General features: G+C 66.6%; 56 protein-coding genes (1 of these 56 running past the window's edge). 28 read left to right on the top strand and 28 right to left on the bottom strand.

From position 1 onward, the window contains the following. Positions 1–225: 225 nt before the first annotated feature. Both AC1DS3_RS15075 and metK read right to left on the bottom strand, forming a co-directional pair. On the bottom strand, positions 226–1,179 hold the full coding sequence (locus AC1DS3_RS15075; RefSeq protein ID WP_441640843.1) for a Kdo hydroxylase KdoO: 954 nt from the start codon (positions 1,177–1,179) through the stop codon (positions 226–228). A 261-nt stretch (positions 1,180–1,440) separates the two neighbouring features. After that, on the bottom strand, positions 1,441–2,604 hold the full coding sequence (gene metK, locus AC1DS3_RS15080; protein ID WP_477127455.1) for a methionine adenosyltransferase: 1,164 nt from the start codon (positions 2,602–2,604) through the stop codon (positions 1,441–1,443). Positions 2,605–2,989: 385 nt separating this feature from the next. On the opposite strand from metK, the gene AC1DS3_RS15085 reads away from it, so the two are divergent. The 4 genes from AC1DS3_RS15085 (at position 2,990) to AC1DS3_RS15100 (ending at position 6,643) form a co-directional block, all read left to right on the top strand. After that, positions 2,990–3,928: a lysophospholipid acyltransferase family protein gene (locus AC1DS3_RS15085; protein WP_441640844.1), complete on the top strand. Its 939-nt coding sequence runs from the start codon at positions 2,990–2,992 to the stop codon at positions 3,926–3,928. After that, positions 3,925–4,818: a lipid A biosynthesis lauroyl acyltransferase gene (locus AC1DS3_RS15090; protein WP_441640845.1), complete on the top strand. Its 894-nt coding sequence runs from the start codon at positions 3,925–3,927 to the stop codon at positions 4,816–4,818. Before AC1DS3_RS15085 ends, AC1DS3_RS15090 begins: the two co-directional genes overlap by 4 nt. A 100-nt stretch (positions 4,819–4,918) precedes the next feature. Beyond that, positions 4,919–5,785, top strand: coding sequence for a diaminopimelate epimerase (dapF, locus tag AC1DS3_RS15095; protein WP_477127456.1), 867 nt, complete (start codon positions 4,919–4,921; stop codon positions 5,783–5,785). A 48-nt stretch (positions 5,786–5,833) separates the two neighbouring features. Beyond that, entirely contained in the window at positions 5,834–6,643 is an 810-nt protein-coding gene (locus tag AC1DS3_RS15100; RefSeq protein ID WP_441640847.1) for a polyphosphate kinase 2 family protein, read from the top strand. Between the two features lie 47 nt (positions 6,644–6,690). Here the strand turns inward: AC1DS3_RS15100 and AC1DS3_RS15105 are convergent, their stop codons facing one another. The 4 genes from AC1DS3_RS15105 to pyrE all read right to left on the bottom strand — a co-directional run bounded on the left by AC1DS3_RS15105 (position 6,691) and on the right by pyrE (position 10,687). Further along, positions 6,691–7,908 carry a DUF3734 domain-containing protein gene (locus AC1DS3_RS15105; protein ID WP_441640893.1) on the bottom strand — a complete coding sequence of 406 codons (1,218 nt, stop codon included), beginning with the start codon at positions 7,906–7,908 and terminating at the stop codon, positions 6,691–6,693. Between the two features lie 275 nt (positions 7,909–8,183). Then, the gene (locus AC1DS3_RS15110; RefSeq protein WP_441640848.1) at positions 8,184–8,966 is read right to left on the bottom strand and encodes a 3-hydroxybutyrate dehydrogenase; all 783 of its coding nucleotides are present in this window, start codon (positions 8,964–8,966) and stop codon (positions 8,184–8,186) included. A 106-nt stretch (positions 8,967–9,072) separates the two neighbouring features. Further along, positions 9,073–9,813, bottom strand: coding sequence for an acetoacetate decarboxylase (locus AC1DS3_RS15115; RefSeq protein ID WP_441640849.1), 741 nt, complete (start codon positions 9,811–9,813; stop codon positions 9,073–9,075). Positions 9,814–9,997: 184 nt separating this feature from the next. Next, the gene (gene pyrE / locus AC1DS3_RS15120) at positions 9,998–10,687 is read right to left on the bottom strand and encodes an orotate phosphoribosyltransferase (RefSeq protein ID WP_477127457.1); all 690 of its coding nucleotides are present in this window, start codon (positions 10,685–10,687) and stop codon (positions 9,998–10,000) included. A 30-nt stretch (positions 10,688–10,717) separates the two neighbouring features. On the opposite strand from pyrE, the gene AC1DS3_RS15125 reads away from it, so the two are divergent. After that, positions 10,718–11,494: an exodeoxyribonuclease III gene (locus AC1DS3_RS15125; RefSeq protein WP_477127458.1), complete on the top strand. Its 777-nt coding sequence runs from the start codon at positions 10,718–10,720 to the stop codon at positions 11,492–11,494. A 230-nt stretch (positions 11,495–11,724) separates the two neighbouring features. Next, the gene (gene argC, locus AC1DS3_RS15130; protein ID WP_174426063.1) at positions 11,725–12,672 is read left to right on the top strand and encodes an N-acetyl-gamma-glutamyl-phosphate reductase; all 948 of its coding nucleotides are present in this window, start codon (positions 11,725–11,727) and stop codon (positions 12,670–12,672) included. A gap of 98 nt (positions 12,673–12,770) precedes the next feature. Here the strand turns inward: argC and AC1DS3_RS15135 are convergent, their stop codons facing one another. Both AC1DS3_RS15135 and AC1DS3_RS15140 read right to left on the bottom strand, forming a co-directional pair. Continuing rightward, positions 12,771–13,244, bottom strand: coding sequence for an excinuclease ATPase (locus AC1DS3_RS15135; RefSeq protein ID WP_477127459.1), 474 nt, complete (start codon positions 13,242–13,244; stop codon positions 12,771–12,773). Positions 13,245–13,319: 75 nt separating this feature from the next. Next, complete coding sequence (locus AC1DS3_RS15140) at positions 13,320–14,318, bottom strand: M48 family metallopeptidase (RefSeq protein ID WP_477127460.1); 999 nt, start codon at positions 14,316–14,318, stop codon at positions 13,320–13,322. Positions 14,319–14,332: 14 nt separating this feature from the next. On the opposite strand from AC1DS3_RS15140, the gene AC1DS3_RS15145 reads away from it, so the two are divergent. Further along, positions 14,333–15,568, top strand: coding sequence for a muropeptide transporter (locus tag AC1DS3_RS15145; protein ID WP_477127461.1), 1,236 nt, complete (start codon positions 14,333–14,335; stop codon positions 15,566–15,568). 34 nt (positions 15,569–15,602) lie between these two features. On the opposite strand, the gene AC1DS3_RS15150 is transcribed toward AC1DS3_RS15145, so the two are convergent. Both AC1DS3_RS15150 and AC1DS3_RS15155 read right to left on the bottom strand, forming a co-directional pair. After that, on the bottom strand, positions 15,603–16,433 hold the full coding sequence (locus tag AC1DS3_RS15150; RefSeq protein ID WP_477127462.1) for an acyl-CoA thioesterase: 831 nt from the start codon (positions 16,431–16,433) through the stop codon (positions 15,603–15,605). Between the two features lie 99 nt (positions 16,434–16,532). After that, entirely contained in the window at positions 16,533–17,480 is a 948-nt protein-coding gene (locus tag AC1DS3_RS15155; protein ID WP_441640855.1) for a DMT family transporter, read from the bottom strand. Between the two features lie 121 nt (positions 17,481–17,601). On the opposite strand from AC1DS3_RS15155, the gene AC1DS3_RS15160 reads away from it, so the two are divergent. Continuing rightward, the gene (locus AC1DS3_RS15160) at positions 17,602–18,519 is read left to right on the top strand and encodes a LysR family transcriptional regulator (RefSeq protein WP_441640856.1); all 918 of its coding nucleotides are present in this window, start codon (positions 17,602–17,604) and stop codon (positions 18,517–18,519) included. Between the two features lie 42 nt (positions 18,520–18,561). Here AC1DS3_RS15160 and metW read toward each other — a convergent pair whose 3' ends face one another. After that, complete coding sequence (metW, locus tag AC1DS3_RS15165) at positions 18,562–19,173, bottom strand: methionine biosynthesis protein MetW (RefSeq protein WP_416050247.1); 612 nt, start codon at positions 19,171–19,173, stop codon at positions 18,562–18,564. Continuing rightward, positions 19,170–20,342, bottom strand: coding sequence for a homoserine O-succinyltransferase MetX (metX, locus tag AC1DS3_RS15170; RefSeq protein WP_441640857.1), 1,173 nt, complete (start codon positions 20,340–20,342; stop codon positions 19,170–19,172). The genes metW and metX overlap by 4 nt, the downstream gene beginning before the upstream one ends. Before the next feature lie 358 nt (positions 20,343–20,700). Between metX and creB the strand changes: the two genes are divergently transcribed. The 5 genes from creB (at position 20,701) to AC1DS3_RS15195 (ending at position 25,917) form a co-directional block, all read left to right on the top strand. Continuing rightward, positions 20,701–21,399, top strand: a complete 699-nt coding sequence (gene creB / locus AC1DS3_RS15175; protein ID WP_477127463.1) for a two-component system response regulator CreB — start codon at positions 20,701–20,703, stop codon at positions 21,397–21,399. 41 nt (positions 21,400–21,440) lie between these two features. Next, a complete protein-coding gene (gene creC, locus AC1DS3_RS15180; protein ID WP_441640859.1) occupies positions 21,441–22,883 on the top strand; it encodes a two-component system sensor histidine kinase CreC in 1,443 nt (480 codons plus the stop codon). 110 nt (positions 22,884–22,993) lie between these two features. Beyond that, on the top strand, positions 22,994–24,418 hold the full coding sequence (gene creD / locus AC1DS3_RS15185; RefSeq protein ID WP_477127464.1) for a cell envelope integrity protein CreD: 1,425 nt from the start codon (positions 22,994–22,996) through the stop codon (positions 24,416–24,418). A 16-nt stretch (positions 24,419–24,434) separates the two neighbouring features. Further along, positions 24,435–24,992: a metal-dependent hydrolase gene (locus AC1DS3_RS15190; protein WP_477127465.1), complete on the top strand. Its 558-nt coding sequence runs from the start codon at positions 24,435–24,437 to the stop codon at positions 24,990–24,992. 103 nt (positions 24,993–25,095) lie between these two features. Beyond that, complete coding sequence (locus tag AC1DS3_RS15195; protein WP_441640894.1) at positions 25,096–25,917, top strand: DUF817 domain-containing protein; 822 nt, start codon at positions 25,096–25,098, stop codon at positions 25,915–25,917. A 53-nt stretch (positions 25,918–25,970) separates the two neighbouring features. Here the strand turns inward: AC1DS3_RS15195 and slmA are convergent, their stop codons facing one another. From slmA to argB, 3 genes are read right to left on the bottom strand one after another with little or no spacing between them, the layout of a single operon-like run. Continuing rightward, complete coding sequence (gene slmA, locus AC1DS3_RS15200) at positions 25,971–26,630, bottom strand: nucleoid occlusion factor SlmA (protein ID WP_477127466.1); 660 nt, start codon at positions 26,628–26,630, stop codon at positions 25,971–25,973. Next, on the bottom strand, positions 26,627–27,607 hold the full coding sequence (locus tag AC1DS3_RS15205) for an HAD-IA family hydrolase (RefSeq protein WP_477127467.1): 981 nt from the start codon (positions 27,605–27,607) through the stop codon (positions 26,627–26,629). Before AC1DS3_RS15205 ends, slmA begins: the two co-directional genes overlap by 4 nt. Positions 27,608–27,664: 57 nt before the next feature. Further along, a complete protein-coding gene (gene argB / locus AC1DS3_RS15210; protein WP_477127468.1) occupies positions 27,665–28,594 on the bottom strand; it encodes an acetylglutamate kinase in 930 nt (309 codons plus the stop codon). 260 nt (positions 28,595–28,854) lie between these two features. Between argB and AC1DS3_RS15215 the strand changes: the two genes are divergently transcribed. The 3 genes from AC1DS3_RS15215 to AC1DS3_RS15225 all read left to right on the top strand — a co-directional run bounded on the left by AC1DS3_RS15215 (position 28,855) and on the right by AC1DS3_RS15225 (position 29,975). After that, complete coding sequence (locus AC1DS3_RS15215; RefSeq protein ID WP_477127469.1) at positions 28,855–29,433, top strand: sigma-70 family RNA polymerase sigma factor; 579 nt, start codon at positions 28,855–28,857, stop codon at positions 29,431–29,433. Between the two features lie 90 nt (positions 29,434–29,523). Beyond that, positions 29,524–29,751 (top strand): zf-HC2 domain-containing protein, encoded by a 228-nt coding sequence (locus AC1DS3_RS15220; RefSeq protein WP_441640864.1) that lies wholly within the window; start codon positions 29,524–29,526, stop codon positions 29,749–29,751. Then, positions 29,748–29,975 (top strand): cysteine-rich CWC family protein, encoded by a 228-nt coding sequence (locus AC1DS3_RS15225; RefSeq protein WP_441640865.1) that lies wholly within the window; start codon positions 29,748–29,750, stop codon positions 29,973–29,975. The genes AC1DS3_RS15220 and AC1DS3_RS15225 overlap by 4 nt, the downstream gene beginning before the upstream one ends. Here the strand turns inward: AC1DS3_RS15225 and AC1DS3_RS15230 are convergent, their stop codons facing one another. Next, positions 29,976–30,488: a DMT family transporter gene (locus AC1DS3_RS15230; protein WP_477127470.1), complete on the bottom strand. Its 513-nt coding sequence runs from the start codon at positions 30,486–30,488 to the stop codon at positions 29,976–29,978. It abuts the gene before it with no gap. Between the two features lie 94 nt (positions 30,489–30,582). On the opposite strand from AC1DS3_RS15230, the gene AC1DS3_RS15235 reads away from it, so the two are divergent. Then, complete coding sequence (locus AC1DS3_RS15235) at positions 30,583–31,518, top strand: LysR family transcriptional regulator (protein ID WP_174426049.1); 936 nt, start codon at positions 30,583–30,585, stop codon at positions 31,516–31,518. 35 nt (positions 31,519–31,553) lie between these two features. Here AC1DS3_RS15235 and AC1DS3_RS15240 read toward each other — a convergent pair whose 3' ends face one another. Further along, the gene (locus AC1DS3_RS15240) at positions 31,554–32,033 is read right to left on the bottom strand and encodes a copper chaperone PCu(A)C (protein WP_441640867.1); all 480 of its coding nucleotides are present in this window, start codon (positions 32,031–32,033) and stop codon (positions 31,554–31,556) included. A gap of 214 nt (positions 32,034–32,247) precedes the next feature. Here AC1DS3_RS15240 and AC1DS3_RS15245 point away from each other — a divergent pair, with 214 nt between their 5' ends. Together AC1DS3_RS15245 and AC1DS3_RS15250 are read left to right on the top strand one after the other, a co-directional pair. Further along, positions 32,248–33,651: an ATP-binding protein gene (locus AC1DS3_RS15245; RefSeq protein ID WP_477127471.1), complete on the top strand. Its 1,404-nt coding sequence runs from the start codon at positions 32,248–32,250 to the stop codon at positions 33,649–33,651. Next, entirely contained in the window at positions 33,648–34,271 is a 624-nt protein-coding gene (locus AC1DS3_RS15250) for a response regulator transcription factor (RefSeq protein ID WP_441640869.1), read from the top strand. Before AC1DS3_RS15245 ends, AC1DS3_RS15250 begins: the two co-directional genes overlap by 4 nt. Before the next feature lies 1 nt (position 34,272). Here the strand turns inward: AC1DS3_RS15250 and AC1DS3_RS15255 are convergent, their stop codons facing one another. The 3 genes from AC1DS3_RS15255 to AC1DS3_RS15265 form a co-directional block, all read right to left on the bottom strand. Next, a complete protein-coding gene (locus AC1DS3_RS15255) occupies positions 34,273–34,569 on the bottom strand; it encodes a hypothetical protein (RefSeq protein WP_441640870.1) in 297 nt (98 codons plus the stop codon). A 198-nt stretch (positions 34,570–34,767) separates the two neighbouring features. Next, entirely contained in the window at positions 34,768–34,971 is a 204-nt protein-coding gene (locus AC1DS3_RS15260) for a CsbD family protein (RefSeq protein ID WP_183032171.1), read from the bottom strand. Positions 34,972–35,024: 53 nt separating this feature from the next. Further along, positions 35,025–35,606, bottom strand: coding sequence for a hypothetical protein (locus tag AC1DS3_RS15265; protein WP_441640871.1), 582 nt, complete (start codon positions 35,604–35,606; stop codon positions 35,025–35,027). Between the two features lie 224 nt (positions 35,607–35,830). On the opposite strand from AC1DS3_RS15265, the gene AC1DS3_RS15270 reads away from it, so the two are divergent. Beyond that, a complete protein-coding gene (locus AC1DS3_RS15270) occupies positions 35,831–36,382 on the top strand; it encodes a YcnI family copper-binding membrane protein (protein WP_441640872.1) in 552 nt (183 codons plus the stop codon). A gap of 96 nt (positions 36,383–36,478) precedes the next feature. Here AC1DS3_RS15270 and hslU read toward each other — a convergent pair whose 3' ends face one another. The 4 genes from hslU to AC1DS3_RS15290 all read right to left on the bottom strand — a co-directional run bounded on the left by hslU (position 36,479) and on the right by AC1DS3_RS15290 (position 40,726). Further along, positions 36,479–37,810 carry an ATP-dependent protease ATPase subunit HslU gene (hslU, locus tag AC1DS3_RS15275; RefSeq protein WP_441640873.1) on the bottom strand — a complete coding sequence of 444 codons (1,332 nt, stop codon included), beginning with the start codon at positions 37,808–37,810 and terminating at the stop codon, positions 36,479–36,481. 92 nt (positions 37,811–37,902) lie between these two features. Then, complete coding sequence (hslV, locus tag AC1DS3_RS15280) at positions 37,903–38,439, bottom strand: ATP-dependent protease subunit HslV (RefSeq protein ID WP_006162714.1); 537 nt, start codon at positions 38,437–38,439, stop codon at positions 37,903–37,905. A 53-nt stretch (positions 38,440–38,492) separates the two neighbouring features. Then, positions 38,493–39,509 carry a tripartite tricarboxylate transporter substrate-binding protein gene (locus AC1DS3_RS15285; protein ID WP_477127472.1) on the bottom strand — a complete coding sequence of 339 codons (1,017 nt, stop codon included), beginning with the start codon at positions 39,507–39,509 and terminating at the stop codon, positions 38,493–38,495. Between the two features lie 317 nt (positions 39,510–39,826). After that, the gene (locus tag AC1DS3_RS15290) at positions 39,827–40,726 is read right to left on the bottom strand and encodes an alpha/beta fold hydrolase (protein WP_441640875.1); all 900 of its coding nucleotides are present in this window, start codon (positions 40,724–40,726) and stop codon (positions 39,827–39,829) included. Positions 40,727–40,873: 147 nt separating this feature from the next. Here AC1DS3_RS15290 and AC1DS3_RS15295 point away from each other — a divergent pair, with 147 nt between their 5' ends. The 6 genes from AC1DS3_RS15295 to AC1DS3_RS15320 all read left to right on the top strand — a co-directional run bounded on the left by AC1DS3_RS15295 (position 40,874) and on the right by AC1DS3_RS15320 (position 47,957). Next, positions 40,874–41,395: a Fur family transcriptional regulator gene (locus AC1DS3_RS15295; RefSeq protein WP_441640876.1), complete on the top strand. Its 522-nt coding sequence runs from the start codon at positions 40,874–40,876 to the stop codon at positions 41,393–41,395. A 101-nt stretch (positions 41,396–41,496) separates the two neighbouring features. Further along, on the top strand, positions 41,497–42,594 hold the full coding sequence (locus tag AC1DS3_RS15300) for a CobW family GTP-binding protein (protein ID WP_477127473.1): 1,098 nt from the start codon (positions 41,497–41,499) through the stop codon (positions 42,592–42,594). 324 nt (positions 42,595–42,918) lie between these two features. Next, positions 42,919–43,605, top strand: a complete 687-nt coding sequence (gene dksA / locus AC1DS3_RS15305; protein WP_441640895.1) for an RNA polymerase-binding protein DksA — start codon at positions 42,919–42,921, stop codon at positions 43,603–43,605. A 266-nt stretch (positions 43,606–43,871) separates the two neighbouring features. Beyond that, positions 43,872–45,179, top strand: a complete 1,308-nt coding sequence (zigA, locus tag AC1DS3_RS15310; protein ID WP_441640878.1) for a zinc metallochaperone GTPase ZigA — start codon at positions 43,872–43,874, stop codon at positions 45,177–45,179. Next, complete coding sequence (locus AC1DS3_RS15315) at positions 45,169–45,636, top strand: hypothetical protein (RefSeq protein WP_441640879.1); 468 nt, start codon at positions 45,169–45,171, stop codon at positions 45,634–45,636. The genes zigA and AC1DS3_RS15315 overlap by 11 nt, the downstream gene beginning before the upstream one ends. A 167-nt stretch (positions 45,637–45,803) precedes the next feature. Beyond that, positions 45,804–47,957: a TonB-dependent receptor gene (locus tag AC1DS3_RS15320; protein ID WP_477127474.1), complete on the top strand. Its 2,154-nt coding sequence runs from the start codon at positions 45,804–45,806 to the stop codon at positions 47,955–47,957. Positions 47,958–48,025: 68 nt separating this feature from the next. On the opposite strand, the gene AC1DS3_RS15325 is transcribed toward AC1DS3_RS15320, so the two are convergent. Continuing rightward, the gene (locus AC1DS3_RS15325) at positions 48,026–48,649 is read right to left on the bottom strand and encodes a glutathione S-transferase family protein (protein WP_477127475.1); all 624 of its coding nucleotides are present in this window, start codon (positions 48,647–48,649) and stop codon (positions 48,026–48,028) included. A gap of 304 nt (positions 48,650–48,953) precedes the next feature. Here AC1DS3_RS15325 and AC1DS3_RS15330 point away from each other — a divergent pair, with 304 nt between their 5' ends. After that, the gene (locus tag AC1DS3_RS15330) at positions 48,954–50,540 is read left to right on the top strand and encodes an ABC transporter substrate-binding protein (RefSeq protein ID WP_477127476.1); all 1,587 of its coding nucleotides are present in this window, start codon (positions 48,954–48,956) and stop codon (positions 50,538–50,540) included. A gap of 68 nt (positions 50,541–50,608) precedes the next feature. Here the strand turns inward: AC1DS3_RS15330 and AC1DS3_RS15335 are convergent, their stop codons facing one another. Together AC1DS3_RS15335 and AC1DS3_RS15340 are read right to left on the bottom strand one after the other, a co-directional pair. Continuing rightward, positions 50,609–53,017, bottom strand: coding sequence for a hypothetical protein (locus AC1DS3_RS15335; RefSeq protein ID WP_441640882.1), 2,409 nt, complete (start codon positions 53,015–53,017; stop codon positions 50,609–50,611). Positions 53,018–53,036: 19 nt separating this feature from the next. Beyond that, the gene (locus AC1DS3_RS15340; RefSeq protein WP_441640883.1) at positions 53,037–54,566 is read right to left on the bottom strand and encodes an SLC13 family permease; all 1,530 of its coding nucleotides are present in this window, start codon (positions 54,564–54,566) and stop codon (positions 53,037–53,039) included. Between the two features lie 158 nt (positions 54,567–54,724). Between AC1DS3_RS15340 and AC1DS3_RS15345 the strand changes: the two genes are divergently transcribed. Next, entirely contained in the window at positions 54,725–55,462 is a 738-nt protein-coding gene (locus AC1DS3_RS15345; protein ID WP_441640884.1) for a GntR family transcriptional regulator, read from the top strand. A 21-nt stretch (positions 55,463–55,483) separates the two neighbouring features. Here the strand turns inward: AC1DS3_RS15345 and AC1DS3_RS15350 are convergent, their stop codons facing one another. Then, positions 55,484–55,742 carry the final stretch of a GNAT family N-acetyltransferase gene (locus tag AC1DS3_RS15350; protein ID WP_441640885.1) on the bottom strand. 338 nt of this gene lie beyond the right edge of the window, so the window shows 259 of its 597 coding nt (coding positions 339–597); its start codon lies beyond the right edge, outside the window — the gene reads right to left on this strand; the stop codon is at positions 55,484–55,486.

Raw genomic sequence — 55,742 nt, forward strand, 5'->3', positions numbered from 1 at the left:
AACCCGCGGATATCAGCGTGATCCACCGTCGAGACTTACTGCTACGTCGCCCTCCAGGAAATTGGGGAACAACATGCAACTGTGAAACTGAATCAAACCAATCTCGATTGACACGGGGGAGTCATATCAGCTAGGAGCCACTGGAAGCGGAGCCCTTGGTCTGGTACAGCGCGACGGCGTAACTACCACCCGCCCCGTAGCTCAAACCAAACCTCAGCCCACCAATCAGCCCACCACCATTGGCCGCCCCAGCATCCTCGCCAGCACGGCCTCGGGCGAATGCGTATGGTCCGAGATCGCTTTTGGCGACAGGTAGTAAGTCTGCTCCATCATGGCGCGGCCCCGCATAGCCGCATGCAGCACCTGGTCGCTGAATACGATCCAGGTCGACCCGGGCGGGAACTGAAATTCCTGCTGCGGCACATTGGCCTGATACTCCAGGTCGGCTTTCGCGAGATCGTGCAGCTGCAGCATCCGATGGTCGTACTCCGAGCGCCGGCGCTTGGTGATGTGCAGCATCTCCATCACCCGCGCCTGCCCCGGCCACATGCCCTTGGTCTTCGGCACGAAACGCTTGGCGAAATCGCCAAACGGCTCGCCCACCCGCCACACGCGCGGCGCCTGCGGGTCAATGTTGTGGAACACGCGCAGCAGCCGCTGGCCCAGCATCGGGTTGGACGGGAAGGAATCCACATGCAGCCGCGTGTCGTCCTTGCGCCAGCTCACCGGCCGCCCGGCGATCTCGCTCGGGCGCAGGGAGGTGCCGGCGCGCACCATATGCGGGCCATATTCAGGGAACAGGCTGAGCACCAGCTTCTCGCTGTACTCGGCATAGCGGCGAATCAGCACGTACAGGTCTTTCAGGTCCTGCTCGCCGCCCGTCGCACCGCGCACGGCCTGGTCGTTGGCGCGCAGGTTGATGTTCTTTGACTTGCCGTCCGACCAGCGGCTGTCCAGGAAACGCGCCTCGCCAGGCTCGAACTGGAAGCGCAGCTGGGGGAAGAACAGCACGGCGCCCTGCTCCAGTTCGCGGCGCAACCCTGCCTTGGTGCCGGCATCGAGCTGCGGAGCCCACTCGGTATAGGGCTGGGGCCGGATCAGGTTGAACGCGGGCGCGGCCGCCCCGGGCGCAGTGGCGGGGGTGGGCGTGGAAGGGGTAAGGGTCGAATCAAGTGACATTGGGCATCCTCGGTATGCGGGCTCCGGCGGTCTTGGGCGCGCATGCGCGCACCGCGGCAGGCGAACAAAGCGCCACTCGCCGGGCCGCCTTGCCATCCCGCGATTCTACCCTCGCGGCCATGGCGCGCCACGCCCTGCCTTGCCCCGCTTGATCCAGGACAAGGCCGTGGCAAGCCAGGAATGCCACCGCGAGCGCGAAAAAAAACACCGCCCGAAGGCGGTGTTGGGCRGTGCTTCTCCGATGCGAGGTTCGCGGCAGCCTTACAGGCCGGCAGCCGCGCGCAGCAGCGCGACCTTGTCGGTTGCTTCCCACGAGAATTCCGGCTCTTCGCGGCCAAAGTGGCCGTAGGCAGCGGTCTTCTCGTAGATCGGGCGCAGCAGGTCAAGCATCTGCACGATGCCCTTCGGGCGCAGGTCGAAGTGGTCTTGCACCAGCGCGGCGATCGCCTCGTCGGAGATCTTGCCCGTGCCTTCGGTGTACACCGTCACATTGATCGGGCGTGCCACGCCGATGGCGTAGCTGACCTGCACCTGGCACTGGCGCGCCAGGCCGGCGGCAACCACGTTCTTGGCGACGTAGCGGGCAGCATAGGCTGCCGAGCGGTCGACCTTGGACGGATCCTTGCCAGAGAATGCACCGCCACCGTGGGGCGAAGCGCCGCCATAGGTATCGACGATGATCTTGCGGCCGGTCAGGCCGCAATCGCCTTGCGGGCCGCCGATGACGAAGCGGCCGGTCGGGTTCACCAGGTACTTGGTGTCCTTGAGCATCTCGGCCGGCAGCACCGGCTTGATGATTTCCTCGATCACGGCTTCGCGGATCTGCGCCTGGGTGATATCCGGCGAATGCTGGGTCGACAGCACCACGGTATCCACGCTGTGCGGGCGGCCGTCAACGTAACGCACGGTCACCTGCGACTTGGCGTCCGGACGCAGCCAGGGCAGGCGGCCATCGCGGCGCAGTTGCGACTGGCGCTCGACCAGGCGGTGCGAATAGTAGATCGGGAAAGGCATCAGCTCCGGCGTTTCATCGCAGGCGTAGCCAAACATCAGGCCTTGGTCGCCGGCGCCCTGGTTCAGGTAGTCGTCGGAGGCGCGGTCCACGCCCTGGGCGATGTCGGGCGATTGCTTGTCGTAAGCGACCAGCACTGCACAGCCCTTGTAGTCGATGCCGTATTCGGTGTTGTCGTAGCCGATGCGCTTGATGGTGTCGCGCGCAACTTGGATGTAGTCGACGTTGGCAGTCGTGGTGATTTCCCCGGCCAGGACAACCAGGCCGGTGTTGMACAGCGTTTCAGCGGCCACGCGCGCGTACTTGTCCTGGGCCAGGATGGCATCGAGGACAGCGTCGGAAATTTGGTCGGCGACCTTATCGGGATGGCCTTCGGAGACGGATTCCGAAGTGAACAAGAAGTCGTTTGCCACGAACTTTTCTCCAGGTTTGGCTATTGCGCGCCAACCTCTAAGCCCGGGCGGCGACGCTTTAGCGGTATTTTCATGCCGTTCCGGTAGAACGGTATCGCCCCGCAAGTTGTCAGTTAACTCGGCGATACGCGCTATTATACGCGCCTGCAAGCTACGCTGCAGCACCCCGGTTATCTGGCACACCTGCCAAATACCGGATTGCTGTCGCGGCCAGGCCGCGCCACCCAATCGGCGACGCGGCTCCGGCCTGGCGCGAGCCCGCAGGCAATGCAAGCCGTACGGTGGGCCCGTAACAACACCAGATTCATTTTGATTGCCCACTAACGGCAGCGCCCGGCAAAACATTAATGACCTACCCGGCCCGCCGGGCCGCTATCGCAATTCGATGACCTTCCTGTTCTGGCTGATTTCCCGCTTGCCGCTCTCTTGGCTGCACGCCATTGGCGGTGCGCTCGGATTGCTGGCGGCACGCCTGCCAGGACGTTATGGCACGCGGCTAAGGGAAAACCTTCGCCATGCCTACCCCGACGCCAGCGACGCGATGGTGGCGCAGGCGGCCCGCTCGACGGGCCGCATGATCCTGGAAATGCCCTATTTCTGGAGCCGGCGCAATCCCGAGGCGCGCATGTACGGCTTTGCCGACCGGCTCTGGCCGGAACTCGACAAGCTGATGGCACAGGGCCGCGGGCTGATCATCCTGGTGCCGCACCTTGGCTGCTTCGAAGTGCTTCCACAGGCATTTGCCCTGCGGCATCCGGTCACGGCCTTGTACAAGCCGCCGCACCAGGCCTGGCTGCGCGACTGGATCGTCAAGATGCGCACGCGCCCTAACCTGGCCATGGCACCAGCGCAGCCGCGCGGCGTGCGCATGCTGGTCAAGGCACTCAAGCGGGGCGAGGCCATCGGCATCCTGCCCGATCAGGTCCCAACCGGCGGCGAAGGCGCCTGGGCGCCGTTCTTCGGCAAGCCGGCCTACACCATGACGCTGGTGCAGCGCCTGCAGCAACTCACGGGCGCGCCTATCGCGGTGATTTTTGCAGAGCGCCTGCCGCGTGGCGCCGGCTACCTCGGCCATATGCAGATCATCAAAGACCCGCTGCCCGATGACCAGGCCGAAGCCGTCGCGGTGATCAACGCGGCCGTCGAGAAGCTGGTGAAGGCATGCCCGACGCAGTACCTGTGGGGCTACAACCGCTACAAGCGTCCGGGCGGCGCTGAGCTGCCGCCCGCGGAGCCACCTCGCGCGCCCGCCGCCAATGCCTCGCGCAACCCCCTGGACGTGCCGGCACCGGCACCCGACTCTCTCTCCAACGACCAACGATGAGCCGTATTTTGACCTGGCTTGGCATCGGCCTCCTGACCGTGCTGGGCAAGCTTCCCTATCCGCTCGTGGCACGCTTCGGCGAAGGCCTGGGCAGCCTGCTCTATCTCATTCCCAGCAGCCGGCGCCGCGTGGTGCAGACCAACCTGCGCCTGTGCTTTCCCGAGCGGACCGACGCCGAGATCGAAACGCTCTCGCGGCAGACCTTCCGCACCGTCTTTCGCAGCTTTGCCGAGCGCGGCATCTTCTGGACCGGCAGCGAGGCGCAGATGCGCCGCTGGGTCCAGATCGACGACCAGGCCAACCTGGTGGCGCTGGACGGCACGCCCCACATCCTCGTCACGCTGCATCTCTCCGGCGTCGAAGCTGGCGCGATCCGCCTCACCATCCACCTGCGCGAGCACGTCAAACGCTCCGGCGCGTCGCTCTACACCAAGCAGAAGAACGACCTGTTCGACGGGTTCCTCAAGCACGCGCGCGGCCGCTTCGGCGCCAAGATGATCGCCCGCAACGACAGCGCGCGCGACATCATCCGCTGCCTGCGCAAGGGCGAGGCCCTGCAGCTGATCGCCGACATGGACTTCGGCGAGCGCGACTCGGAGTACATCCCGTTCTTTGGCGTGGAGGCCCTGACCCTGACCTCGGTTTCACGCCTGGCGCGGCTGACGGGGGCCAAGGTTGTGCCGATCTATACCGAAATGCTGCCCGACTACCGGGGCTACGTGCTGCGTATCCTGCCGGCTTGGGAAAACTACCCCGGCGACAGCGTGACCGAAGACACCCGGCGCATGAATGCCTTCTTCGAAGACTGCATCCGCCCCCGCGTGACTGAGTATTACTGGGTGCACAAGCGCTTCAAGCACCGCCCCGACGGCGAGCGCGAAAACTACTGACCACGTGGGCGCGGCGGCGGCATCGCCAGGCAAACATGCAGCCCGCGCCACCCTCGACACGCCGCCAGCAAGCGCCGGACGGCCCGACTACAATCGCACTATGAAACTCCAGTTCACCAAGATGCACGGCGCCGGCAACGACTTCGTCGTGCTTGACGGCATCCACCAGACCCTGAACCTGAGCCCGGCCCAGTGGCGCGCGCTCGCCAGCCGGCATTTCGGCGTGGGCGCCGACCAGATCCTGGTGGTCGAGAAACCCACCCGGGACGACGTCGACTTTCGCTACCGCATCTTCAACGCCGACGGCGGCGAGGTGGAGCACTGCGGCAATGGCGCGCGCTGCTTCGTGCGCTTCGTCACCGACCACGGCCTGACTGACAAGCGCTCGGTGCGCGTGCAGGTGATGAACGGCGTGATCACCTTGACGCTGCAGGACGACGGCCAGGTCACGGTCGACATGGGTGCGCCGGAACTAGAACCCGCCCGCGTGCCGTTCCGTCCCGAAGGCCTGCCGACCAAGGCCGAAGGCCGCGATACGCTGTACGGACTGGAAGTAAACGGCCGCACCGGGTGGATTTCGGCAGTCTCGATGGGCAACCCCCACGCGGTGCAGGTGGTGGACAACACCGAGGCGTTCCCGGTGCTGCAGGACGGCCCCATCATCGARCACCACGCGAGCTTCCCCAACCGCGTCAACGCCGGCTTCATGCAGGTGGTGGAGCGCCACACGATCCGCCTGCGCGTGTTCGAGCGCGGGGCCGGCGAAACCCTGGCCTGCGGCACGGGCGCATGCGCGGCGGTCGTCGCCGGCATTCGCCGCGGCCTGCTGGACTCGCCGGTGCTGGTGCACACCCATGGCGGCGACCTGACGATTGCCTGGGACGGCGAAGGCGAGCCGGTACGCATGACCGGCCCTGCGACCACGGTGTTCGAAGGCAGCATTGACCTGGACCGGCTGCCTGCCTGACCATAGGGGCTTGCGGCCAGCCACGGCCGCGCCCTCTATGGAGTGCCAATGTCGCTCGCCGATTTCCGCATCACCTCGGGCAAGAACTTCAGCCTGGCCGACTTCAACCCCGAGGCCAAGCCGTTCTCCAGCGGCGACAAGGCCGCCGACCAGGCCCGCCTCATCGAACTGAGCACCCAGCTCGACGCGCAGCAGGACATCTTCTATGCCGAGCACCAGCGCAAGCTGCTGATCGTGCTGCAAGGCATGGACACCAGCGGCAAGGATGGCACCGTGCGCGGCGTCTTTCGCAGCTTCGACCCGCTCGGCATCCGCGTCGTCAGCTTCAAATCCCCCACCGCCGAAGAACTCGCGCACGACTACCTGTGGCGCATCCATGCCCAGGTACCGCGCGCCGGCGAGATCGTGGTCTTCAACCGCAGCCACTACGAAGACGTGCTGATCACGCGCGTGCACGAGTGGATCGACGAAGCCGAATGCGAGCGCCGCTACAAGCAGCTACGGGCATTCGAGACGATGCTGCTGGAAACCGGCACCACCATCGTCAAGTGCTTCCTGCATATTTCCAAGGACGAGCAGAAGGCCCGGCTGGAAGCGCGGCTGGCGGATCCGCAGAAGCATTGGAAGTTCGACCCGAAGGATCTGGAAGAGCGGCAGTACTGGAAAAACTACGAGACGGCCTATGAGGCCGCCGTTGCCGCGACCAGCACGCCGGAAGCGCCGTGGTATATCGTGCCCGCGAATTCGAAGTCGCACCGGAACCTGATGGTGGCGGAGATCCTGATGGCGGTGTTCGAGAAATTGAAGCCGGCGTATCCGCCGGGAAAACCGGCATTGGCGAAGCTGAAGGTGGTCTGAGGCACCAGGGCGACGCGAAGGGACCAGGCCAGCCCCTTCGCGTTGAGTCAGGCATGCCCGTTGCCGCGATGGATGTCGTGCGTGACAAACGGCTTCTCGTGCGTCGGCATGGCCAGCCACTCCGGATGTTTCAGCGTTTCCCGGATGTCGTCCAGCCCGCTGGTCCAGTGCTCGTTCATCGTCAGCAAGCCAAACTGATAATCCTTGGCGTTGCCTTCAAACGTCTTGTCGCGGTAGATCAGCTGGATCACGTTGCGGCGCGCATCGCATGCGTACTCCGCCGCCTTGCGGTACCAGTCGTTGTTACGCTGCCCCTGCGGCACCAGCGCCATCACTTCGCTCAGCATGCGCCGGTAGTTCTGCTGCTCGCTCATGTAATCCGTGATGGTGCGCGTGCGGCTGGAGTACTGGATGTCTTTCTGCCGCTCGGCCACGTCCAGCAGGTTGTGCGGCAGCTTGCCCCGCGCGCTCCACAAGTCCACCTGGAAGATCAGCGCGTCGCGCCGGGGCTGGGCCGTCAGCACTTCAGACAGCGGCGTGTTGGACACCAGGCCGCCATCCCAATAGAACTCGCCATCGATCTCCACCGCGGGRAAGCCGGGCGGCAATGCGCCGGAGGCCATGAAATGCTCGGCATGCAGTTTGCGCCGGGTGTTGTCGAAATAGGCGAAATTGCCGGTCCGCACATTCACCGCGCCCACCGACACGCGCATCTCGTTATGGTGCGAGTTGATGCGGTCAAAATCGGCAAAGCGCTCCAGCGTGGCCTTGAGCGGGCTTGTATCGTAATAGCTGGCATTGGCGGGCCCGCACTGGCGCTCCACCAGGCTGGACCACGGACGCGGCTGGAAGAAGCCCCGCTGGCCCTCGAAGATGGCACGCGCGGCCTCGATGCCATCGAACCAGATGCGCAGCGGATCAGGCCAGTGCGCGGCGCCCTGTGCTGCCACCTCGTAGGGCAGCAGGCTGGGCAGCCAGGGCTGCTGGCAGATGTAGTCCCAGAAGGCACGCAACTGCTCGACCCTGCGCTCGGGCGCATTGCCCGCGATCACCGCTGCGTTCAGCGCGCCGATTGAAATCCCGGCCACCCAGTTAGGCTGGATGCCCGCCTCGGCCAGCCCCTGGTACACGCCCGCCTGATACGAGCCGAGCGCGCCACCGCCCTGCAGTACCAACGCCCTGACCGTGTATTCATGGTGAACCGGCCGCCTGCGGCCGGCGCCCTCGGGCGCGAGGTCCGGCGGCGCGCAGCCGCCGGGAGGCAGGAGGTTGGGCTCCGGCTCTCGTAGCGCTTCGGGCTTTAGCGCCTCGCGTTTGAGCGTGGGCGCCGCCGGGTTCGCGACCACGGCCGCCGCGGCGCTTTTTACAGCCTGCTTCGGCGTGCCCTTTTTCTGTGCCGCTGTATTTTCCTGTGCCACTTTATCCAGCTTCTGCCGACGTCCACCTGCCACGACCCCTCCTTGATGACGTTGCTTTCCGACCTTGCATGCGGCCATGCCGGCCGGGCGGCGGTACCGCCACCCGGCCGCTTTTTTGCCGCTTACTGCATGTACCAGCCGTGGCTGACGATAAAGGACTGCCCGGTCAGCGCCGCCGACGGGAAGGCGCACAGGAACAGCGCGGTCTGCGCCACGTCGTCCACGGTGGTGAAGACGCCGTCCACGGTGCCGCCGAGCATGACGCGGCGAATCACCTCTTCTTCGCTGATGCCAAGCTCCTTGGCTTGTTCCGGAATCTGCTTGTCGACCAGCGGCGTGCGCACGAAACCCGGACAGATCACGTGCGAGCGCACGTTGTACTCCGCCCCTTCCTTGGCCAGCACGCGCGCCAGGCCAAGCAGCGCATGCTTGGCGGCAACGTATGCGGACTTCAGTGGCGAGGCCTCGTGCGAATGCACCGAGCCCATGTAGATCACGGTGCCGCCGCGCTTGTCCTTGTACATATGCTGGAGCGCGGCCTTGGTGGTGAGAAAGGCGCCATCGACGTGGATGGCCTGCATCTTCTTCCAGTCGGAGAAGGCGTAGTTCTGGATCGGGTTGACGATCTGGATGCCGGCGTTGGAGATCAGGATGTCGATGCCGCCAAACGCCTTGGCCACCTCCTCGGTAGCGCTGTTGACCGCGTCCTCGTTGGTCACGTCCATCGCCACGGCGATGGCGCGCCCGCCGGCAGCTTCGATATCGGCGGCGGCCTTCTGCGCAGCCTCGAGATTCAGGTCGGCGATGGCGACCGCAGCGCCTTCCTTGGCCAGCAGCTCAGCAATGGCGCGGCCGATGCCGCTGGCAGCGCCGGTCACGATGGCGGATTTTCCTTGGAGCTTCATGGACGTTTCTCCTGTCTGGATGATTCAGGTTAGCCGGGCCGGCCGGATGGGCCGGGACCGATGGAAACCGATGGAAACCGTTGAAAATCGTTGGATGCGTGGCCGCTCAGGCCAGGTAGTCGAACACCACCTCGCCCAGCCCCAGGGTGAGGTCGGCAACGTAATGCTTGGCGCCGAGGACTTCCAGCACCGGAAGGCCAGCCACCGGCGCGAGCGCATGGGGCGACAGCGACAGCGCCGCCGGCCCGGTCCAGGCGCCTTTCATCTGCACGTCTTTCAGGAAGTAGCAGACCAGCTCGCAGATGCGAGCGGAGCCGTCCACGTGCGGAATGATCTTGAGCAGGTAGTTGGGCGTGCTCGCCAGCGCCAGGCCCAGCGCGTCCTTGTCGAGCTCGCGGTGCTTGTAGCCCATCGTGCCGGTGGCGACGCGCACCGGGCCATAGTCGAGCGTGCCGACCAGCGTATCGGTGTGAACCGCCAGCGTGGGGCTGGCCAGCTTCTTCGGAAAGCCCCATAGCTCGCGCCCGCCCGCCAGTGGCGGATGGTCGTCGAGGTACATCGCGTGGGTGTAGTTGCCGGGCTTGCCCTGGTAGGTGACGGGAATCACCTGGCCCGATTCGGTGTAATCGCCAAACCCGGTGGAGTCTGGCATGCGGATGAATTCGTAGTTGACCACCGCGTCGGCGATCTCGAGGGGTTCCGGCACCACCGCGCGCAACAGCTCGGGATCCGTACGGTAGGAGATGATGAAGAATTCGCGATGGATGAAGCGGTACGGCCCCATCGGATAGGCCGGATTGGTGAGCGGCATGGCGAATGCCTGCTCGCGGATCGTCTTGATGTCCATCGCCAGCCAACCTCCTGAAGAGATGCTGCGCCGCCTTGCCGGGCGGCAAGGCGAATCGCTGGCGTCCCCGGGTATCCGGGGGCCGGCCAGCGAGATCAGTCAGACCGGCGATTTTCCTGCGCGGTTCCCTGTTATCTGCTGCATTGCGACAAAGAGCTGCAAGCGGCAGGCAACAGATTCCAGACTATACGCCGTAGCGCTGCCGATAGGCAGCCACTGCCTCGCGCGAGCCGCCCAGCGCGGGATCCTGCGATGCGTCCAGGTAAGCAAGCAGGTCCTTCAGGCTGGCGATGGAGATCACCGGCACGCCATATTCGCGCTGCACATCCTGCACTGCAGAATGCGTCCCGACCTGGTCGGCGGTGCCACTTTTTTCCATGCGGTCGAGCGCGATCAGCACTGCGGYCGGCTCCGCGCCAGCCGCGCGGATCATCGCCATCGACTCGCGCACCGAGGTGCCGGCCGAGATCACGTCGTCGATGATCACGACCTTGCCCTGCAGCTTGGCGCCCACCAGCGTGCCGCCCTCGCCGTGGTCCTTGGCTTCCTTGCGGTTGTAGGCGAAGCCGACGTCACGTCCAAGCCCGGCCAGCGCCACCGCGGTGGCGGACGCCAGCGTGATGCCTTTGTAGGCCGGCCCGAACAGCACGTCGAACTCCAATCCGGATGCCAGCAGGGTTTTCGCATAGAATTGCGCCACCTGGCCCAGCATCGCACCCTGGTTGAACAGGCCTGCATTGAAGAAGTACGGCGACTTGCGGCCCGCTTTGGTCACGAATTCGCCGAAGGACAGTACGCCAGCGTCGAGCGCGAAGCGGATGAAGGTCTGGCTCAGGTCGCCAGCGCCGGGCTGCGGCGTCGTCTGCTGCGTCATCTTTTCTCTCTGATTTCAAAATTTCCCGAGATGTTACGGATTATCAGCGCCAACCTCAACGGCATCCGCTCCGCGGCCAAGAAAGGCTTTTTCGAATGGATGGGCAAGCAGGACGCCGACATGGTCTGCGTCCAGGAGCTCAAGGCGCAGGCTGCCGACATGACGGAAGCGTTCCTGGCGCCACACGGCTACCACGGCTACTTCCATTATGCGGAGAAAAAAGGCTATAGCGGTGTCGGCCTTTACACGCGCCACAAGCCGGAGCGGGTGATCACCGGTTTCGGCGTMGACGAGTTCGATAACGAAGGCCGTTATGTCGAGGTGCAGTATCCGCACCTTGCCGTGATCTCGGTCTATGTGCCCTCCGGCTCCAGCGGGGAAGAGCGCCAGCAGGCGAAGTTCCGCTTCATGGAAGCCTTCCTGCCCCACCTGCTGCAGCTCAAGGCCAGCGGGCGCGAGATCGTGCTGTGCGGCGACGTCAACATCGCCCACAAGGAAATCRACATCAAGAACTGGAAGGGTAACCTGAAGAACTCAGGCTTCCTGCCGGAGGAGCGCGGCTGGATCGGCGAGCTGTTCGACGTGCACGGCTATGTGGACGTGTTCCGCAAGCTGGACCCGCGCCCCGAGCAGTACACCTGGTGGAGCAACCGCGGCCAGGCCTATGCGAAGAACGTCGGGTGGCGCATCGATTACCATCTGGCCACGACGAAGATCGCCGAGACCGCGCGAGCCACGTCGATCTACAAGGACGAGAAGTTCAGCGATCACGCGCCACTGTCGATCGACTACGACTTCCCGCTGTAGCTGGTACGGCCGAGGGCGCACCGGCTACGCCGTGCGCACCTCATCCAGCACTTCCAGCAGCGCCGAGACCGCGGGAACGATGCCCGTTTCGCCCTTGTCCATATCGGATACGTCGGGGCACGTCGGGGCACATCGCGCTTGTCCTGCACCAGTTCCCCCCAACGTAGTTACAATGCTGCTTCCCATCCGATTCCGGCATGGGACCTTTCGTATTTCCGAGTGAGTCCGCCATGGTTTTCAAAGTGTTCGTAGATGGTCAGGAAGGCACCACCGGTCTCCGGTTGCTCGACTATCTCTCCGGCCGTTCCGATGTGGAGCTGCTGCGTATCGCCGATGACAAGCGCAAGGACCCGGCCGAACGAGCACGCTTTCTGAATGCTGCCGACGTCGCTTTCCTGTGCCTGCCCGACGTTGCCTCCCGCGAGGCCGTGGCGCTGGTGACCAACCCCAATACCTGTGTGATCGACGCCAGCACGGCGTTCCGCACCACGGACAGCTGGGCCTACGGCTTGCCGGAACTCACGCGCGGCCAGCGCGAGAAGATCCGCACCAGCAAGCGCATCGCGGTGCCGGGCTGCCACGCCAGCGCCTTCCTGATGGCGGTGCGCCCGCTGGTGGAAGCCGGCGTGATGCAGGCCGACTACCCGGTCTCCGCGTTCTCGCTGACCGGCTATAGCGGCGGCGGCAAGCAGATGATTGCCGAGTTCGAAGCCGGCGGTAACCCGAAGCTGGACAGCCCGCGCCCCTACTCGCTTGGCCTCGCGCACAAGCACCTGCCCGAGATGCGCGTGCAGGCCGGCCTGGCGCAGGCGCCGATCTTCAACCCGATCGTCGGCAACTTCCTCAAGGGCCTGGCCGTGACGGTGCCGGTGTACCCGGATCGCCTGGCGCGCAAGGTCACGCCGGAACAGATCGCCGATCTGTACCGCAAGCACTACGAAGGCGAGCAGTTCGTGCGCGTGATGCCGGTGGGCGACGAGGCCAACCTGGACGGCGGCTTCTTCGACGTGCAGGCCAGCAACGACACCAACCGCGTGGACCTGTTCGTGTTCGGCTCGGCCGAGCGCATCGTGCTGATGGCGCGCCTGGACAACCTGGGCAAGGGCGCTGCCGGCGCTGCGGTGCAATGCATGAACGTGCATGTCGGCGCGGACGAGGCGACTGGCCTGAGCGCCTGATCCGCTCAAGCGCTAATGCCGCGGCACCAGCCGCGCGCATGAAAAAAAGCCGGCGATGGTTTCGCCGGCTTTTTTTCGCCCCCGGGAAATCCCTTCGGTCAGATCCCGGCCTTGACCACGATGCCCTTGAGCGCGACGCCGAGGTAGGCGCTGCCCTTGGCGCAGACGTAGGTGCTGTCGCTGGCGGTCTCGTCGTCCTTCCAGTTGCTGCGGATATCGACCACGGCGTTGCCGCCTTCCTTGGTCGCGCGCTGCTGCAGTTCCTGCACCGCCTGGATGAAGATGGTGGCACACAGTTCCTCGTCGCCCGGCGGCGGCGGGCCACCGGTGGAACGGCTGTTGTCGATAGGCCGGCGCATGCGCTTGACCGTCTTGAAAGACTGGCCGTCCTGCGCGCCCGGCAGCTTGTTGAAACCGAACAGCAGCCTGATCGACGGGTCCACGCGCTCCTTGGCCCCCGGTGTCGCCAGCGCCTTGTCGATCGGCATGCTCAGCAGCTGGTCGGCCGCCTGCGCGCTGCCGCCTGCCAGCAACGCGCCGGCCATCAGGCTGAATCGCACACAACGCTTCATGGTCTTCTCCTCATTGCCCCGGTTCGATGGTTTTATCGTACAGGATCCGCCATAAAGAGCGCCTCTCGGGCGTCTTTACTTTTTTAGTGGCTTTTGCCGGTCGTCGTCGCCGCTGTCGACCGGCGCGCCGCTCAGGTTGGCCATATTGGCCCGATAGGACGGCAACTGGCCGACGCTGGAATCGATCGCGCGCGCGTAAAGCGGMAACACCTCGGGCAGGTGCTTCTCCAGCTCAGCGATGCGGGTGCGGCCCGACGGATGGGTGGAGAGGAACTCCGAGCCCGACTGCGCCGACGATTGCGAGACCGCCCCCATCTTTTGCCACAGCGACACGGCGGCGCGCGGGTCGTAGCCAGCACGCGCGGCGATGTCCATGCCGACCAGGTCGGCCTCGGTCTCGTCCGAGCGCGAGAACCGCAGCGTGAGCAGCTGCGCTCCGGTGCCCAGGGCCATATTGCCGAGATTGCCGAAGCCGAACAACTGCGAGATCACGTTGGCGCCCAGGTTGGTGATCTCGGACTTGGCCGCCCGCTCGCGCGCATGCTCCTGCAGCGCGTGGGCGATTTCGTGCCCCATCACCATGGCAACTTCGTCATCGGTCAGCTTGAGCTGATCGAGCAGGCCGGAGTAGAAAGCGATCTTGCCGCCGGGCATGCAGAACGCATTGACCTGCTTGGAGTTGATCAGGTTGACTTCCCACTTCCATTGCTTCGCGCGCTCGTTCCAGCGCGGGGTCTGCGGCAGGATGCGCTTGGCGATGGCGCGCAGGCGCACCAGTTGCGGGTTGTTGTCGCCGGCCAGGGTCTTCTTGGCCTGCGCCTCCTCCTTGAGTTGCTCATACTCCTGCGAGGCCTGCTGCTCGATGACCTCGACCGGCACGATCTGGCGGATGGACGCGCCGCCGCGTTGCACGCGGATGCCATCTTCAGCGTCCTGCGGCTGGGCCTGGCCCTGGGCCTGGACCGCGTTCATGCTCAGCGCGGCGCTGGCCGCCAGCGCCAGCGCGGCCAGTCGACGTGGCAACGCAATCCCGGCCCGCTGGTGGCGGTACTGACAACGCTGGCGATCGGACATGGACGATTCCTTGGATGATTTTCCGCAATCGCCGCATCGGCGCCATGCTCACGCTGGGCTTCGCGTCCGGGCTGCCGCTGGCACTCACCTCCGGCACGTTGCAGGCCTGGATGACGGTGGAAGGGCTGGATATCAAGACCATCGGCTTCTTCTCGCTGGTGGGCCAGGCCTACATCTTCAAGTTCCTGTGGGCCCCGCTGATGGACCGCTATACGCCGCCGCTGCTTGGCCGGCGCCTCGGCTGGCTGCTGGTGACCCAGATCGGCCTGGTGCTGGGCATCGCGGGCATGGCCTTCTGCCCGCCGCACGAGGCGCTGTGGACACTGGCGGCGCTGGCCACGCTGGTGGCCTTCTTGTCCGCCTCGCAGGACATCGTGTTCGACGCCTACGGCACAGACGTGCTGCGCGCGCCGGAGCGTGGCGTGGGAGCGGCGGTCAAGGTGCTGGGCTACCGGCTGGCGATGCTGGTATCGGGCGGGCTGGCACTGTGGCTGGCCGACCGCGTGATGGGCTGGCAGCAGATGTACCTGCTGATGGCGGGGTTGATGGGCATCGGCATCGTCAGCCTGCTGTGGGCGCCCGAGGCGGAATCGCCAGCGCGCACGCCGCGCTCCATGGAGGAAGCCATCCTGGGCCCGCTGCGCGACTTCTTCTCGCGCCCGGGCGCCTGGTGGCTGCTGCTGCTGATCGTGCTCTACAAGCTGGGCGATGCGTTTGCCGGCAGCCTGTCCACCACCTTCCTGATCCGCGGCGTGGGCTTTTCGGCCGGTGAAGTCGGCCTGGTCAACAAGACGCTAGGGCTGGCCGCCACCATTGTGGGCGCGCTGTTCGGCGGCACGCTGATGGTGCGCCTGGGCCTGTACCGCTCGCTGATGCTGTTCGGCATCTTGCAGGGGGTGTCCAACCTCGGCTACTGGATCCTGGCGGTGACGCCGCCGCACCTGTGGACCATGGGCGCCACCATCGCAGTGGAGAACCTCTGTGGCGGCATGGGCACGGCGGCCTTCGTGGCGCTGCTGATGACGCTGTGCAACCGCTCGTTCTCGGCCACCCAGTACGCGCTGCTCTCGGCGCTGGCCTCGGTCGGGCGCGTCTATGTTGGCCCCAGCTCGGGCTACCTGGTGGAGGCTTTTGGCTGGCCGGCGTTTTACCTGAGCACCGTGGTGGCGGCGGTGCCCGGCGTGGTGCTGCTATGGGCGATGCGCAACACCGTGCATCGCTACGAAGCCAGGGCCCGCGCCGCGGCCTAGCCCCCCACACCCGGCAGCGCGAACGCTGACTCGCTTACTGCTTGTAGTAGACGATCTGGTGCGAGGTCGCGAGCAGTTCTCCCTGCGGGCTCCAGATCTGCGCGCTCTGGTCGAAGAAGCCCTGGCGGAACACCTGCGCCTGGGCGCTGCCCAGCACGTGGCTGTTGCCCAGCGCGGCCAGGGTCGGGGCATCGGCATGGAAATACGTGGTCAGCGATACCGTGCCGGCCGGCACGAAACCGGCGCGCTTGAGGAAGATGCGCGGGTAGAAGGTGTCGCACCATGCCGCCATCGCGGCGAAGTCCGGCGTGCGCGCGGGCGCATCGCGCAGCCAGAACTGGGTCACGCTGTCCGGGTTCTCGGTGCCGGCCTCGACATTCGGCTTGGCGCCGCGCACCGGCCGCAACTCATACGCGTCCAGCCAGCGCACCGGTGCGAAACCGGCCATCGGGGCGACATCGCTGGCCGGCGGCACCTGCGGGAACGCGGCCTCGCCGCAATTCCAGGTCTCGCGGCGCACGGCGAAGAAGGCGGTGGCCGTGGTCGCCACTTCATCGCCCTGGCGCAGCTCGATGGTCCAGTGCTGGGTGTTGCGGTTGGTGCGCACCGGACGCGCTTCGATCACGAACGGCCCTTCGRCRATCGGSCCGGCRAAGTTSACSGTCAGCGCWRWCGGATCGCCCAGCCGCTCGGGATGCTGCAGCACGGCTTGCAGCAAGGTGGCCGCCGTGATGCCGCCGAAGGGGCCGATCATGTTCCAGTAGGCCGGCGTGGTGCGGCCGTGGAAAAGGTTGCCTCCCGCCGGCTCCAGCGCGATTGCGTGGTCGAAGGAATGGACGGTCTGGCTGGCTGGCGTGGCGGACATGTTGTGGACCAAAAAAGTACGATCGTTCGATAATACTGCAAACGGCGGACCGGCGCTGGCACCGCGTCAACCGGGCGCCCCCTCCAATCCGCCGCCGGGTCAGCCTCCCGCCCGCGCCCGCCGCAGCGGATTCCAGCCGAGCTGGTTGCCGATCACCGCCAGCAGGATCAGCGCCATGCCAGCGAGCTGCAGCGGCGTGAGCACCACCCCGAACACCAGCACGTCAATCACGATGGCCACCAGCGGATAGACAAACGAGAGCGTGGCGATCGACAGCACGTTGAGGCGCTGGAAGGCGCCATACAGCAGCGTGTACATCACGCCGGTATGCACGAGGCCTAGCGCCAGCAATGCCCCCCAGGTCCGCCCGCCGAACGTCTCGACCGCCGGATGCGCGAGGGGGAACAGCATGACCACCCCCATCGCCATCTGCAGGCCCGCGATCTGCCCTGCCGGAATCCCCCTGAGGCGGCGCGTGGCCATGGTGGTGATGGCGTACAGCAGCGCCGCCAGCATCGCCAGCCCGACCCCGGCCAGCATGCCGCCGGTGGCGCCGCCGTGCTCCAGCCCGGTAATCAGCACCACGCCGCCGAAGGCCAGCACCAGCCAGGCAAGCCGCCCGGGCGCGATGGCCTCACGCTGGAACAGCGCCGCCAGCAGCAGCAGGAAGAAGGGCTGGGTGTGATAGACAACCGTGGACACCGAGATGCCGCTGTACGAATAGGCGGAGAACAAGGCCAGCCAGTTGAGGATCAGCGTAACGCCGCCCAGCGCCAGCCAGCCCCAGTCGCGGGCGCGCATGGGCTGCCAGCCGCGCCGCAGGGCGAGCGTGCCCAGCAGCGCGGCGCCGCCGAAGATGCAGCGGAAAAACACCACGTCCAGCGGCGACTGCCCGCTGGTCACCACGAACCAGCCGATGGTGCCCGACAGGGCCATGGCGGCCACCATGCGCCAGGCGCCGCCCCGCCGGGCGGGTTCCGTGGCCTGCGGCGAGGCCGGGGTGGCGGCCGGGGAGGCCACGGCGGCGCCAGATCGATCGATATTCATGGATGTCTCCTACGGAGCTTCGTACGCTTGGACGTCATTGTTCCATCGTGCAGTCAGGTCAACAATCCACCCAATAAGCAATTACTATTTGATCTCTGATCACAAATGCGAGAGCCAGCCCATGCCGGTCGCGCAACTCAACGCCATGGCCGTATTCGCCCGGGTGGTGGAATGCGGCAGTTTCTCCGCCGCCGCCCGCGAGCTTGGCATGACCCCCTCCGCCGTCAGCCGCCATGTGACGCGGCTGGAAGCGGCCATTGGCGGGAGCCTGCTGCAACGGACCACGCGCGCCTTCACCCTGACTGAGCTCGGACAGGCAGTGCACGCCGCCTGCGCCCGGATGGTGGCCGCGGCGCAGGAAGTCAGCACGCTCGCCAGCGACCACGGCGGCGCGCCGCACGGCCTGCTGCGGGTCAGCGCGCCGGTGGTGTTCGGGCAGGCCTGGCTGGCGCCGCGGCTGCCGGCCCTGCTGGACCGCTTTCCCGCGCTGGACCTGCAGCTCACGCTGGCGGACCGCCTGGTGGACCTGGTGGAAGAAGGCGTGGACGTGGCCATCCGCATTGCGCGCGAACTGGCGCCGGGGCTGGCGGCGCGGCCAATCCGCGCGGTGCGTTACCGGCTGGTGGCGGCACCCGGCTGGCTGGCGCGGCATGGCACGCCAGCCGAACCGGCGGCGTTGGCCGGGCATCGCTGCCTCTACCTGGGCTATGGCGCTTTCGGCGAGCGCTGGAGCCTGCGGCGCAAGCGCGACGGGCAGACCGTGGCGCTGCGCATCCCGCCGAAGGTCACGCTCAACAACAGCGCGGCCATTGTCGCCATGGCGCAGGCCGGCGGGGGCATCGGGCTGGTGCCGGACTTCTCGGCCGCCACGGCGCTGGCGTCAGGCAGCCTGGTGCCGGTGCTGGACGACTGGGAAATCCTCGAACCCTACGTGGGCACGGCTTTCGCGGTCTACACGCCAACCCGCCACCTGGCCCCAAAGGTGCGCGCCTTTATCGACTACCTGGTGGCACAGGCCGCGCTGGAGAGCGGCGACTAGCGCGGCGGGCGGCTAAGGCGCAGCGCCCCCGCCCTCGCCGGCTCAGGTGGCGCAGACCCGGTACACCGCCAGGCTGCCGCGCCAGTTCGAGCCCCAGTTGACCGTTACACCCTCGTGCATCACCACGCGGTCGAGGATGCGCAGGCCGACCTTGGACGCCAGCGATTCAAAGTCGCTGATGGTCAGCACCCGCACGTTCGGCGTGTTGTACCACTGGTACGGCAGCGCCTCCGACACCGGCATGCGCCCGCGAAACACCGACAGCCGGTGCGGCCAGTAGCCGAAGTTGGGGAAGGACACGATGCATTCGCGCCCCACCCGCAGCGTCTCGCGCAGGACCTGCGCGGTGTTGTGGATGGTCTGCAGCGTCTGCGACAGGATCACCGTATCGAAGCTCTTGTCCTCGAACAGCGCCAGGCCGCCTTCCAGGTTCTGCTGGATCACGTGCACGCCCTTCTGCGCGCATGCCAGCACGCCTTCGTCCTGGATCTCGATGCCGTAAGCCTGTACGTCGAGCTCGTCCTGCAGCACGCGCAGCAGGCTGCCGTCGCCGCAGCCCAGGTCGAGCACGGTGGAATTGGGCTCGATCCAGCGCGCGATGGCACGGAAGTCTGGGCGCAGCGCCAGGATATTGGGGTTGGCCGCGGCATTCATGCGCCTATCTCCTCGGCGATGCGTTCGTAGTAGGCGCGCATCAGGTTGTGATAGCGCGGGTCGTCCAGCAGGAAGGCATCGTGCCCGTGCGGCGCATCGATCTCCGCATAGCTGACCGGGCGCTTGTTGTCGAGCAGGGCCTTGACCAGCTCGCGGCTGCGATTGGGCGCGAAACGCCAGTCGGTGGTGAAGCTGGCCACCAGGAAGCTGGCCTGCGTGCGCGACACCGCGCGCGTGAGATCGCCGCCGAAGGCCAGCGCCGGATCGAAGTAGTCGAGCGCGCGCGTGATCAGCAGGTAGGTGTTGGCATCGAAGTACTCGGCGAACTTGTCGCCCTGGTAGCGCAGGTAGCTCTCCACCTGGAACTCGACATCGAAGGAGAAACGGATGTCATCGGTCTTGAGCTCGCGGCCGAATTTCTCCGCCATGTCCTCGTCGGACAGGTAGGTGATATGCCCGATCATGCGCGCCACGCGCAGGCCGCGCTTGGGCTTGACACCGTGCGCGTAGTAGTTGCCGCCGTGGAAATCGGGGTCCGACAGGATGGCGCTGCGCGCAACCTCGTTGAAGGCGATGTTCTGCGCCGACAGCTTGGGCGTGGAGGCCACCACGATGCAGTGGCGCAGCCGATCCGGGTACATCAGGCTCCAGGCCAGCGCCTGCATGCCGCCCAGGCTTCCGCCCATCACCGCCGCGAACTGGGTGATGCCGAACCGGTCCGCCACGCGCGCCTGGGCATTGACCCAGTCTTCCACGGTGACCACCGGGAAGGTGGCGCCGTAGGGCTGGCCGGTGGCGGGGTTGGCACTCATCGGGCCCGTCGAACCGAAGCAGGAGCCGAGGTTGTTGACGCCGATGACGAAGAAGCGGTCGGTGTCGAGCGGCTTGCCCGGGCCGACCATGTTGTCCCACCAGCCGACATCGCGCAGGTCGTGCTCGTACACGCCGGCCACGTGGTGCGAGGCGTTAAGCGCGTGGCACACCAGCACGGCGTTGGAGCGGGCGGCGTTGAGCGTGCCGTAGGTCTCGACCATGAGGTCGTAGTCGGCGAGCGCGGTGCCGTTGCGCAGCTTCAACGGCTCGGTGAAATGCATGCACTGCGGCGCGACGATGCCGACCGAGTCGGTCGGCAGAGCAAGCGCGGCAGGAGGCGGAGCTACGTCTGTCATGGAATAAGCCCGTTGGCGAACAGGCGTAAAAAAAACCCGACCGGCCTTGCGTGGACGTTGCCTGCGGATGACATCAAACCTGACATCAAGCACAGCATCAACGACGGCGCAGCCAAATCGGGTTTTGCACGGGTCTTGCGTCCCGCGTGCCGGTGCCTTGCGTGGCAGGGAACCGACCCACCTCTTTAGCCGCATTTATATTGGCTGCCGGAACCCCCAAAACCAATCCTCCAGGGGTTACCATGCCGCCGCGCGCCCGCAAGCCAGTCTTCAAATCGGCGCGACCCGCTTATTATAGAGCAAACAAACGCGCCGGCGGCGGCGCGCCGCCAGTCGCTAACCAAACACCAATCCAGCCTTGACGAAACCACCCAGCATCCTGGTCATCGAAGACGAATCCGCGATCGCGGACACCATCCTCTATGCGCTATCCACCGAGGGCATGACGGTCGAGCATTGCGCGCTCGGCAGCGCCGCGCTGGCGCGCCTGCGCGCGCAGGCGCCGGACCTGGTGATCCTGGACGTGGGCCTGCCCGATATCAATGGCTTCGAAGTCTGCCGCACGCTGCGCACCTTCTCCGATGTGCCGGTGATCTTCCTCACCGCGCGCAACGAGGAAATCGACCGCATCGTCGGCCTGGAGATCGGCGCCGACGACTATGTGGTGAAGCCCTTCTCGCCGCRCGAGCTGGCGGCGCGGGTGCGCGTGATCCTGCGGCGTGCCGGCAAGCGCGCAGCACCGCAGGAGCCGGTGCCAGCCCCGGCGCCGCCGGAAGGCTTCACGCTCGATGCCGACGGCGCGCGCCTGGCCTGGCGTGGCCAGTGGCTCGACCTGACCCGCTACGAGTACCGGCTCCTGGCCTTGCTGCTGCAGCACCCCGGGCGCATCTATTCGCGCGCGCAGCTGATGGACCTGGTCTGGCACGACGCGGTCGACACCATCGACCGCACCGTCGACACGCATATCAAGACGGTGCGCGCCAAGCTGCGCGCGCTCGATCCCGAGTGCGATTCGATCCGCACCCATCGCGGCATGGGGTATTCGCTCGAAAGCTGAGCCCCGCTTCCACCTGATTCACAACCCACCAACGGCCACGCATGCATATCGGGCTTCGCATCTTCCTCGGCTTCTTCCTGATCGTCGGGCTGGCGGCTTTCCTCACGCTGCGGGTGTTCGTGCAGGAGGTCAAGCCCGGCGTGCGGCAGGCCATGGAAGACACGCTGGTCGACACCGCCCACGTGCTGGCGGTGCTGGCCGCCGACGACATGAAGAACGGCCGCATTGCCAACGGCGCCTTCGCGCGCCGCCTGGCGCGGCTGCGCGAGGACAAGGTCGACGCCAATGTGTGGGGCATGCACAAGGATGCGGTGGGCTACCGTATCTACATCACGGACGAGCGCGGCATCGTGCGCTTCGATTCCGGCGAGGCAGCCGTGGGCGCGGATTACTCGCGCTGGAACGACGTCTACCGCACGCTGCGCGGCGAGTACGGCGCGCGCAGCACCCGCGCCAACCCCGACGACGACGCCAGCACGGTGATGCACGTGGCAGCACCCATCCGCGATGGCAACAAGACCATCGGCGTGCTGACCGTGGCCAAGCCCAATGTGACCATGGCGCCGTTCATCGAGCGCAGCCAGCGCAAGATCCTGCTCAACGGCCTGTTGCTGATGGGCGGTGCGTTCGTAATCGGCCTGGCCTGCACGCTGTGGCTGGTGCACGGCCTGCGCCGCCTGCAGCGCTACGCGCGTGCGGTGGCGTCGGGCGAGCGCGCCGAGATGCCACTGCGCGGCGCCAGCGAGCTGGCCGAGCTGGGGCGCTCGGTGGAGAGCATGCGCCTGCGGCTGGAGGACAAACAGTACGTCGAGCACTATATCCACACGCTGACGCACGAGATGAAGAGCCCGCTGGCGGCCATCAGCGGCGCCGCCGAGCTGCTGCAGGAGGACATGCCGGCCACCGACCGCGACCGCTTCGTCGCCAATATCCGGCGGCAGGCGCAGCGGCTTGAGCAAATGATCCGCAAGCTGCTGGCGCTCGCGGCGCTGGAGCAACGCCAGAGCCTGGAGACCCACTCGCCGGTTGCACTGGAGCCGCTGATCGAGCAGTTGCTGCATGAGCTGGAGCCGCGCGCCCGCCAGCGCGACCTGACGCTGCGCTTGCTGCCGCCGGGCCAGCCCGCAGCGGTGGTGAGGGGCGATCCGTTCCTGCTGCACCAGGCGCTGGGCAACCTGCTGGAGAATGCCATCGACTTTGCGCCAGCGGCCAGCACGGTCGACGTGTCCGTGGCGCACGGCAGTGAGCCCGCCCACATGATCGCCGTGCGCGTCACCGATCACGGCCCCGGCGTTCCCGACTATGCGCTGCCGCGCCTGTTCGAGCGTTTCTATTCGCTGCCGCGCCCCGGCGGACAAGACAAGAGCACCGGGCTGGGCCTGTGCTTCGTACGCGAGATCGCCACGCTGCATCGCGGTGATATCACGCTGGCCAACCGCGCCGAGGGCGGCGCGTGCGCGACGCTGACACTGCCCGCGGCCTAGCGGCTTCACACTCACCACACAATCGCGCGGATCGCTTCACGCAGGCTTCCGCGGCGGCTCACATGGCAAGCCTAAGCTAGTGGCATCGTCACTCCCGCGCGCCTGCCGCCATGAACCGAATCCTGATTTTCAAATCCGCCATCACGGCGTTCCTGATCCTGCTGATCCTGATCCCGCTGCACCTCGTGGGCAACGCCGTGCAGGACCGCAAGCACTATCGCGAGGAAGCGGTGCGCAGCGTCTGGCAGAGCTACGCTGGCCCGCAAACCCTGACCRGCCCGGTGCTGGTGCTGCCGTACAAGGAGATCCTGCGCGTGACGGACAGCAGCGACCCCAAGCGGCCGAATGCCACCGTGCTGCAGGCGGAGGCCGGGCAGCTGCTGGTCTTCCCCACCACGCTGCGTGTCAAGGGCGAGGTCACGCCGAGCGAGCGCTACCGCGGCATTCACAAGGTGCTGGTGTACGAGATGCAAAGCCGCTGGCAGGGCACCATCGCGCTGCCCGATCCGGCCGAGCTGCCGCGCTCGGTTGGCCACGTCGGCTTTGAGGTGGGCCAGCCGTACATCACGATCGGCATCAGCGACACGCGCGGCCTGATGGCGGCGCCTGCGTTCGAGCTGGACGGCAAGCCGCTGAAGCTGGAGCAAGGCGCACTGCTCAAGAGCCTGTCCCAAGGCCTGCACGCCGAGATCGAGCTGCCGCCCGCCAAGGCCGCCAAACCCGGCCTGGATGGCAGGTCCGCACAGGCACAGCGCGTGGTGCCGTTCTCGCTGACCTTGCCGCTGCTGGGCGCGCAGTCGCTGGCCTTCACCCCGGTGGGCGACCAGAACGATATCTCGCTCGATTCCGCCTGGCCACATCCGAGTTTCGACGGTGACTTCCTGCCCCGCACCCGCAGCGTGACCGCGCAAGGCTTTCGCAGCAACTGGAGCGTGACCTCGTACAACACCAAGGCTCGCGGCCAGCTCGCTGGCTCGGGCGACGGCACGTTGGAAACGGTGTCAGTGACCCTGATCGATCCGGTCAACATCTACCTGCAGGCGGAGCGCGCCGTGAAGTACGGCGCCATGTTCGTGCTGCTGACCTTCGCCGGCTTCTTCATGTTCGAGCTCGTCAAGCGCCTGCGCATCCACCCGATCCAGTACCTGCTGGTCGGCCTGGCGCTCGCGGTGTTCTTCCTGTTGCTGCTGAGCCTGTCCGAGCATATCTCGTTCGCGCTGGCCTACCTGGCGGCCAGCGGTGCCTGCATCGGGCTGCTGGGCTTCTACCTGTCGTTCGTGCTGCAGAGCTGGCGGCGCGGGCTGGCCTTTGCCACGCTGCTGACGGTGCTGTACGGCGCGCTCTATGGCCTGCTGCTGTCGGAAGACAATGCGCTGATGCTGGGCTCGCTGCTGATGTTCGTCATCCTGGCCGCCATCATGGTCATGACCCGGCGCATCGACTGGTACGCCGCGGGCGCCGCATGGCAGCCGCTGCGCGACAAGCCTGCCGCCCCGGCCGGCGATGAAGACGCTGCCGCCTCGGCATCAGCCTGAACGAAGGCGCAACGCCATGCCAACCTACCTTCATTGCGMCCCGCCACTCGCGCTGGCGGCCGTGCTGGGACGGCGGCGGGTGCCGGCCGGCCTGCTGCTGGCTGGCGTCGCGGCGAGCATCGTGCCCGATGTCGACATGCTCAACGTCTGGTACGCCGGGGTGCGCTACAACACCTTGCTGGGCCATCGCGGCCTGACCCACTCGATCGGCTTCGCGGTGGCGTTGGGCCTGCTGGCCGCGCTGGCGGCGCGGCGCTGCGGCTGGCAGCGCGGCATCGCGTTCCTGTTCATCGCGCTGAGCACGGTGTCGCATCCCTTGCTGGACCTGCTGACCGACCGCGGCATCGGCACGGCGCTCTTCTACCCGCTGACGGCGCAGCGCGTGACCTTGCCATGGCGGCCGCTGCCGCTGGCCGGCGCGGGCCTGTTTGGCGCTGCGCGCTTCTGGCTGGAGTGCGCATGGATCGGACTGCCGCTGCTGGCGTTCGCCGCGTTCGGTGCTGCGCTGCGCCGCTGGTGCGATCGCATCAGGCCTGTCGATCGCCGCGTGCCGGTGCGCGCCTGTGCGGACTGACGCCAGCATGTCAACCACCGCTACACGCAGGCGCGATTCGCTCGGCTTGCGCCCTGGGCCGCACTGCGGCCATGGCCCCGCGCATAACCGGCTCGACCGCATCCTGACCGCGCCACGCCCCGGCCTTGCGCTGACCGGCGCGCGGCGCGGGCTGTGCGAGTTCCTGGCGTTCGGCGTCAAGGAGGCGCGCTCCTGCCTGTTCGCGGGGCTGTTCTTCCTCTGCGTGTTCGCTGTCCCGCGCGGCGGCTTGCTTGGCATCCCGCGCTACGATCTCCTGCTGGGAGCCGCGCTCGGCATTCAGGCGGCGATGGTGTGGGCGCGCCTGGAAACGCTGGACGAGCTCAAGGCCATCAGCCTGTTCCACGTCGTGGGCTTCGCGCTGGAGGTGTTCAAGGTCTCGGGCGGCATCCAGTCATGGAGCTATCCTGACTTCGCCTACACCAAGGTGCGGGGCGTGCCGCTGTTCTCGGGTTTCATGTACGCGGCGGTGGGCAGCTACATCGTCCAGGCCTGGCGCATGCTGGACGTGAATGTGCGCCATCACCCGCCGTACTGGATGGCTGGCCTGATGGCGGCGCTGGTCTACGCGAACTTCTTCACCCATCACTTCATCGGCGACTACCGCTGGTACCTGGCTTGTGGCATCGCCGGGCTGTACGCGCGCACCACCGTGCGCTTCCGCCCGCTGGACCGCGAGCGCGAGATGCCGCTGTTGCTGGCCTTCGTGCTGATCGGGCTGTTCGTCTGGATCGCGGAGAACATCAGCACGTTCTTCGCGGTATGGCACTACCCCAACCAGCTCGGCGCGTGGTCKGCGGTGCATGTGGGCAAGTGGAGTTCCTGGTCCCTGCTGATCGTGATGACGTTTACCATCGTGGCCAACCTGAAGCACATCAAGGCCAGCATCCATGTGCCGGCGGCCTGAAAACGAAAAAGGGCAGGCGCAAGCCTGCCCTTGTCCATGACCGCCGGCGCAGCCTAGCCGAGCAACACGCGCAGCTGCGCGTCCGCGTTCTCGCTGGGCAGTTTGCGAAAGCCGCTCTTGGCATAGCGATGCCACTGCCCCTGCACGGTCGCCACGATCAGCGCGGCGCGCACCGGCACATCGGCGTCGGGCGGAAACGCACCCTGGCTGATGGCGATCTTCAGGCACTGCCGCAGCGAGGCCTCGATCCGGTCCACTACCTGGTTGATGCGMTCCTGCAGGCGATCATGCTCGCCCACCAGCGCTTCGCCGGTCAGCACGCGCGTCATGCCGGGATTTTTCTCGGCAAAGGACAGCAGCATGCGCACCACGGCGTGCGCCTGGCGCAAGCCATGCTCTTCCTGGGTGGTGATCTGGTTGATCAGTCCGAAGACGGTCTGCTCGATAAAGCCGATCAGGCCTTCGAACATCTGCGCCTTGCTGGCGAAATGGCGGTACAGCGCCGCCTCCGATACGCTGAGCTTGGCAGCCAGCGCCGCGGTGGTGACCTTTTCCCCGCGCGGCACTTCCAGCATCCCGGCCAGCGTCTGCAGGATCTGCACCCGCCGCTCGCCTGGACGCGGGCGTTTGCGTGCCGGCGCCCCGTCCGCGCCTGCGCCCTGCCCGGCAGCGGCCGGAGCCGCACCCGATGGGTGCCCGTTACTGTGCATCATGACCCGATTCTCCGCATTCGTCGTTGGAGTTGATGCATGGATTGTACTTTTACGTCCACATAGCCGGGGCGATTTACGATCCGCGCCCGCACACGCGGCGCCGATGCCGGCAGCGCCTGCGGCGCTGTCGTGCCCGACGCCAGTGCGGGTGGATCCTGCGTTTCGGCCGCCACCAGCGTCACCGAGTGTTCCTGCGCGGCGTGGCCGGCGTGCTGCCGGTCCTCCGCGTCCAGCGTGCTGCGCAGCACGGCGTCGCCGCTGGCGCCCGCCACGGCGGCGCCCGCGGGCATTGGCACGTCGTGCGGACGCGATGGCGCCAGCGTGCGCAGGTAGCCCGTCACCCAGGCCGTGCGAATGCCCGTGCCCGCGTAGCGCTTGAGGTGAGACARCGTGTCTTCCACCAGCACCGCGCGGTGCGGCGCCACCCGCTGCTGTACCAGCARCCGGCGCAGCATGCGSCGGTCMGGCTTGGGCCGCAGATGGCCGTGCACCCACATGTCCTCGATGGCGACCACCCGCTCGAAACACGGTTGGATGCCAGCCACCTTCATGACCGCGCGCGCGTATTGCTCCGGCGCGTTGGTCACCAGGATCTTGCGCCCGGGCAGGCGGCGCAGGTGGCCGACCAGGCCGCGCTGCACCCGCACCATCTCCGCCAGCTCGGGGAAATCATGCGCGGCGCGCAGGAAGTCGGCCGGGTCCACGTTGTGGTGGCGGAWCATGCCCAGCAGCGTCGCGCCATAGCGCTGCCAGTACTTCACCCGGACCTCGCTGGCGGTGGCCTCGTCACTGCCCAGCACGCGCGCGACATACGCCGTCATCAACTGGTTGATGGCGGGAAAGATCGCATGCGACGCGTCGTGCAGCGTGTTGTCGAGGTCGAACAGCCAGACCGTGCGGCCGGAATTGTCGCCCGCGGGGCGGCGTCGGCGCGCACCGCGCAGGCTGCGGCGCAAGGGCGGGGAAATAGAGGGCACGGGGGAAGAAAAAGAAGTGGAGCGGCAGCGCGCGGCGCGCGCTGCCGTAGATGCGTTCTAGTGCGAACGGATCATGGTACCGAACGCTTGTTCGGTCAGGATTTCAAGCAGCAGCGAGTGTTCGATGCGGCCGTCGATGATGTGTACCGAATTCACGCCGCTCTTGGCCGCGTCCAGCGCTGACGAGATCTTGGGCAGCATGCCGCYGGAGATGGTGCCGTCCRCGAACAGTTCCTCGATCTCGCGCGCCGACAGGTCGGTCAGCAGGTTGCCGGCCTTGTCCATCACGCCCGGGATGTTGGTCATCATGACCAGCTTCTCGGCCTTGAGGATCTCGGCCATCTTGCCCGCCACCACATCGGCGTTGATGTTGTAGGCCTGGCCGTCGTCGGAAAAGCCGATCGGCGAGATCACCGGGATGAAGGCGTCGTCCTGCAGGGCCTTGACCACCGCCGGGTTGATCGCCTCGATATCGCCCACGAAGCCGATGTCGATGAAGGCGCCGGGGCTTTCGCGGTCCGGCATCTTGAGGCGCTTGGCGCGGATCAGGCCGCCGTCCTTGCCGGTCAGGCCCACGGCCTGGCCGCCATATTGGTTGATCAGCATGACGATGTCCTGCTGCACTTCGCCGCCAAGCACCCATTCGACCACTTCCATGGTCTCTTCATCGGTGACGCGCATGCCCTGGATGAACGTGCCGACCTTGCCGACCTTCTTCAGGGCTTCGTCGATCTGCGGGCCACCGCCGTGAACCACGACCGGGTTCATGCCGACCAGCTTGAGCAGGATCACGTCGCGCGCGAAGCCGTGCTTGAGCTTTTCCTCGGTCATCGCGTTTCCGCCGTACTTGACCACAATGGTCTTGCCGTGGAACTTGCGGATATAGGGCAGCGCCTCGGCAAGGATTTCGGCCTTGAGGGCTGGGGCAATTGCGGCCACCGCGGTAGCGGCAGGCCCAGGGGTGTCGGCGTTCATGGCAAGGGACATCCGTGAGATTCAACAGGTATCATGGCAATTCTGACCGGCGGTGAGCCAATGGTTATGGGGCTTTTTACCCCGAATAGGCCACCTCCGGCCGCGGCAGGCGCCGATTTTACAAGAAACCGCGGCGCACGCGTGCAGACGGTGGTGCAGCGGGGGGTCAAAACCGGTGCATGCGTACTGCGGCGCACCATGGCGTTCTATCCACGCAACAGTTGTCCGACAGTAGTCCAACAGTCGCATCGCCACCGAATAGCGGCAACACAATGAGCCTGCACCCCGACGATCTTAGCGCCCTGCGCCCCCATTTGCTGCGCTTTGCCCGCCTGCAACTGCGCGACCAGGCACTGGCCGAGGATACCGTCTCCGACACCCTGGTGGCCGCGCTGGAACACCCGGAGCGCTTCAGCGGCCAGTCCGCGCTGAAGACCTACCTCATCGGCATCCTCAAGCACAAGATCATCGATGCGCTGCGCAGCGGCCGGCGCGAAGTACGCCTGACGCTAGGCGGCGGCGACGAGGACGGCGAGGCGCAGTCGGATATCGACGCCTTCGACGCCCTGTTCGCCAAGAACGGCCACTACCATACGCCGCCCACCGACTGGGGCAACCCGGACCGCACGCTGGAGCGCCGCGAGTTCTTCGAGATCCTCCAGCTGTGCGTGGACAAGCTGCCCGCCAAGATCGGCCGGATTTTCATGATGCGGGAATGGCTGGAGCTGGAAACCGAAGAAATCTGTCAGGAACTCGAGATCACGACGACTAATGCCTGGGTCATGCTGTACCGAGCCCRCATGCGCCTGCGCGAGTGCCTGGAACTGAACTGGTTTGGGCACAAGGCGTGAGCGCCCGAYGCTCGCCTGGCCTTGTCAGCAGGCCGGGGCAGCCAGGCAAGCTGCCCCGGCCCGAAACCGCCTCTCCGACCGAAGGAAGCCATGCCTGATACGCCATCCCGCCGCCGGCTGCTGCCAAACTGCCGCGAGATCCACCACCTGACCATGGAAAGCATGGACCGGCCGCTGAGCTGGTTCGAGCGTGTGCGCATGCGCGGGCACATGGCCATTTGCGACGCGTGCACCAATTTTTCGGGCCAGATGCGGCTGATGCGGACCGCCATGTCCCGGCTGGGCCAGGAAGACGAGCTGCCCAGGGACAAGCCGTGAGCGATCCGGCCACGGTGCTGACGGGGCAGTTGCGCCCCATCGAGCATTGCAGTGCCTGCGGCGCCGGCTTTGTCTGCGGCTATGCCGCCGGCCTGCCCCACTGCTGGTGCGCCACCCAGCCGCTGCTGCCCGCCCGCCAGATCGTGCCGGGCCAGCACTGCCTTTGCCCAGCCTGCCTGGCGCGCCGACGCGAGGCTGGCGGCCAGGCGCAAGCCAAAGGCTGATCAGTTCGCCGCCTGCGCTGGCGTTGCGCTGCCCGCGCCCGCCGCGGCGAACTGCATCACCACCACCCCCAGCACCACCAGCGCAGCGCCGGCCAGGCGCCCCGGCGTCACGGCGCGCGCCGCGAAGCCCGCGAGGCCGAACTGGTCCAGCAGCAGCGCGCCCACCATCTGCCCCGCCACCACCGCCGCMATAAAGCCGCCGGCGCCCAGGCGCGGGGACAGCACCAGCGCCACGGTAATGTAGAACACGCCCGCCACGCCGCCGGCCCAGATCCAGGCCGGCCCGCCCGCCGCCAGCGAGGGCAGCGGGACCTTCAGCAGCCACAGCAGCGGCAGCACCACCGCCAGGCTGACCAGCAGCGACACCAAGGTGGCCCACAGCGGATGGCCCAGGCTGCGCCCGAGCATGGCGTTGGCGCCGCCCTGGAAGGGAATCAGTGCCCCCGAAACGATGGTCACCAGGACAGGAACGAGGCCGGCAAGCGCCGGCGAAAAGTGATTGAGACCAGGCATTGAGGCATCTCCTTCGCCAAAAGTTGGATGCCTCAGTGTGAAATATTGCGCCGCGAATTACCAATTCTCGTTTCGTAGCGTTAATATGCGCCGCATGAATGATCTCCGCGGTATCGACCTGAACCTGCTGGTGGTGCTGGAAGCCCTGCTGGCCGAACGACATATTTCGCGCGCGGCGCTGCGCCTGCACCTCAGCCAGCCTGCGGTGAGCCACGCGCTGGGCCGCCTGCGCCAGTTGCTGGACGACCCTTTGCTGGTGCGCGGCCAGGGCGGCCTGGTGCCGAGCGCGCGCGCCCATGAACTGGCGGGCCCGTTGGCCGAGGCACTGGCGCAGGTGCGCATCCTGCTGGGGCCGTCCGGCTTTCAGCCCGCCACGGCGCGCCGCAGCTTCCGCCTGGCCATGTCCGACTACGGCGCCATGGCGCTGCTGCCCGGCCTGCTGCGCGCGGTGCGCAAGATCGCCCCGGGCATCGACCTGGTGGTCAGCCAGGCCAGCCGCGAAGCCATGACAGCCAAGGTCGCGGACGGCGAGATCGACCTGGCGCTAGGCGTGTTCGGGCAGCCCCCGGAAGGCGTGCACTGCACGGAGCTGTTCGAGGAAACCTATGCCTGCATGGTGGATGCGGCCACGGTGCGCGGCCTGGGCAAGCTCGACCAGGTGGCGTACCTGGCCCGCTCGCATGTGCTGGTGGCGGCCCACAGCGAGCGCGTGGATGCCATCGACGCCGCCGTGGCCAAGGTGGGCGGGCGGCGCAAGATTGCCTGCGTGCTGCCCCACTGGAGCGTGGCGCCAGCGCTGATTGCCGGCACCAACCTGGTCCTGACCACGGCGCGCCGCAGCCTGGCCGCGTTCGAGGAGGACCCGCGCTTCGCAGTGTTCGATCCGCCCTTCCCCCTGCCGGGCTTTGGCTTCAGCCTGATCTGGCACGACCGTACCGACGCCGATCCCGGCCATAGCTGGCTGCGCGACCGCGTGATCGCGGTGGCCGCAGGCGACGAGCCGGACGACGCGATCAGCCTGCGCAGCTAGGCAGCCCGGCTGGCTGCCTGTACGGCTTCAGTGCTTCAGTGCTTGTGGTCACCGTGCGCGCCGGCGGCCGGCGCCGTTGCGGTGAGGTCGCGCACTTCGGCGTCCACCTTCTGCTCGGTCACCTTGCCGCCCTGCTCGATCTTGAGCGTCAGCGGCACGGTGTCACCCTTCTTCAGCGGCGCCTTGAGGCCCATCAGCATCACGTGATAGCCGCCCGGCTTGAGCTCGACGTCCTGCATGCGGGGCAGGTCGAGCGCGCCAATCGCGCGCATGCGCATCACGTTGCCATCCATCTTCATCTCATGCACTTCGGCCGTGGCGGCCGCCGGCGTACTGACGCCGATCAGCTTGGCGGGCTCGTGCGCGTGCAGGGTCATGAAGACGCCGGTGGCGGTCTGCGCCGGCACGGTGCCGCGCGCCCAGGCGTTGCTGACATCGACCTGGGCGAAAGCCGCGGTCGAGCACAGCGCGGCGAGCAGGGCGGTGGGCACCGCGGCGAGGAATCTGGCTTGCATCTGGACTATCTCCACTGAGATTCAAAGGACTGCACAAAGAGAACATTAGACCATGACACCCCTGGCGACGTGAGCCAGGCGGCGCAAATCGAGGAACCGGCCGGTTGGCGGTCCGGCAGCGAACCATTCAGTCTGGCAGCGGCCCCGGCACCAACCAATGCGGCACGGTGTCGCACGCGGCAGGCCGGGCGCCGGTCGTTGTTAAACTCGCGGCATGGATACCATCGCAGCCGTGCCGCCAGACACGGCCCCCTCCCGCCCCGGCTCTGCCACGAGCATCATCCCGGTCCGCCACAACCTGATGAGCCTGCGCCGCCTGTTCTGGCTGCGCTGGGCGCTGATGGGCGGGCAAGCGGTGCTGCTGGTCTCGTGCGAGGCCGTGGCCGGCGTGATCCTGCCGTACAGCCCCCTGCTGGCGATCCTTTCGCTGCAAGCGGTGTTCAACCTGCTCACCGGCCTGCGTCTGCGCATGCACACCAGCCGCGGCGCCATGCCGAGCGACGCCGAGCTGATGGGCCAGCTGATGGTCGACCTGACGGCGCTGTCGGCCAACCTGTTCTTCACCGGCGGCGCGACCAATCCTTTTGTCTCGTTCTACCTGCCGGGCCTGGCGATCGCCGCCGCCATCCTGCCGTGGCGCAACGTGATCGCGCTCGCCGCCTACGCGATGGCCTGCTACAGCCTGATGCTGATCGAGTATGTGCCGCTGAACCTGCACAACCCGGACAACGCCATCAACTATCACCTGGCCGGCATGTGGCTCAATTTTGTCGCCAGCGCCACCATGATCGCGGTCTTCGTGGCGCGCCTGTCCGGCGTGCTGCGCCAGCGCGACGCGGAGCTCAACCTGGCGCGCGAACAGTTGCTGCGCGACGCGCGCATCGAAGCGCTGAACGACCAGGCCGCGGCGGTCGCCCACGAGATCGGCACGCCGCTGGCCACGCTGGCGGTCATCGCCGGCGAGCTGCGCGCCGATGCGGCGGACCCGCGCCTGGCCACCACGCAAGTGTCCGCCTACCTGCCGGACCTGCAAACCATGGAACAACAGCTCGAGCTGTGCAAATCGATCCTGGCCCGCCTGCGCGACGACCACGAGACCGCGGCGGCGCAGCGCATCGATGCGTGGCTGGACGGCTATGTGGAGCGCTGGCAATTGCGCCACCCCCATGCCCGCCTGGAAGCCAATGCCATTGGCGACGCCGCGGCCCTGCCGGTGGAGGCCGCGCGCGTGGGGCAGATCCTGACAATCCTGCTGGACAACGCCGCGCGCAGCCAGCTGGCCGCGGGGCACGAGCAGATACCGCTGCGCCTGGCCATCGCGCTGGAGGACGATCGCGCGCTGCCGACGCTGATCTTCCGCGTCACCGACCGCGGCCTGGGCATCCCAAAATCCCAGCGCGCGCGCCTGGGCGAAGCACCGATGACCAGCATGCATGGCGGCCAGGGCATCGGCGTGTACCTGGCGCAAAGCGCGGCCCTGCAGATGGGCGGCCGGCTGGCCTGGCATGACCACCATGAGGGCGGCACCGTGGCCGAGCTGCGCCTGCCCGCGCCCTCCCTGGCAGCCTTACCGGCCGCCTCACCGTTTGCCTCACCCCTGACAACGAGCCCGCGATGACCGACGCCCTCCACGATCCCGCCGCCGCTGGCGCACAGCCCGGCGCCAGCGATGCCGCTCCCTTCCTGGTCGTCGACGACGATGCCGTGTTCGCCGGCGCGCTGGCGCGTGCGCTGACGCGCCGCGGCTATGCCGTGCAGATCGCCCACAACCGGCAGCAGGCGCTCGCGCTAGCCGCGCAAACGCCCTTTGCCTACATCACGCTGGACCTGCACCTGAGCGCGCCGCCGGAAGCCGGCAACACCGCGCCAGCCGAATCTGGCCTGCAGCTGGTCGCGCCGCTGCGCGCGGCGTTGCCCGATGCGCGCATCCTGGTGCTGACGGGCTATGCGAGCATTGCCACCGCGGTGGCCGCGGTCAAGCATGGTGCCGATGAGTATCTGGCCAAGCCGGCCAATGTGGATTCGATCCTGACCGCGCTGATGGCCGGCATATCGGAAGACGCGGCCGAAGCCGCCATGGAAGAGCCGGTGCCGCTATCGGTGGCCCGGCTGGAGTGGGAACACATCCAGCGCGTCCTGTCCGAGCATGAGGGCAATATCTCGGCCACCGCGCGCGCGCTCAATATGCACCGGCGCACGCTGCAGCGCAAACTGGGCAAGCGGCCGGTATCGCGCTAGCTCAGAGGCGCAGCTGCACGTAGTCCCAGTCCAGATCTTCTTCCCGCCCAGGGGCTTGCTCGGCAATGCGCAGCGCGTCGCTGGCATGGCGGTCGGCGCGCGAGCCGAGATCGCCGGCTTGCACGGCCAGTTCCACCGCGGCCCTCGGTGCGGTGCTGGCCAACACGGCGCGCTTCGCCACCACCGGCGCGCTCGCCTGGCGAAGTACGGGCGCGGCCTCCGGGCGCACGCAGAGAAAGACAGTTGCCGCGGCAAGGCCGCACAGTACGCCGAACGAGGACAGTAGCTCGCGTTTCATTTCGTTTCTCCTGCCAGGTTGGTGGTTGAAAATGCGGGTGCAAATCGGCCGGCTACGATCCTTCGATCGTGCCGGCCGCCACTTTGGCATTGCATCGCAACACGCACCAGCGTGCTTACGAATGCTTACCTGTCTTACGCTTCTCTTTACCAGCGTGTCTTATCCGCGTCTCTTACCAACGTCTCTTGGTAGCGTCTCTTACCAGCGTGAATCACGCTCCCACGCCTTCAACTCCTCTTCGACACGCTCCTTGGTGTAGCCATAGCGCTCCTGGATCCGGCCGGCAAGCTGGTCGCGCTTGCCCTGGATCTGGGTAAGGTCGTCGTCGGTGAGCTGGCCCCACTTTTCCTTGACCTTGCCCTTGGCCTGGTCCCATTTGCCTGCGATCTGATCCCAATTCATGGTTGCTTCCTCTATCGTGGATGGGTGACATGCCGACTTGGCGTGCTGGCCAGTTACTTGGCGTACTTGGTCTTCACGTCAGCCACGCACTTGTCCTTGGCATCGCCGGACAGTGCATCGCACTTTTGCTTGTCTGCCTTGTAGGCGGCGTCCACGGTGTCCTTCTTGGCGTCGGCGCGCGCTTCGGCTACGTCGGTGCTGGTGCCGGTGGCGGCAGCCTTCTCGACCTTGGCCGAACCCAGGGCCCGCTCGTGGGCAACCTTGGCTTCCTTCACGCACACGGCCTTGTCATTGCCCTTTACGTCCTCGCATTTTTCCTTGGCCACGCTGTAGTCGGCATCGGCCTTGACCTTGTCCGCCTTGGCGCGCGCCTTGGCCGTGCCATCGCGGGTCGCTTCGGCGTTAGCCTTGGCCACGTCCTCGTCGCGCTTGGCTTCCTTCACGCACACGTCCTTGGCGTTGTCCTTGAGGCTGTCGCACTGGGCGCGCGCGGCCTTGTAGTTGGCGCTGGCGGTCTTCACKGCCGCGTCGTAGTCCGCTTTGGAACCTGCGGGTGCGCCATGCGCCAGCGTGAAGGCGGCAGGGCCGGCAAACATCATCGAACACACTGCTGCGCTCAGCCATTTCTTCATCATGTCGTGCTCCTTTTTCAGTGGCGGATATTGTGGGAGGGCGATCTCGCTCTTGGCCTTTGCCAAGTGCGATCCGCGTTTGCCCACTCCGTATGTACAGAGTACGCATGGGCGCCTCCGAAAATCAGGCGTGGCACTCCGAAAGCCGCGTAAGACAAATCCGACATGATTTCCGGGACACACGATGCCTGCGGCGCTAGACTGACGCGCTTCCCAGGAGAATCCACATGACCGCATCCCGCCTGCTGCCCGCAGTGACCATCGCGCTGGCCTCGCTTGGCGCAAGCTGGACGCCCGCCGCGTTCGCGCACATCGTGTTCGAGCAAAAGGCCGCGGCGGCAGGCAGCTACTTCAAAGGCGCGCTGATGGTGGGCCATGGCTGCAACGGCAGCGCCACCCGCGCCATCACCGTGACCATCCCGGAAGGCGTGCAAGGCGCCCATCCGCAGCCCAAGGCAGGCTGGCAACTGGAAGTGAAACGCGCGCCGCTGGCCAAGCCTTATGCCTCGCACGGCAAGACCGTGAGCGAGGATGTGCGCACGCTGCGCTGGTTTGCCGGCTCGCTGGCCGACGCGCACTTCGATGAGTTCGTGATGCTGATGAAGCTGCCCGAGCAGGCCGGCAAGCTGTATTTCCCGGTGGTGCAGGAATGCGAGGACGGCCGCACCGAATGGACGCAGATCCCCGCGGATGGCCAGAGCCTGCGCGAGCTGAAGACGCCGGCGGCAGAGCTGGAGCTGACCGCGCCGATGCCGGCGGGGCATGCGCACGCGCACTGAGCGGGCGCATTGCCAGACGGCAAAAGGGCAAAGGGCGCACCGAAGTGCGCCCTTTGCCGTCTGGATCGTCTGGATGCCGCTGAACCGGGCTAAGGCTTACAGCACGTAGCGCGACAGGTCCTCGTTGCCGGCCAGGTCGCCCAGGCGCTCATCCACATAGGCCGCGTCGATGGTGACCGTCTCGCCCGATGACTTGGTGGCATGGAAGGACAGGTCCTCCAGCAGCCGCTCCATCACCGTGTACAAGCGGCGCGCGCCGATGTTCTCGACCTTCTCGTTGACCGAGAAAGCGATCTCTGCCAGGCGGCGGATGCCATCCGGCGCGAACACCAGCTGCACCTGCTCGGTGTTCAACAGCGCCTGGTATTGCTTGGTCAGGCTGGCGTCGGTCTGCGTCAGRATGGCTTCGAAGTCGGAGACCGACAGTGATTCCAGCTCGACGCGGATCGGGAAGCGCCCTTGCAGCTCGGGGATCAGGTCGCTCGGCTTGGACAGGTGGAAGGCGCCCGAGGCAATGAACAGGATGTGATCGGTCTTGATCATGCCGTACTTGGTGTTCACCGTGGTGCCCTCGACCAGCGGCAGCAGGTCGCGCTGCACGCCCTGGCGCGACACTTCGGCGCCGCCCACGTCGCTGCGGCTGGCGATCTTGTCGATCTCGTCCAGGAACACGATGCCGTTCTGCTCGACGTTGCCGACCGCCTTGTGCTTGACCTCTTCGTCATTGAGCAGCTTGGCGGCTTCTTCGTCGATCAGCAGCTTGAAGGCTTCGTGCACCTTCATCTTGCGGCGCGCCTTCTTGCCCTGGCCCAGGCCGGCAAACATGGTGCGGATCTGCTCGGTCATGTCTTCCATGCCCGGGGGACCCATGATGTCCATGTTCGGCGAGCCGGCGGCAACCTCAAGCTCGATCTCCTTGTCGTCGAGCTGGCCTTCGCGCAGCTTCTTGCGAAACACCTGGCGCGTGTTGGAATCCTTTTCCTCGGGCTGATTGAAGCCGATATCGCGCGGCGGCGGCAGCAGCACGTCGAGCAGGCGGTCCTCGGCGGCTTCCTCGGCCTTGGCGCGCACCTTCTTCATTTCGGATTCGCGCGCCTGCTTGACCGCCATCTCCGCGAGGTCGCGCACGATGGTGTCCACGTCGCGGCCGACATAGCCCACCTCGGTGAACTTGGTGGCCTCGATCTTGATGAACGGCGCATCGGCCAGCTTGGCCAGGCGACGCGCGATCTCGGTCTTGCCGACGCCGGTCGGCCCGATCATCAGAATGTTCTTGGGCGTGATTTCCTGGCGCAGGGGCTCTTCCACCTGCTGGCGGCGCCAGCGATTGCGCAGCGCAACCGCTACCGCCTTCTTGGCCTTGTTCTGGCCGATGATGTGCTTGTCGAGTTCGGAAACAATTTCCGACGGGGTCATGGTATGCGACATGGTATCCGTTCAGAGGAAGACGACGGACCGGAGCGGTAAGGCATCCGGGCCCAGGCGGCCGTGCGTCAGGTCATTGCGCAGCCGGCCGACGCTCATTCCAGCGTCTCGATGACGAAATTGGTGTTGGTGTAGATGCAGAGCTCGCCGGCAATGCCCAGCGACTTCTCGACGATGTCCTTGGGCGAAAGCTCGGTGTTCTCCACCAGCGCCTTGGCGGCCGACTGGGCGTAGGCGCCGCCCGAGCCAATCGCGGCCACGCCGCCTTCGGGGTCGAGCACATCGCCGTTGCCGGTGATCACCAGCGTGGTGTCGCGGTCGGCGGTGATCAGCATGGCCTCGAGCCGGCGCAGCGCGCGGTCCGAGCGCCAGTCCTTGGCGAGGTCGACGGCGGCGCGGGTCAGGTTGCCCTGGTACTTCTCCAGCTTGGCCTCGAAGCGGTCGAGCAGCGAGAAGGCATCGGCGGTGCTGCCGGCGAAGCCAACCAGTACCTTGCCGTTGTAGATGCGGCGGACCTTGCGGGCAGTGCCCTTCATCACAATATTGCCAAGTGTGACCTGGCCGTCACCGCCAACTGCAACCTGGTTGCCGCGCCGGACGCTGACGATGGTAGTGCCGTGATACTGTTCCATGATGGCTTCGCGAGAATGTGTCAGGGAGGTAGGTGGCGACGGCTGCGGTGAATTCAAGGGCCGCCGCAAGCGGCCCTCCGTGCGCATCCGTTGCCGCACCGAAGGCAACCAGAACAATATAGACGAGGCGGCGTTTCCCCGGCCAGGAAGACCTTCAGCGATTCCGGCGTGGCGCGCTGCGCGGGCACGGCTTCGGCGCCCAGCTCCGCCATCTTGGCGCGGAAGTTGGGGTCCGTGACCGCCTTTTGCAGCGCTGCCGAGAGCTTGTCCACCACCGGCTTGGGCGTGCCCTTGGGCGCGTACATGGCGTGCCAGATCTTCACTTCGACGCCCGGCAGGCCTTGCTCGGCGGCCGTCGGGATGTCCTTGAAGGCTTCCACGCGGCGGCTCTGCATGGCGGCGTACGGCTTGAGCGCCCCCGCCTTGAGCTGGCCAGCGATATTGGTGGTCTGGTCGCACATCAGGTTGACCTGGCCGCCCAGGATATCGGTCAGCGCCGGCGCCGTGCCCTTGTAGGGCACCGTGGTCAGGTCGGTCTGGATCGCGCTCAGGAAGAGCAGGCCRCACAGGTGCGAGGCCGAGCCGATGCCCGCGTTGGCCAGCGACAGCTTGCTGGCATTGGCTTTGATATAGGGCAGCAATTCCTTGAAGTTGGCGGGCGGCAGGTTCTTGTTGCCAATCATCACCATCGGCACGTCGGCGATCTCGCCCACGGTTTCGAAGTCCTTGAGCGGATCGAAGCCGAGGTTGCGGTACAGCGCCGGCGCGGTGGACATGCCGATATGGTGGATCAGGATGGTGTAGCCGTCTCCCTTGGCCTGCGCGACCTTCTTGGCGCCGATGGTGCCGCCGGCGCCGCCCAGGTTCTCGATCACCATCGTGGTACCCAGGTGCTTGGACATGATCATGACCAGCTCGCGCGAGACCTTGTCGGTAGGGCCGCCCGCGGCAAAAGGCACCACCACCGATACCGGCTTGCTGCCAGGGAATTCCTCTGCCTGCGCGCCCGCATGCACTCCCATTACGCCGACCGTCAGCGCGGCAGCCACAAACTGTGCAACTCGTTTCATGCTATCTCCTGGATACCCTTCTATTCCCGTCCCGACACTGCCCCGGCCGGAGTGGCGCGCCCTGTCGGGTGCTGCCATTCCTGCGCTGCCGGCCCGATCCGGGCGGCAGCGCCGACCATGACGCGGGCACAGCGCATACGGCCGCCGCGGCTTGGGCCGCGCGACCGGAGCGCAATGCTATCAATGTCGAAAAGTGGCAAATATCCGGAATAACCCGCTAAGACATTTCTTCGCAAAGGTACGCTAAATGTATCGAACTCGACGCAGCCTGCGGGAATCGGTGCTCAACAGGAGAACCACGGGAGGCCAACGAAAGATCAACAGAAGAAGCCGAGCATTTCCTCCTGCAGCACCCCGGGCGCCTCCTCCGGGATGTAATGCCCGCAGGGCACCGCGCGGCCGCTGACGTCGCTCGCCACCTCCTGCCACAGCGCCAACGGCTCGAAGCAACGCGCCACCACGCCATGCTCGCCCCACAGCACGCGCAGCGGGCAATCCAGMCGGCGGCCATCMGTGCGGTCCGCCCGGTCATGGTCCAGGTCGATGGTGGCTGCCGCGCGGTAGTCCTCGCACATGGCGTGCACGTGGGCCGGATCGCGCATGGCGGCGGTGTAGGCGGCCATCGCCTCGGGCGCGAACGGGCTCAGCCCGGCGTGGCGCAGGCCCATCAGCTTGTTGAGGTAGAACTCCGGCTCCGCGTTGATCAGCGTTTCCGGGAACGGCGCCGGCTGGATCAGGAAGAACCAGTGCCAATAGGCGGCGGCAAATGCCATGCTGGTGCGCTCGTACATGGCCAGCGTGGGAGCGATGTCCAGCAGCATGGCGCGCGTGACCCGGCTGGGATGGTCCGCGATCAGCCGGTGCGCCACGCGCGCGCCGCGGTCATGGGCGCATAGTGCGAAGCGGTCGAAACCCAGCTGCGCCATCACCGCCACCTGGTCCTGCGCCATCGCGCGCTTGCTGTAGGTCTCGAAGCCGGCCGTGCCCGGCGGCGCGCTGCTGCTCCCATAGCCGCGCAGGTCGGTGGCGATCACGGTGAAGTGGTCGGCCAGCGCGGGTGCCACCTTGTGCCAGATCAGGTGGCTCTGGGGATGGCCATGCAGCAGCAACAGCGGCGGCCCGGAGCCGCCGCGCACGCCGGCGATCCCCACGTCGCCGATGTGCAGGCGAAAGGGCTCGAAATTGGGGAACAGCAGGGCGCTGGCGTCGTTCTGCATGCGGTGTCTCCTCGGGTCTCGGGGGCCTGCTGGCGATGATAGACGCAAACCGCGGGCGCGATGGCGCGCACGCTGCTGACGGCCGCCAGGGCGCCGAGTTGACGCAACTGAATTGCATCACCCGGGGCACTATGGTTAAATCGGCCCATGAGCAGCAGCCCCTCCCCCACCCAGGCCATGCCTGGACCCGCCATGCCCCCCGCGCCGGCCATCCTGGACGCCGCCCACGAACGCCTGCGCGAGCTGGGCGCGCGTGTGACCCAGCCGCGCCTTGGCATCCTGGCATGCCTGATGGAAAGCCATGAGCCGCTGACCCACCAGGCCGTGATCGACCGCATGCCGGCCGATGGCGAAGCGATCGACCGCGTGACCGTGTACCGCGTGCTCGACTGGCTGGTCGAGCARGGGCTGGCCCAGAAGCGGGCCGGCCACGACCGSGTMTTCCGCTTCAGCCTGGTCGAGCAYGAGGCCGCGCGCGCACAGGTGCACCGGCAGCACAGCCACTTCCATTGCAACCGCTGTGACCGCACTTTCTGCCTGGACGGCGTCAGCGCGCCGGCGCAAGCCGCGCCCAAGGTGCCGAGCGGCTTTGCCGTGGAGCATGTGGAGCTGACCGTGAACGGCGTTTGCGCCGAATGCGGCGCACGCACCCCTGGCAAGCATGGCTGAGCGGCGTCACCGCCCGCTCGCTAGACGAACGAACAAGTTATCCAAACCCGACTTACCCCGCGCACGACAGGCCAAAGCGGCATCCCTTCCCGGAGAAAACAATGTCTAAACTGATCCCGGTCACGATCCTGACCGGCTTCCTCGGCAGCGGCAAGACCACCCTGCTCAAGCGCATCCTGAGCGAGCAGCACGGCATGAAGATTGCCGTGATCGAAAACGAGTTCGGCGAAGAGAACATCGACAACGAGATCCTGGTGCAGGATGGCCGCGAGCAGATCGTGCAGATGAGCAACGGCTGCATCTGCTGCACCATCCGCGGCGACCTGGTGGCAGCGCTGTCGCAACTGATGACCCGCCGCGACGCCGGCGAGATCGATTTCGACCGCGTCGTGATCGAAACCACGGGCGTGGCCAATCCGGGCCCGGTGGCCCAGACCTTCTTCATGGACGACGAGATCGCCCAGCGCTACCTGCTGGACGCCGTGATCACCCTGGTGGATGCCAAGCACGCCCACCATCAGCTCGACAAGCAGGAAGAAGCCCAGCGCCAGGTTGGCTTTGCCGACGCCATCTTCGTCACCAAGGCCGACCTCGTGGCGGAAGGCGAGATCGCCGACCTGCGCCACCGCCTGCTGCACATGAACCCGCGCGCGCCCGTGCGCACGGCGCATTTCGGCGAGGCGCCGATCGACACAATCTTTGACCTTCGGGGCTTCAATCTGAACGAAAAGCTGGAAATCGACCCGGATTTCCTGCGTGCCGAGGCCGAAGAGCACGATCACGACCATGCGCACGAGCACGCGCATGGCGACCATTGCGCCGATGACTGCGGCCATGACCATCATGACCACCACGATCACGGTCATGATCACAAGCACGACCATCACCATCACCACCACCACACCGACCGCATCGGCTCCTTCGTCTTCCGCAGCGAAAAACCCTTCAATTACGCCAAGCTGGAGGAATTCCTGTCTGGCATCCTGTCGGTCTATGGGGAAAACCTGCTGCGCTACAAAGGCGTACTCTATATGGACGCGGTGGACCGGAAAGTGGTCTTCCAGGGCGTGCATCAGCTGATGGGCAGCGATATCKGTGCAAAATGGGGCGAAGAAACCCCCGGCACCAAGATGGTCTTCATTGGCCTGGACCTGCCCAAGGACGCCATCCTGAAGGGCCTGGCCACCTGCCTGGCCTGAAGCCGGCAGGCTGCGCCGCCCGCCCTGCCGCCCCCCCTCGTCGGAGGGGGGGCTGGGATATCAGGGAAAACTCCCCGCTTTTCTCCCATATCTCCAAAATTTTTGTTCAAGTACAATAGGCTGGATTTAGTGCGGGGAACGTAGCCTTTTGTCTTTTGGCCATTTGGTCATTTGGCGATGGTGCCCGCAATGCAGGGCGGCGGTCGTCGTCAGCATGAGGCGGGCTGCCGGCAGGTGCGGTCGCAGTGCTTTATGCGGAGACCGCCCTCCGCTCGGGGCACCCGTCACGCGCCGTCATCGATCGACGCGAGAGAGAGGTGTCCCATGGTAGCCGCAACGAAAACGAAACAAAGCCGCAGCAAAAGCAGCAGCGCTGCGGCCGAGACGCTGAAGGCGCAGTCCATGGAGGCTGCGCCTGCTCCCCGCGGCAGTACGGCGCACGCCGGTGCGGGCGAGGCCAAGGGAGGCACGCACAGCAGCCAGTCTGCAGCCAGCCAGAGCGAAACCTCCGCGCCGCGCAAGCGGCCGGACACTGCACCCGAGCGGACCAAGACGCCGCCGGTCGCACCAACAAGAGAATCAGCAGCAACCATGAGCAGCAATAAACTTCTGACTGAAGCTGAAATCCTGAAGATGGGCGACAAGGATTACATGAACGAAGCGCAGCTCGGCTTCTTCAAACATCGCCTTGAGCAGCTGCGCGACGATATCCTGAAAAACGCCGACCAGACCACCGAGCACCTGCGCGAAACGGTCATCGTGCCGGATCCCGCCGACCGCGCCACCATCGAAGAAGAGCACGCGCTGGAACTGCGCACGCGCGACCGCGAGCGCAAGCTGCTCAAGAAAGTCGAGCAATCGCTGGCCCGCATCGAGTCCGGCGACTACGGCTGGTGCGAGGAAACCGGCGAGCCGATCGGCGTGCCGCGCCTGCTGGCCCGGCCCACCGCCACGCTGTCGCTGGAAGCCCAGCAACGCCGCGAACTGCGCCAGAAGCTGTTCGGCGACTGATTCGGCGACTGCCCGGGGCTGTCGCCCCGCGCGCCAGACGGCCCGGTTCTCCGGGCCGTTTTGTTTGAGCGGCACGACACCTGCAGGCATCGCCTGCCATTCATCATTCGCCTTTGTGGTGTCACAGGCACGGGCCTATCATTAGGAACGGCGGGATTCGTGCGGCCATCGCGCTCCCCGAATTGCCTGCTTTCCCCCTTGCTTTCTGATACAGTCGCAACTTTGTTGCAATAACACGCGCCCCAACCCCGGCGCGACTCGATGCCATGGCCGATCGCCTGCCCGTCACCGTGCTGTCCGGATTCCTCGGTGCCGGCAAGACAACCCTGCTCAATCATGTTCTGGCCAACCGCGAAGGCAAGCGGGTGGCAGTGATCGTCAACGACCTGGCCGACGTCAACATCGACGCCCGCCTGCTTGGCGACGGCATGCTGGCGCAGGCTGGCGAGCGCCTGATCGAGCTGACCAATGGCTGCATCTGCTGCACGCTGCGCGAGGACCTGCTGACCGAGATCGGCAAGCTGGCACGCGAGGGCCGCTTCGATTACCTGCTAGTCGAGTCGACCGGGGTCGCCGAGCCGCTGCCCATCGCGGAGACCTTCACCTTCGAGGATGAGCAAGGCGTGGCACTGGACACCGTTGCCCGCCTGGATACCATGGTGACGGTAGTCGATGCCGCGCACTTCCTGCAAGACTTCAACGAAGCCGACTTCCTCCAGGACCGTGGCCAGGCGCGCGACGAGGACGAYGACCGCACGGTGGTCGACCTGCTGATCGAGCAGGTCGAATTCTGCGACGTGATCGTGCTCAACAAGCTCGACCTCGTCAGCGAGGCCGAGCGCGAGCGCCTCGCCGGCATCCTGCATTCGCTCAACCCGCGCGCGGCCATCGTGCCGGCCAGCTTCGGCAAGGTACCGCTGGACAGCATCCTCGACACCGGCCGCTTCGACTTCGACGCCGCCGCCGCCGCCCCGGGCTGGCTGGCGGAACTGCGCGGCGAACACGTACCGGAGAGCGAAGCCTACGGCATCGGCAGCTTCGTCTACCGCCGCCGCCGCCCCTTCCATCCGCAGCGCTTCGCCGACCTGATCCACACCGAATGGCTGCGCGAGCATGGCAATGTGCTGCGCTCCAAGGGCTTCTTCTGGCTGGCCACGCGCATGCACGCAGCCGGCACCTGGGGCCAGGCAGGCGGCGTGTGCCGCCACGGCGGTGCTGGCGCCTGGTGGGCCGCGCTGGATTCGTCCGAATGGCCGGACGACGAAGCAGGCCGCGCCGAGCTCGAAGCCGATATGACCGTGGATGGCAAACCCGCGCCCTTCGGCGACCGGCGCCAGGAACTGGTGCTGATCGGCCAGGACCTTGACCGCCCCGCGCTCGAAGCGCTGCTGGACGCCTGCCTGCTGACCGACGCGGAAATGGCTGCCGGCCCGGATGCCTGGGCGCAGTACGCCGACCCGTTCCCGAGCTGGGACGACGGCCTGGACGATGACGGCCACGAGCATGGCGACGACTGCGGTTGCGATGACCACGGCCACGATCACGGCCACAATCACGGCGGGCATGGCCACTGACGCCGTTCGGCCCTGGCAGCGCCTGCAGCGCTGGCGCGAGCGCGGCCTCGGCCTATGGCCGGCGCTCTGGCTGGCGCTGTGCCTGCTGCTGGCCCAGCATGCCGGGCTGACGCACCGCATTCATCACGGCGGGCTGTTCAGCCCGGCGCTGCAGGCCGCCGCCAGCAACCGCGAGGCTGCCCTGCCTGTTACCGGCGCCGACGACAACGAGATCCATGTCACCGATAGCGCCCGGGCCGATCCCGGCCTGCCGCTCTCGCTCAAGCTGGCGGGGCACTTCTGCGTCTTGTTCGACGGCGCCACGGTGGCCGCCAGCCATTGCGGCACGCCGGTCATGCCGGCGCTCACGCACCTGCAGTCGCCGGTGCCGTTCAGCGTGGGCTGGCGCCGGCCCGACCTGCAACATCCCCAGCCTTTCCGCTCGCGCGCCCCTCCGGCCGTTCACGCTCTCGCCTGAAACCCGGGCCGCGGCTGCCAAGCCGCCGCCCGCCGCCTGCCGCATCGCGCCGCGCTCCTGAACCTTGCTGCCCGCCGCCGTCCCGCGCATTTTGCGCGGCACGGCGTGCGGCCGGCATCCGGACGCTGGCGCCACGCACTCGAAAGCATCCAAGAACAATGCGAGCCATGTCTTTCCGCCTCCAACAAACCCATATCCTGCGGCGCACGCCGCTCGCCGCCGTGGCGGCCCTGATCGCCTCCGCCTCCGTTTCCACGGGCGTGTTCGCGCAAAGCGCCCCGGCTGCGTCGACGGCGCCGGCTGCGCCCGCCGCCGCCCCGGCCACGCTGCGCGAGGTGGTCATCACAGCTAACCCGCTGGGCAGCGAGCTCACCGACCTGGTGGCGCCAGTCTCCACCCTCAGCGGCGATGCCCTTGCCGTGCGCCAGGGCAGCACGCTGGGCGACACCCTGGACAAGCTGCCGGGCGTGTCCTCAAGCTACTTCGGCCCGAACGCCAGCCGCCCGATCATCCGAGGCCTGGACGGCGACCGCATCAAGGTGCTGCAGAACGGCGGCACCACCGTCGACGCCTCCACCCTGTCCAACGACCACGCCGTGCCAGTTGATCCGCTGGTGGCCGAGCGCATTGAAGTGGTGCGCGGCCCGGCCGCGCTGATGTACGGCGGCAACGCCATCGGCGGCGTGGTCAACGTGATCGACAACCGCATCCCGAAGGAGCCGATCCAGGGCATCGGCGGCGCGGTGGACGCCAGCGCCACCGCCGGCGGCGACAGCGCGCGCAACGCCAGCGGCCTGCTCGAGGCCGGCAATGGCCAGATCGCCATCCATGCCGACGCCTTCGCCCGCAAGACCAGCGACCTGCGCATCCCCGGCTACGCGCGCAGCGCCAGCCTGCGCAACAGCCAGCCGCTGCCGGAAGGCGAAAACGAGGCCTACGGCCGCCTGCCCAACAGCAACGCGCAGCAGTCGGGCGGCTCGCTGGGTGGCGCTTACACCTGGGCCGACGGCTTCGTCGGCGCCAACTACAGCGAGTACCACAACGAATACGGCACCCCCGCCGAAGACACCGTGCGGCTGCAGATGCGCCAGCAACGCTTCGCGCTCGAAGGCGAGGCGCGCAACCTGGCCGGCAATACCGGTGGCTTCATCGAATCGGTCAAGGGCAAGTTCAGCTACACCGACTACGAACACAAGGAGGTCGACTCCGGGCAGACCGGCACCATCTTCAAGAACAACGGCTGGGACGCACGCTTCGAGGCCAAGCACGCGCGCATCGGCAACATGATGGGTGTGATCGGCACCCAGTTCGGCTCGACCCGCTTCTCGGCGCTTGGCGAGGAAGCCTTCGTGCCGAGCACCGACACCGACAACGCGGCCCTGTTCATCTTCGAGGAAATGCCGCTGACCGCTAGCGGCGACCTCAAGCTCAACCTGGGCGGGCGCATGGACCACACCAGCGTGAAGGCGCAGGCCAACGGCAACGACCGCTTCTCCGACGCCAGCCGCAGCTTCAACGCCGGCAGCGCCTCGGCCGGCCTGCTCTACAAGCTGGCGCCGGCCTGGTCGCTGACCAGCAACCTGGCCTACACGGAGCGCGCCCCGACCTTCTACGAGCTGTACGCCAATGGCCCCCACGTGGCTACCGGCTCGTGGGAGCAAGGCGACCCCAACGCCAACAAGGAACGCGCAACCTCGCTGGACCTGGGCGTGCGCTTCAAGTCGGGCCCGCACAGCGCCGGCCTGTCGGGCTATTACAGCCGCTTCGCGAACTACCTGGCGCTCACCAACACGGGCACCGCGCGCGACGCGGAGGGCGATTCCGTCACGCCCGGCAGCGCCGGCGCATTGCCCGTGATGCAATACATGGGCGTGCCCGCCACGCTGTACGGCTTCGAGGCCGAAGGCAAGACACGTGTGTGGCAGAAGCTGCTGACCAGCAGCGACACGGTGGACCTGGAGGCCCGCGCGGACTACGTGCGCGGCGAGAACCGCAACACCGGCCAGCCGCTGCCGCGCCTGTCCCCGTTGCGCCTGGGTGGCGCGGTGGTGTACGGCGCCGGCCCGTGGGGGGCGCGCGCGGACGTGACCTACGCCGCCCGCCAGACGCGCGTGCCATCCAATGACACGCCCACCGATGCATACACCTTGCTTGGCGTGTCCATCACGTACAAGTTCAAGATGGCAGGCACCCAGACGCTGGTCTACCTGCGCGGCGACAACCTGACCAACCAGGACGCCCGCAGCGCCACCTCGATCCTGCGCGACGTCGCGCCGCTGGCAGGGCGCAGCGTCAAGCTGGGCGTGCGCACGACGTTCTAAGCCTCTGCGCAACTGGCAAGAAACGGGGCGCGTATTGCGCCCCGTTGTATTGCGCCCCGTTTCTTCACTCAGGCAATGCCGTTGCACCCGTGGCGCGCAAACCCTTCCCGCTCGCCAAGCCGCTCGAAGTATTCCGCCACCGCCGGATAGTCCGGATGCGGCAACGGCGTGGCGTACCACCGGTTTACCGACAAGCCGATCGGAATATCGGCGAGTGTGAAGCGCTCGCCCGCGACATAGCCGCCCGACACCGCGAGTTGACGCTCGAGGATGCCGATATGCYGTGACCAGCTGGCAATGGAAGCCGCGATCTCCCGCTCGTCCCGGTGCAAAGGCGATTGCCTGACCAGCGCMATGAACGCGTAGCGCCACGTGTTGTTCAGCTCCGTCGCCTGCCAGTCCATCCATTGGTCCACCCGCGCGCGCTGCTGCGCGGCAGCCGGGTAGATGGCGCCATCGCCATAGCGCGACGCCAGGTAGCGGATGATGGTGTTCGACTCCCAAAGCACAAAGCCCTCGTCGTCGAGCACCGGCACCATCGCGTTCGGATTCAGCGCGAGGAATTCCGCCGTATCGGTGGGGCGGTAGCCCGAGCCCCAGTCCTCGCGCACGAACGGCAAGCCGAGTTCKTCGCAGCACCAGAGCACCTTGCGGACGTTGATGGAGGAGGCCTTTCCAAGGATCTTGAGCATGGGCGGGGAGGCGCGCGTGGCGCAAAGAGAATGGCTTCCAATATAAAGCCGGGCTGTCAGGTCGCACAGGCACAGTTGCGCCGGTTTGCGGCCTGACAGTTGGCATTTGACCGTTGACAATTGCAATTGAACAGTCCGAAGTTTGTGCCACGCCGCAGGGCAAACACCCCGCAAAACCGCACGCCCGCTGTGCACGGCCGCCTCGCCCCGGTGCATCCGGCGCTGCGGGTCTGCCCGCCTTGACATGGATGTCTGCATCTCCTGACAATGCCTGCACCGCATCTTGCCTACCAGGGACCCATCGATGACGATCATCCGCCGCGCCCTTGGCGCCGCAGCACTTGCCACGAGCCTCGCCTGCGCAGCGCTCTCCCCAACCGCGGTTGCTGCCAGCCTCACCATCGGCATGTCGGGGGACATCACCTCGCTGGACCCGCACTATCACAACGTCACGCCCAACGCGAACGTGGCCGAGCACATGTTCGAGGCCCTGATCGCCAAGGACGAGACGATGCGCTTCAAGCCCGCGCTGGCGCTCTCGTGGAAGCCGGTCGATGACACCACCTGGGAAATCAAGCTGCGCCCCGGCGTGAAGTTCCACGACGGCAGCGAGTTCACCTCGGCCGACGTGGTCTACTCGCTGAACCGCCCCGCCACGGTCAAGAACAGCCCGTCGCCGTACACCATCTACACCAAGGGCTTCAAGGACATCACCGCGGTCGACAAGCTGACCGTGCGCATCACCACCCACGGCCCTTACCCGCTGGTGCCCAATGACCTCTCCACCATCTACATGCTGTCGAAGAAGGTCGCGGAGAACGCCAGCGGCGACGACTTCAACAGCGGCCGCGCCATGGTCGGCACCGGCCCGTACAAGTTCGTCAGCTTCCGCAAGGGCGACCGCATCGAGCTGACGCGCAACGACAGCTACTGGGGCAACAAGCCGGAGTGGGACACTGTATCGCTGCGCATCCTCACCAACGACGCGCCGCGCGTGGCCGCGCTGCTTGCCGGCGACGTGCAGGTCATCGAGAACGTGCCCACCTCGGATATCCGCAAGCTCTCCGCCGATCCCGGCGTGAGCGTGTTCAAGGTGCCGACCTTCCGCATGATGTACCTGCACCTGGACAGCAACCGCGACGTCACGCCCTTCGTCACCGACAAGACCGGCAAGCCGCTCGCCAGGAACCCGCTCAAGGACGCGCGCGTGCGCGCCGCCATCTCGCACGCCATCTCGCGCCAGGCCATCGTCGACCGCGTGATGGAAGGCGCCGCCGAGCCCACCGGGCAGCTCGTGAACTCCACCTTGTTCGGCCATGTGCCAGGCCTCAAGCCCGACACCTTCGACGCCGCAGGCGCCAGGAAACTGCTGGCGGAAGCGGGCTATCCCGACGGCTTCGCGCTCACGCTGCACGCGCCCAACAACCRCTACGTCAACGACGAACAAGTCGCGCAGGCGATTGCCTCCATGCTGGCGCGCGTCGGCATCCAGACCCGGGTCGAAGCCATGCCGTCCGCCACCTTCTTCACGCGCGCCAACAAGCTGGAGTTCTCCTTCATGCTGGCCGGCTGGGGCGCGGACACGGGCGAGGCTGGCTCGTCGCTGAAGTCGCTGCTGGCCACCTACGATCCGGCCAAGGGCTGGGGCGCATCCAATCGCGGCCGCTACAGCAACCCTGCGCTGGATGCCAAGCTGGCCACGGCGCTGACCACCATCGACGATCGCGCGCGCGAGAAGCTGCTGCAGGACGCGACCGAGATCGGGATCAAGGATGACGGCGTGATCCCGCTGTATTTCCAGATCAACGTATGGGCAGCGAAGAAGGGGTACAAGGTGGTGCCGCGCCAGGATGAGCGCACCTACGCATTCGCCATCAGCAAAGGCTCCTGACCGCTAGCGCGCGACCCCGATGACCGGCGCACCAGCGCGCCGGTCACGCCCTCGCCGCGCGCCATGCCTCACGCGAAGGTGATGAACTGAGCCGACGACCACACCTTGCCGTCGTCTCGTTCCCGGCCATGGAAGTACACCGGGCGGTGGCCATGGGGTCCGTTCACCGGCTCGACGTCGACCACGCCGCTCACGTCCACCGGCAATGCCTTGTCGGTGAGCCGCTCCAGCGCGATAAACAGTTCCGTGCCACCCAGCTCCAGCCGCAGGCCGTCATTGGCAAGCAGTTCGGCGCCGCTGACCTCCCAGCGAAAATCCGGCGCATGGGCAAAGGGATTGCGCTGCAGCGGATCTCCCACCTTGATGAAGCTGTCGATGTGCCCTTCGATCACGATGCGCGCGGCAGCGAGGTTGCTCACGTCGATTTCCACGCTGTCCGCATCGCCATAGGTATCGCTGCGAAAACCGATGTCGGTCGCGCCTTCGCGCCAGCAGGCTTCTTCCTGATGCTCGAAGCCGTGCCCGCCGAAGCGGTGGATCGTGCCATTGAGAATGCGGATGCGGCCTTGCCAGGCGGCCCAGCGATAGCGGTCGCGGATCCGCGCGCCGCCCCAGCGCACGCGGATCAGGCGCTCGGAGAAGCCGGCCTCCCGATGCAGGTTGCGCTCCCAGATCAAGCCATTGTGATCATAGGCCGCCAGGTACTCCCAGCCAGTCTGGCCGAGGAAGCGATAGTCGAGCCGGGCCGGGCCGCGATGCGAGGCCGGCAGCGAGAACGCATCGCCCTGCACGAAATCGCCGCAGCGCACCAGCAGCGCCGTATGCTCGCCGGTACTAGCCCAGGTGTGGCGCGCGCGCAGGGCACGGCCAATCGCCTGCCGGTCCAGCCGCTCGGCCAGCACGCCGGTCAGGCCGCCGCGCACGCCGAACACCTGCACGCCGGGCGGGCCGCCGCCGGGGCGGCCGCGGTGCTCGTCGCCGCTGGCTGCCACGCCCAGCTGGTAGCCGCGCGCCATCACATCGCGGTACAACCAGTCGAAATGCCCCCAGCTGGAAGCGATTTCCACCAGTCGTTCCAGCTCGGGATGATGCCAGTCCGGGATGTAGCGCCGCCCGCCCACGTGCGGCATGATCAGGTGCTGCTCGGGCGCGCCGACATAGGCGTCCCATAGTTCCTCGACCGGCCAGCGCCCCAGCTCGGCCGCGGTGCCCTTCATGTCCTCGTTCCAGACCAGCGTGCGATTGTGTTCGCCGCGGGCGTTGTAGGGAAAATCCGGCGCGCCGTCGCCAAGGAACACGACGTTGTGATCCCCCCCGGCCGTGGAGCTGCCGCACCACTCCTGCACCGGGTATGCGACAAAGCGGCCGGGCTCGTTGAAGGTTTCCACGGCTTCCAGCCCAAGCTGCCAGTTGGCATCGGTAATCTGGAAATCGTTGACCGTGTAGCCAAACACATCGATGCCGCCCACGTCGCGCGCATAGGCCGCGTTGTAGGCCGGGCTATTGGTGCCGACCGTGTCGTGCGCATGCACATGCAAGTCGGCGTAAAAGGCGCGCGGCGCACCGGCTGCGTCGAAGACCGATAGCCAAGCCGAGCCCTTGGCGACGCGGGGCGCATCCGTCAAGGTGGCTTCCAGGCGCAGCGTGCCAGTGCTGGCGGGCAGGTCGTCGATGCCCACCGATGCCCAGCCCGCCTGGGGCATGGGATAGTCGCGCTGGAGGATAAGCTCGTTGCCTTGCCACGCGGCAAGGCGGATCGAGCCGCCCGCCGCGGCGCAGATATTGCCCCACCTGTCCATCAGCGAAGCCCTGAGCGGCAACGGCGTGCCCGGCCGGGCAAAGCGCGGCGCCTGCAGCAGGACCTGCGCCGGCTGCCCGGCATGGATATCGATCACCGCATCGCCCGGCACCGCGACGAAGCGCGAAGTGCCGAGCGGGTCCACATAGAGCCGGAAGCGAAAGCTGTCTTCGATAAAGGTCTGTACGCGCGTGCCGGGCCCACCGCGGCGCCGGTCGCCAAGGCGGATCAGGATGTGATCGCCGGCATTGAGGTAGCCATCGACAACGTCGACGATGATCGCCTTCTGGAACGGACGCTCATGCCCCTTCTGCTCGAAGCGCACGTTGAGCGATTGCACGCTCGCTGGGCTCTGGCCGGGCACAAGCGGCGCGGCCTGGTATTCGGCGCTGATGTAGTTGGCGCCGCCCGGGTCGGTGGTCTGGAACAGCGCCCAGTCGGAGTAGAACTTGAAGGTCGCCTTGAGCCACGCGCCATCCGCCACGCCGGAGGCACCGACCTCGTAGTCGAGGATGATCTCGGCCCATTCGCCCGCTTCCAGCCGGCTCACGGAGCAGCTCACCCGGCCGGCGAACGGCAGCGCCTTGTTCTTCTCGTACAGGCCGGCGGGCGCGTGATGCGTGCCCAGGCGCTCGCGCAGCGCGGCGTAGCGCGCGGCCAGTGTTGTCTTGTCGGTCATTGGGGGGGGAACTCCGATGTCAATGAAATGGCCACGGCGCGCTGGCATCCCACACCGGGATGCCCAGGTAGGCGTACCAGGGCGCCATGACCAGCAGGCCGTAGGCAATACCGATCAGCACCGACACCACGCCCACGCGGGCATAGTCCGACGTGGTGAAGGTGCCGCTGCTATAGGCCACCACGGCCGCGGTGATCTGCGTGGGCAAGATGTAGGCAAAGCTGTCGCTGTCGCACACCAGCAAGGTGAACGCGGCGGGATGCAGCCCGAGCTTGGGTGCCAGCGCCAGCATGATCGGCGCGATCATCGTCACCGCGGCCACGTTGGACAGCATGGCCAGGCGCGCCACGTGCGTGCCGAGCATGACGATCAGCAACGCCAGCCACCACGGATGGCCCGCGGCGAAGCGGTACAGCCAGTCGGCCACCCACGGCGCCAGGCCGGTCTCGCCAATCGCGGAGGACAGGCTCAGCGCGCCAGCCAGCAGGAAGAACGTGCCCCAGATCGTGCGGGCCTGGATATCTTTCCAGCCCAGTCCCGTCCACCCGGGCACGAACAGCGCCGCCAGCCCGAGCAAGGCCACGATTTCGGAAGGCAGGCCATGCCACGACTCGGTCGCCCACAGCACGGCCACCACGGCAAACACCGCCAGGATCGTCTTGGATTGCACACCTGCCGGCGGCAACGCGGCACGCTCGGCGGCAATCGCAGCCTGGCCGCCAGGCAGCCGGACCGCGCGCGACCTGAAGTAGGACTGCACCCACAGCTGGGTCAGCACGAACATGCCCAGGTACGGCCATTGCAGCTTGAACCAGTCGAGATAGGAAATGTGCAGGCCGAGGTTCTTCTGCAGCAGGCCGACGATCACCATATTGGGCAGGTGCGCGGTGAGAATGCACATGCCGCTGATCATCGAGCCATACACCAGCGACTGAATCACGATGGCCTTCTTCGCGCTGCGCTCACGCGGCGAGTCGCCGAACAGGCCCACGATGCCGTTGACGACCGGCAGCAAGGTGGCCGCGCGGGCATTGGCCGCCGGCACGAGAAAGCCCAGCACGAAGTTGACCACGAACATCACCCAGATCACGCCGTTGGCGGTACGCGTCTTCAGCTTGTCGAGCAGGAACAAGGCGATCCGCCGGTCCAGCCCGGCCGCCTGCATGATGGCCGAGAAGATGAACGCCGCCAGGCACAGGAACACCACCGGCGTGGCAAAGCCGCTGGCCGCCTTGGAGAACGGCGTCACCGCATGCGCCAGCACCAGCAGCGCGGGGATCAGCATGCCGCTCACGCCGACCGGCACGGCCTCGCTCATCCAGACCAGGCTGGCCCAGGCCACCACGGCCAGCGTGGCACGGCCCGCGGGCGGCAAGCCCTGCGGCTGCGGGAGCACGAACAGGATGACGAAGAAGGCGATCCACGCGGCCACGAAGCCCAGCTGCGCTTTGCGCAATGGCCCCAGCCGGAACCAGGCCGGCGGCTTGTACAGGTATGCTTGCCAACCGGCTCGCGAATGCGCCGATGGCGGGTTGAGGGGAGAGTTCACTGCGGCTCCTTGGCGGTTTCCCGATACGCACGTAAGACGCCGCACTGGTCAGTCCGGCCTTGGAAGGCAATAATACGTTTTAATACAAGATGTCCAACGAAGGCATTGGCATATTGTTATGCTGTTTTTCACAAGCCTTTGATACAACAGGGTTTTACATGAGTGTTGCGCGTGAGAACGCCATTTCACTGTACGAACAGATCGCAGATTTGTTGCGCGAAGAAATCCAGAAGCGGCGCTTCGACCCGTCCGGAAAGCTGCCTTCCGAGGCCGAGCTGGGCGAGCGTTTCGGGGTGAGCCGGGTCACGGTGCGCCTGGCGATCACGCGGCTGGTTGACGCTGGCCTGGTCGAGCGCAAACAAGGCAAAGGCACCTTCGTGGTCGACAAGCGCCTGCGCCATGGCCTGGATACACTGCGCGGCTTCTACGACTCGCTGGTGCTGCAGGGACACGCGCCAGAGATGCAGCTGGTCGCGCTGGAGCGGATCGCCGTGCCGGCCCGGCTGCGCGGTATCTTTCCCGCCGCGCTCGGCCACTGCATCGCCTTGCAGCGCCTGCATCGTCTCGATGGCGAGCCGATTGCGCTCGCCGAGACCCACATCGCGTGTGATGCCACGCCTGGCTGGGAAGATGCCGAGCGCAATCCGTCCTACACCTTGATCGGCCAGTTGCTGGGCATGCAGGTCGACCGGGCCGACCTCGTCATCCGCGCCCGCTCGGCGGGCCAGCACCTGGCTGCCGTGCTGCAGACCTCGCGCACGCATCCGCTGCTGGAACTGGAGCGCACGTCGTTCCTCGCGGATGGCGCGGTTTGCGAGCACACGCTGTTTTCCATACGTTCGGAGCGGTATGAGTTCGCGCTCAATAGCGCGGGGGGCGTGCGGGTGCCGGCGTGAGTGGCTCGTGAGTGGCTCCCTTCATCTCGCCTCCCCCTTGTCTTGATCCTTGCCTTTGTCCCTGGACGGGCCGGCATTGCCGTACCACGGCGGCACCAGCGAGTACATCGCCGCCGAGCACGGCACGCCGTGCAGCACCAGCCGGTTGCGGGCGATGCATTCGAACTGCGCGCCGATCTTCTGCGCGACGGCGCGGCTGACCACGTTGTGCTCGGCGGCGACCACTTCCAGGCGCGTCAGCCCGAGGCGGTGAAAGGCATAGCATGCCATCAGCTCTGCC

This window comes from Cupriavidus sp. 01L46 (assembly GCF_056399905.1).

What these genes read in the sequence shown, in the direction of transcription:
- AC1DS3_RS15135 (WP_477127459.1), bottom strand. Translation starts at nt 13,244, where the DNA reads ATGAAGCGTTGTGTGCGATTCAGCCTGATGGCCGGCGCGTTGCTGGCA.
- AC1DS3_RS15320 (WP_477127474.1), top strand. Translation starts at nt 45,804, where the DNA reads ATGTCTTTCCGCCTCCAACAAACCCATATCCTGCGGCGCACGCCGCTC.
- AC1DS3_RS15145 (WP_477127461.1), top strand. Translation starts at nt 14,333, where the DNA reads ATGATTTTCCGCAATCGCCGCATCGGCGCCATGCTCACGCTGGGCTTC.
- AC1DS3_RS15245 (WP_477127471.1), top strand. Translation starts at nt 32,248, where the DNA reads ATGGATACCATCGCAGCCGTGCCGCCAGACACGGCCCCCTCCCGCCCC.
- metX (WP_441640857.1), bottom strand. Translation starts at nt 20,342, where the DNA reads ATGACAGACGTAGCTCCGCCTCCTGCCGCGCTTGCTCTGCCGACCGAC.
- AC1DS3_RS15220 (WP_441640864.1), top strand. Translation starts at nt 29,524, where the DNA reads ATGCCTGATACGCCATCCCGCCGCCGGCTGCTGCCAAACTGCCGCGAG.
- hslV (WP_006162714.1), bottom strand. Translation starts at nt 38,439, where the DNA reads ATGGAACAGTATCACGGCACTACCATCGTCAGCGTCCGGCGCGGCAAC.
- AC1DS3_RS15260 (WP_183032171.1), bottom strand. Translation starts at nt 34,971, where the DNA reads ATGAATTGGGATCAGATCGCAGGCAAATGGGACCAGGCCAAGGGCAAG.
- AC1DS3_RS15110 (WP_441640848.1), bottom strand. Translation starts at nt 8,966, where the DNA reads ATGAAGCTCCAAGGAAAATCCGCCATCGTGACCGGCGCTGCCAGCGGC.
- AC1DS3_RS15090 (WP_441640845.1), top strand. Translation starts at nt 3,925, where the DNA reads ATGAGCCGTATTTTGACCTGGCTTGGCATCGGCCTCCTGACCGTGCTG.
- dksA (WP_441640895.1), top strand. Translation starts at nt 42,919, where the DNA reads ATGGTAGCCGCAACGAAAACGAAACAAAGCCGCAGCAAAAGCAGCAGC.
- AC1DS3_RS15100 (WP_441640847.1), top strand. Translation starts at nt 5,834, where the DNA reads ATGTCGCTCGCCGATTTCCGCATCACCTCGGGCAAGAACTTCAGCCTG.
- AC1DS3_RS15270 (WP_441640872.1), top strand. Translation starts at nt 35,831, where the DNA reads ATGACCGCATCCCGCCTGCTGCCCGCAGTGACCATCGCGCTGGCCTCG.
- AC1DS3_RS15255 (WP_441640870.1), bottom strand. Translation starts at nt 34,569, where the DNA reads ATGAAACGCGAGCTACTGTCCTCGTTCGGCGTACTGTGCGGCCTTGCC.
- AC1DS3_RS15160 (WP_441640856.1), top strand. Translation starts at nt 17,602, where the DNA reads ATGCCGGTCGCGCAACTCAACGCCATGGCCGTATTCGCCCGGGTGGTG.
- AC1DS3_RS15155 (WP_441640855.1), bottom strand. Translation starts at nt 17,480, where the DNA reads ATGAATATCGATCGATCTGGCGCCGCCGTGGCCTCCCCGGCCGCCACC.
- creC (WP_441640859.1), top strand. Translation starts at nt 21,441, where the DNA reads ATGCATATCGGGCTTCGCATCTTCCTCGGCTTCTTCCTGATCGTCGGG.
- AC1DS3_RS15085 (WP_441640844.1), top strand. Translation starts at nt 2,990, where the DNA reads ATGACCTTCCTGTTCTGGCTGATTTCCCGCTTGCCGCTCTCTTGGCTG.
- argC (WP_174426063.1), top strand. Translation starts at nt 11,725, where the DNA reads ATGGTTTTCAAAGTGTTCGTAGATGGTCAGGAAGGCACCACCGGTCTC.
- metW (WP_416050247.1), bottom strand. Translation starts at nt 19,173, where the DNA reads ATGAATGCCGCGGCCAACCCCAATATCCTGGCGCTGCGCCCAGACTTC.
- AC1DS3_RS15345 (WP_441640884.1), top strand. Translation starts at nt 54,725, where the DNA reads ATGAGTGTTGCGCGTGAGAACGCCATTTCACTGTACGAACAGATCGCA.
- AC1DS3_RS15250 (WP_441640869.1), top strand. Translation starts at nt 33,648, where the DNA reads ATGACCGACGCCCTCCACGATCCCGCCGCCGCTGGCGCACAGCCCGGC.
- AC1DS3_RS15115 (WP_441640849.1), bottom strand. Translation starts at nt 9,813, where the DNA reads ATGGACATCAAGACGATCCGCGAGCAGGCATTCGCCATGCCGCTCACC.
- AC1DS3_RS15335 (WP_441640882.1), bottom strand. Translation starts at nt 53,017, where the DNA reads ATGACCGACAAGACAACACTGGCCGCGCGCTACGCCGCGCTGCGCGAG.
- AC1DS3_RS15315 (WP_441640879.1), top strand. Translation starts at nt 45,169, where the DNA reads ATGGCCACTGACGCCGTTCGGCCCTGGCAGCGCCTGCAGCGCTGGCGC.
- AC1DS3_RS15075 (WP_441640843.1), bottom strand. Translation starts at nt 1,179, where the DNA reads ATGTCACTTGATTCGACCCTTACCCCTTCCACGCCCACCCCCGCCACT.
- AC1DS3_RS15240 (WP_441640867.1), bottom strand. Translation starts at nt 32,033, where the DNA reads ATGCAAGCCAGATTCCTCGCCGCGGTGCCCACCGCCCTGCTCGCCGCG.
- AC1DS3_RS15235 (WP_174426049.1), top strand. Translation starts at nt 30,583, where the DNA reads ATGAATGATCTCCGCGGTATCGACCTGAACCTGCTGGTGGTGCTGGAA.